Genomic DNA, 56,013 nt, shown 5'->3' on the forward strand with positions numbered 1-56,013 from the left:
AGCACGGCATGGGCTTCGCCCGCGTGGCCACGCCGAACGCCGACCCGCGGTTCGCGGAGCTGGTGGCCGAGCTGGTGCGCGAGCACCTGTCGGGCGCCCCGGCGCGGAAGCTGTCGGACTTCCCGGCGGCGGGCTGCACGGTGAACGGCGCGCCCTGCGCCGTGGGCTGCTGCCAGCCGGTGCGGCGGCCCTCGCGGTAAGCCCTTACTGCGGCCGGTCGGCCTGGTCGGTGAACAGGCGCACCGCTTCGTTCACCGCCGCGTAGCGGGCCAGGCGGACGGCGTTGCCGAGCGGGCGCAGCGCGTCCGCGCGCAGCGTGGCCGCCGACGCGGACAGGGCGCCGCCCGGCTCGTCGATCTCCGCCACGGCCAGGATCGCGCCCACCTCCTCCGCCCGCTGCAGCACGCGCAGCGCGCGGCCGGGCGTGCCCGCGGGCCACTGCGGCCGGGGCCGCGCCCGCAGCCACGCCGACAGCTCGGCCCGCACCCCCGGCCGGTCCTTCGCCACGTCCAGCGCCTGCAGCGCACCCGCGGAGTCGCGGATCGCGTCGGTCAGGCCGTGCTCGGCCTCGGCGAGCCCCACGTACTCCGGCCCGAGCGGACTGTCCACTTTGTACACCGACCAGCGCACGAGGCCCTCGGCGATGTGCAGCGGCACCAGGCCGAACCCCAGCGACGGCAGCAGCATCGCCTCCCCGGCCCGCAACGCGGCCTCGGCGAGCGCGCCGCCGCCACCGAGCCCCCGCACGTCGCCGGGCACGGGCAGCACCAGCCGGGCGTCGGAGGCACCCCGGGCGCGCAGCGCGGCCAGCAGCTGCACCGGGCTGGCGGGGAAGTCACCGGCGAGCGGCAGGTCCAGCCCCACCGCCGACTCCGCGTCCGCCGCCACCACCTCGTGCGCCTCGCCCCACACGAGCAGCGCGTCGAGCACGTCGTCGGGCGCCGCGGAGCCGGAAAGCCACGCGGAGGTCCACACGGTCAGGGTCGCACTCGGGCAGCACACGGAGATCCAGAGTACCGGTGCCGAGTGCTGGAGCTGCTCCACGTCGACGATCCGGCGATGCGGGGTTAGCTTCGTAGGGGTGAACCCCGTACCCGAACACCTGCCCCGCACCGCGGGACAGCTGCGCGCGGCCGGTCACCAGCCGCGCGGGATCAAGACCGAAATCGCCGCCAACCTGCTCGACGCCCTGCGCGAGGGCCGGAACCCGTGGCCGGGCATCGTCGGGTTCGACCGGACCGTCCTGCCGCAGCTGGAACGAGCCCTGCTGGCCGGGCACGACGTCGTGCTGCTCGGCGAGCGCGGCCAGGGCAAGACCCGGCTGCTGCGCACCCTGGCCGGGCTGCTCGACGAGTGGACCCCCGTCATCGAGGGCAGCGAGCTGGCCGAGCACCCGCTCGCCCCGATCACCCCCGCCTCGATCCGCCGCGCCGCCGAGCTCGGCGACGACCTGCCCGTCACGTGGCTGCACCGCAGCCTGCGCTACACCGAGAAGCTGGCCACCCCGGACACCAGCGTCGGCGACCTGATCGGCGACGTGGACCCGGTGAAGGTGGCCGAGGGCCGCAGCCTCGGCGACCCCGAGACCATCCACTTCGGACTCGTGCCGCGCGCGCACCGCGGCATCGCGGCCCTCAACGAGCTGCCCGACCTGGCCGAGCGCATCCAGGTCGCGCTGCTGAACGTGATGGAGGAGCGCGACATCCAGGTCCGCGGCTACACGCTGCGGCTGCCGCTGGACGTGCTGCTCGTGGCCACCGCGAACCCCGAGGACTACACCAACCGCGGCCGGATCATCACCCCGCTCAAGGACCGGTTCGGCGCGGAGATCCGCACGCACTACCCGCTGGAGCTCTCGGCGGAGGTGGACGTGGTGCGCCAGGAGGCGAACCTCGTCGCCGAGGTCGGCGAGCCGCTGCTGGAGGTCGTCGCCCGGTTCGTCCGGAACCTGCGGGAGTCCACCGTCATCGACCAGCGCTCCGGCGTGTCCGCGCGGTTCGCCGTCGCGGCCGCGGAGACCGTCGCGGCGGCGGCCCTGCGGCGTTCCGCGCTGACGGGCGAGCACCCCGCGGTGGCGCGCCCGGTCGACCTCGACGCGGTGCCGTCGGTGCTGCGCGGCAAGGTCGAGTTCGAGCCCGGCGAGGAGGGCCGCGAGGTCGAGCACCTCGTGCACCTGCTGCGTCGCGCGGTGGCCGAGACGGCGCGGGACCGCTTCGGCGGGCTGAACCTGCGTCCGCTGGTCGAGGCCGTCGCCGACGGGCACCTGGTGGCCACCGGCGAGAAGGTGCCGGGTTCGGAGGTGCTCGCCGCGCTGCCTGAGCTGCCTGTCCTGCACGAGGTCGCGGTGCGCGCCGGGGTGTCGGCGGACGACCCGCCGGGCCGGATCGCGGCCGCTGTCGAGCTGGCGCTGGAGTCGCTTTACCTGGCGCGGCAGCTGGCCAAGGACTCCGACGACACCACCGCGGTGTACGGGCCGTGACCACCCCGGAGGGCTACTCATACGGGCCGTGGCACGACGGGCCCGACCCGCTCGCCCCACCGATCGACCTGCGGGACGCGCTGGACGAGATCGGCCAGGACGTCATGGGCGGCACGTCGCCCCGCTCGGCGCTGGAGGAGCTGCTGCGCCGCGGCACGCGCAGCACCTCCGGCCTCGACGAGCTGACGCGGCGGGTGTGGCAGCGGCGCTCGGAGATCCAGCGCCGCAACAACCTCGACGGCACGCTGCAGGAGGTCCAGCGGCTGCTGAGCGAGGCGCTGGACGCCGAGCGGCGCACGCTGTTCCCGGACCCGTCGGACGACGCGCGGCTGGCCGAGGCGGAGCTCGACGCGCTGCCGCCGGGCACGGCCGCCGCGGTGCGCGAGCTGACGGACTACCAGTGGCGTTCGGAGCAGGGCCGGGAGAACTACGAGAAGATCCAGGACCTGCTCGGCCGGGAGATGCTCGAATCGCGGTTCGAGGGCATGAAACAGGCCCTGCAGAACACCAGCCCGGAGGACGTCGAACGCGTCAACCAGATGCTGAGCGACCTCAACGAGCTGCTCGACGCGCACGCGCGCGGCGCGGACGACGTCGACGAGCGGTTCGCCGAGTTCATGCGGGAGCACGGCGAGTTCTTCCCGGAGAACCCGCAGAACGTCGACGAGCTCATCGACGCGCTCGCGGCCCGCGCCGCGGCGGCGCAGCGCATGATGAACTCGATGAGCGAGGAGCAGCGCAACGAGCTGATGAGCCTGGCGCAACAGGCCTTCGGTGACCCGCGCATCGCCCAGCAACTGTCCAATCTGGACGCTCAGCTGCGGGCGCTGCGGCCGGGGGAGGACTGGACGTCCTCGGCGCGGTTCCGCGGCCGCAACCCGCTCGGCATGGGCGAGGGCGCGCAGGCGATGCAGGACCTCGCGGAGCTGGACGCGCTCGCCGAGCAGCTCGGGCAGTCGTATCCGGGCGCGCGGCTGGAGGACATCGACCTGGAGGCGCTGGAGCGCCAGCTGGGCCAGGACGCGGGCGTGGACGCGCGCCGGTTGTCCGAGCTGGAGCGGGAGCTGCGCAGGCAGGGCCTGTTCGAGCGGGCACCGGACGGGTCGCTCCGGTTGTCGCCCAAGGCGTTGCGGCGCCTCGGGGAGACGGCGCTGGCCGACGTCGTGAACTCGCTGCGGGGCAAGGCCGGGCAGCGGGAACAGGAGTCGGCGGGCGCGGCGGGGGAGCCGACGGGCGCCAGCAGGCCATGGCAGTTTGGCGACATGCAGCCGTGGGACACGTCGCGGACCGTGCGCAACGCCGTGCTGCGGACGGCGTCCGTGGGCGGGGGCCAGGTGCGCCTGGACGTGTCCGATGTGGAGGTCGTGGAGACCGAGCACCGGTCGCGGGCCGCGGTGGCGCTGCTGGTCGACACGTCCTGGTCGATGGTGCAGGAGGGCCGCTGGCTGCCGATGAAGCGCACGGCGCTCGCGCTGCACCAGCTGATCTCGACGCGGTTCCGCAACGACGCGCTGCAGCTGGTCACGTTCGGCCGCTACGCCGCGTCGGTGGAGCTGGAGGAGCTCGTCGGACTCGAAGGCGCGTGGGAGCAGGGCACGAACGCGCACCACGCGCTGCTGCTGGCGGGCAGGCACCTGCGGCGGCACCCGGACGCGCAGCCGGTGGTGCTCATGGTCACCGACGGCGAGCCGACGGCGCACCTGGAGCCGGACGGGGAGGCCGTGTTCGACTACCCGCCCCAGCCGCAGACGCTGTACAAGACGGTGTCCGAAGTGGACCGGCTGGCGAAGCTGGGCGCGGCGCTGACGGTGTTCCGCCTCGGTGACGACCCGCGGCTGGAGGCCTTCGTCGACCTGCTGGCGCGCCGTTCCGGTGGCCGCGTCGTGGCGCCCGACCTCGACGGCCTCGGCGCCGCCGTGGTGGGGGACTACCTGCGCACGCGGCGGCGGTGACGGCGTTGACCACCGTCGCGATCACCGGTGCCACCGACGGGCTCGGCCGCGCGCTCGCGCTGCGGCTGGCCCGCGACCCCGATGTCCGGCTCGTGCTGCACGGCCGCGACCCGGCGAAGCTGGCGCGGGTTGCGGCCGAGGCCGGCGGTGCCGTCACCGTCACCGCCGACCTGGCGGACCTGGCCCAGGTGGCGCGGCTGGCCGAGGAGATCGGGGAGCGCGCCGGCACCCTCGACGTGCTGGTGAACAACGCCGGCATCGGCTCGGGCGAGCCCGACGGACGCGAGCGCCGCACCAGCCGCGATGGCCACGAGCTGCGCTTCGCGGTGAACTACCTGGCGGCGTTCCTGCTGACGGAGAACCTGCTGCCGCTGCTGACCTCCTCGGCGCGCGAGGGGCGCGCCGCGCGGGTGGTGCACGTGGCGTCGCTGGGGCAGCACCCGCTCGACTTCGGCGACCTGATGCTCGAACGCGCTTACTCGGGCACGCGTGCCTACGGGCAGAGCAAGCTCGCCCAGATCATGCACTGCTTCGACCTGGCCGGGCGGTTCGCGCCCGCGCGGCTGACCGCGACCTGCCTGCACCCGGGCACGTACATGCCGACGAAGATCGTGCTGTCCGAGATCGGGTCCACTGTGGACTCCCTGGAGTCGGGGGTGGAGGCCGTCCGGAGCCTCGCCGTCGAACCCGCGCTGGAAGGCACGACGGGCGAGTTCTTCGACCGCCTCCGCCCCGCGCGCGTGACGGAGCAGGCGTACGACGAGCAGGCCCGGGCGGCGCTGCGGGCCCGCAGTCTCGCGCTGGTGGAGGGTTTCCTCAAGCCCGTGGCGTGACGGAGATCCGCGCTCCCCGCGCGGGGACCATCGTGATGTGCCGCGGCCGTGAGCCCTCCGGGCGCGGGCGGTCCGGCGCCAGGCTGAACCGCGACAGCACGGCCCGCAGCACGATCGTCGCCTCCAGCAGGGAGAAGCCCGCGCCCAGGCAGCGGCGCACGCCGCCGCCGAAGGGGAACCACGTGCCGCTCGCCGGGCCGCCGTCGGCCAGGAACCGCTCCGGGCGGAACTCCTCCGGCGCCGCGTGGTGCGCCGGGTCGCCGTGCACCAGCGCGATCGACGGCATCACCGTCGTCCCGGCCGGCAGCAGGTAGCCGCCCACCTCGACTTCCTCCGTCAGGCGGCGCGCGACCTCCGAGATCACCGGGCGCAGCCGCATCGCCTCCTTGGCCACCGCTTCGAGGTACTTCTCGTCACCCGAGTCGGCGGCTTCCAGTGCGCGGCGCAACCGGACGGGGTCACGCGCCAGCTCGTGGAACGACCACGCGAGCGCCGTCGCCGTGGTCTCGTGCCCCGCCAGCAGCAGCGTGACGAGCTGGTCGCGCAGCTCGGCGTCCGACAGCCGGTCGTCCTCCGCGGGCACGGTCAGCAGGCGCGAGAGCACGTCGTCGCGCTCGGCGAGGTCCGGCGCCGCCCGGCGGTCGGCGATCTCCGCGTACAGCAGCTCGTCCACCCGCTCCTGCAGCAGCCGCGACCGGCGCCAGGGCCCGAACGAGCGCAGTTTTTCGTTGTGGAAGCCGAACAGGTCGAGGACCCCGATGTCGACCAGGTCGGTGAGCAGCCGCCGCAGCTCGTCCAGCCGCGCGCCCTCGCCGACGCCGAACACGACCCGCAGGATGATCTCCAGCGTCAGCGCCTGCATCCGCTCGTGCGAGCGGAACACCTGCCCCGCGGGCCAGCGCGACACCTCCTGCTCGGCCAGCTCGGTGATCATCGTCCGGTACCCGCGCAGCGCGGCGCCGTGGAACGCGGGCATCAGCAGCTTGCGTGCCCGCAGGTGCACGTCCTCGTCGGTGAGCAGCACCGAGTGCTCACCCATGATCGGTTTGAGGATGACGTTGCCCTCCCCGGCGTGGAAGGTCGTGACCGGGCCGCTGAACACGGCCTTGATGTCGTCGAGGCCGGCGAGCTGCACCGCGTTGCGCCCCGGGTAGAGGCGCACGGTGAAGACGTCGCCGTAGCGGCGGCGCCAGTACGGCAGCAGCCGGTGGCGGAAGTTCGCGAACAGCAGCGTCTGCGCCAGTACCGGCAGCTTCGGGCCCGGCGGCAGGGTGGCGGAACGGGTGCGGGGCAACGTGCTGGTCACGGGAACGCCTCCTTGGCCGGTGTGCCGGGCGCCTCTTTTTATACGCGCGTATAAGCCGCGTTGTCCATCGGTAGTCTCGACACGTGGGTCACCGGGAACAGCTGCTCGCCGCCGCGCGGCGCCTGCTCGAAGAGAAGGGCTACGCGCACATCACCGCGCGCGACCTGGTCTCCGCTTCGGACACCAACCTGCACTCGATCGGTTACCACTTCGGCTCGAAGGCCGGTCTGCTGAACGCCGCGATCGGTGAGGTGTTCGAGGAGTGGACCGACAAGCTCGCGCGCATCGCGATGGCCGACCCGGCGGCGACGCCGGTCGAGCGCGGGCGGCGCGCGTGGGCGGCGATGCTGGACAGCCTGCCCTCGACGCGGAACCTGCTGCTGTCCTATGTGGAGGCACTGGCGCAGGCCGAGCGGACGGTGTCGCTGCGGGAGCAGTTCGCCGGGCAGTACCGCCGGTGCCGGGAGAAGGTCGCGGTGCTCGTCGCGGAGTCGCTGGGCGACGGCACCGATCCGGCGGACCGCCGCTGCCAGGCCGTCGCGAGCTTCGTCATCGCCATCTGCGACGGGCTTTCGGTGCAGTGGCTGCTGGATCCGGCGGGCGCGCCGACGTCGGAGGAGCTGACGGAAGGGCTGGTCGCGATGTGGTCGGCGTCGTTTCCGCGCTGATCACTCGATCGGTCGGATTCGATCTTGTCGCGCGGCTGACCGGGCGGAAGGTGTTCTAGCGTCGCGAGGGTGATTCGCATTATCGGAAGGGTGGCCGCGTTCGCCGCGCTCACCGTGGCGACCACCGTGGTGCCGGTCACGACCGCGCAGGCGACGCAGCAGACCCTCGCCGGGTTCGACATCAGCGAGTCCCAGGGCGTGCCGGACATGGCGGCGGCGAAGGCCGCCGGGGCGGTCTTCGCGTTCGTCAAGGACACCGCGGGGACCGGCTACGTCAACCCGAACTTCCTGGCCCAGTTCCGCGCGGCCAAGGACGCCGGGCTGATCCGCGGGCTCTACCACTACGCCCGGCCGGACGGCGGCTCCGGTGCCGACCAGGCCCGCTACCTCCACGACCACGACGGCAAGTGGTACGCCGACGGGATGTCGCTGCCGCCCGTGCTCGATGTGGAGGACACCCAGGGCGCGGCCCCCTGCTACGGCCTGACCCCGGACGCGATGGTGGCGTGGATCACCGATTTCAGCACCACGCTGCGCGCGCTCGTCGGGCACGTGCCGATCATCTACACGTCCACCCGCTGGTGGAAGGCGTGCACCGGCAACAGCACCGTGTTCTCCGGCAGCCACGTGCTCTGGCTGGCGCGCTACGCGCCCGACCCGGGCGAGCTGCCCGGCGGCTGGAGCCTGGGCTTCTGGCAGTCCGCGACCACCGGCCCGCTGCCCGGCGACCAGGACACGTACTTCGGCACGCTGACCCAGCTGAAGGGCCTGACGACCGGCTGATCACCGCCTTCCCACCGTCCGGAACGGCTCGCGGAACCGGCACTTAGGGTGGAGGGCATGCAGACTTGGTCTTCGGTTTCGGTCCCGCGGGTGCCCGGCACGCCGCGTCCCCTGCGGCTCTTCGACACCTCCACCGGGCAGGTGCGGCCCACGGCGCCGGGCCGGACGGCGACCATGTACGTCTGCGGCATCACCCCCTACGACGCCACGCATCTGGGCCACGCCGCGACGTACCTGGCGTTCGATCTGGTGAACCGCGTGTGGCGGGACAACGGGCACGACGTGCACTACGTGCAGAACGTCACCGACATCGACGAGCCCCTGCTGGAGCGCGCCGAGCGCGACCAGGACGACTGGATCGTGCTGGGGCTGCGGGAGACCGCCCTGTTCCGCGAGGACATGGAGGCGCTGCGGGTGGTGCCGCCGCGGCAGTTCGTCGGCGCGGTGGAGAGCATCCCGGAGATCGTCGAGGTCATCGGCAAGCTCGTGGCGGCGGGGGCGGCCTACCGCGCGGACGACCCGGAGTACCCGGACATCTACTTCGACCACGGCGCGACGGGCCGGTTCGGCTACGAGTCGAACTACGACGAGGCGACCATGACCCGGTTCTTCGCCGAGCGCGGCGGCGACCCGGACCGGGCGGGCAAGCGGCACCCGCTGGACGCGCTGCTGTGGCGCTGCGCGCGGCCGGGGGAGCCGTCGTGGGAGTCCGAGCTGGGCGCGGGACGCCCGGGGTGGCACATCGAGTGCAGCGCGATCGCCGTCAACCGCCTGGGCATGGCCTTCGACGTGCAGGGCGGCGGCTCGGACCTGATCTTCCCGCACCACGAGTACAGCGCCGCGCACGCCGAGGCCGTGGCGGGCACGCACCCGTTCGCGCGGCACTACGTGCACGCGGGCATGATCGGCCTTGACGGGGAGAAGATGTCCAAGTCGCGCGGGAACCTGGTGTTCGTCTCGCGCCTGCGGGCCGACGGCGTGGACGCGGGCGCGATCCGGCTGGCGTTGTTCTCCGGGCACTACCGCGAGGACCGCACGTGGACCCAGGACGTGCTCACCGAGGCCGAGGCGCGCCTGGCGCGCTGGCGGGAGGCCGTTTCGCTGCCCGCGGGGCCGCCGGCGGAGGACACCGTGGCGCGCCTGCGTGACCACCTGTCCGACGACCTGAACACCCCGCAGGCGCTCACGGCCATTGACGCGTGGGCGACGGAGGCGTTGCGCCGCAACGGTTCCGACGCCGAGGCGCCGGGCCTGGTGCGCACGGCGGTGGACGCGCTGCTGGGCGTGCGGCTGTAGTCCCTGCCCGTCCGGCCGGTGGCCGCGCCCATTGACGGCGGGCGCGTTGCCTGCAACTCTGAAAGAAGTCTTTCGAAAGAGTTCTTTCAGAGTTCGGGGGAGCCATGACCGACCTGCCACCGCGCCGCCGCGTGCGGGACGCCGAGCTGATGCGGGCGCTCGCGCACCCGCTGCGCGCGGCGCTGCTGAACTACCTGATGTCGGTGGGCCCGCGGACGGCGAGCGAGTGCGCGACCGCCGTGGACTCCTCGGCCTCGAACTGCAGCTGGCACCTGCGGCAGCTCGCGCAGTGGGGGCTGGTGGAGCGGACGGAGGCGGCGGACGGTCGCGAGCGGCCGTGGCGGGCGATCCCGGTCGGGCTGGACCTGGGCGGACTCACCGGCGCGGAGCAGCAGGCCGTCGCGGGCACCCAGCTGCGGGAGGACGAGGTGCTGGCCCAGCGTTTCCTGGACAGCGTCGACGACCTCGAACCGGAGTGGCAGCAGGCGGCGACGATGAACGCCTACGCCCTGCGGCTCACCCCGCGGGAGCTGGCGGACCTCAACGCCGAGATCGACGCGCTCGTCCGGCCCTACGTCGCGCCCATCCGCACGGATGCCCCCGAGGACGCGAAGGTGGTGCACGCGAGCTGGCGGGCGTTCCTGCGCGTCGAGGCCGACGGAAGGCCGAGCACATGAGCAGCCCCCTCAAAAACCCCGCCTTCGCGCGGTTGTGGGCCGCCGGGCTGTTCGCCGAGTCCGCGGAGTGGATGCTGCAGGTCGCGCTGCCGGTGTTCGTCTACCAGGCGACCGGGTCGGCGAGCTCGACGGCACTGACCATGGTCGCCGGGGTCGTGCCGATGGTGCTGCTGAGCCCGCTCGCCGGGTTCGCCGCCGACCGGTACGACCGGCGCGTGCTGCTGTGCGTGGTCTGCTTCGCGCAGGCGGCCGTCGCCCTGCCGTTGCTGTCCGGCCAGGGCGGCCTGGTCCTCGCGGTGATGGCCGCGCAGTCCGCGCTGGCCTCCCTGTTCGAGCCCGTGCGCAACGCGCTCGTGCCCGCGCTCGTCGGGCCGCACCAGCTGCTCGCCGCGAACGGCCTGATGGGCATGAACAGCAGCGTCGCCCGGCTCGCGGGCAGCTCGCTCGGCGGCGCGGTGCTCGGCTTCGCCGGGCTGGGCTGGGTGATCGCGGTCTACCTCGGGCTGCTGCTGCTCGCGGGAAGCCTCCTGCTGCCGCGGTTCGCCGTGCACACCGTCGCAGCCAGTCCCCGAGGGCGCCTCGGCGGTTTCGCCGACATCGCCCACAACCCGGTCCTGCGCGTGACGGCGGCCACGACCGCGCTGATGTCCGTGGCGCAGGGCATGTTCCTGGTCCTGTTCGTGGTGTTCGTGACCGGCCCGCTCGGGGGCGGCGAGGCCGAGGTGGGCCTGCTGCGCGGAGTCCAGGCCGTCGGCGGGTTCGCCGCCGGTGCCGCGCTCGCCACCGTCGCCCGGCGGACGGGACCGGCGCGGCTGCTCGGCTGGGGCACGTTGGTGCTCGGGCTGCTCTCGCTCGCGATCTGGAACGGGCCGCCGGTCACCACGGCGCTCGCGGTCTACGCTGGGCTGTTCGCCGTCGCCGGCGCGCCTGCGGTGATCACCGGTTCGGGCCTGATGTCGTTGCTGCAGCAGGAGGTCCCGCCCGGACGGCTGGGCCGCGTGTCGAGCACGTTCTTCGCCGGCATGGCCGCGTTCCAGGTCGTGGGGATGCTCGCCGCGGGCGCGCTCACCGGTTCTGTTGGCCTGGGCGGGCTGCTCGACGCGCAGGCGGCGCTGTACGTGATCGCGGGACTGGTCGTGCTGGCCGGTCCGCGCCCGCGGGTGGCTAACGTGGGGGAGTGCCCAGTCTCTACGCCACCAGCGACCTCCACGTGACCCACCGCGGCAACGAACCCCTCGTCGACGACGTGCGCGGCGACTCCCCGGACGACTGGCTGCTCGTCGCCGGCGACGTCGCCGAGAAGGTCGGCGCGGTGGTGGACACCCTCGCGACGCTGCGGGAACGCTTCGCGAAAGTGGTGTGGGTGCCCGGCAACCACGAGCTGTGGACCACCCCGCAGGACGACGTGCCGCTGCGTGGCGAGGAACGCTACCGCCACCTCGTCGACCGCTGCCGCGGACTGGACGTGCTCACGCCCGAGGACGAGTTCCCGGTGTGGGAGCACGGCGAACGCCTGCTGACCGTCGCGCCGCTGTTCGTGCTCTACGACTACAGCTGGCGCACCCCGCAGGCCGAGGACGTCTCGCTCGACGAGGCTCTGGACCAGGCCCGCGAGGCGGGCGTCGTGTGCACCGACGAGTACTTCCTGCACCCGGACCCGCATCCGAGCCGCCACGAGTGGTGCGCGCGGCGGCTCAAGGTGAGCGAGGAACGGCTCGCCGCGATCCCCGAGGACCACGGCACGGTCCTCATGTCGCACTGGCCGCTGCACCGCCACCCCACCGCGCCGCTGTACTGGCCCGAGTTCGCCCTGTGGTGCGGCACGACGCGCACCGAGGACTGGCACGTGCGCTACCGCGCGGAGGTGGCCGTGTTCGGGCACCTGCACATCCCGCGCACGACGTGGGCCGACGGGGTGCGGTTCGAGGAGGTCTCGCTCGGCTACCCGCGCGAGTGGCGCAAGCGGGCGCGCGGCCCGGTGCCGGTGCGGAAGATCCTGTGAGCCAGTAGCGGGGCGGACGCGGCCAGCAGCGCGCCCGGCACCAGGAAACCCAGCGCCGCGTCGTGCCGGTAGAGCCCGGTGAACGCCGCCGGGGACGCCGACATGCCGAGGAACCGCAGCGCGGTCACCACGGAGATCGCGCCGCCGCGGCCGTTCGCCTCGCCGCCGAGCACGAGCGCGTTCACGCCGACCAGGATCAGCTGGCTGCACAGCCCGCCCGCGGCCCACGCGACCACCACCAGCGGCAGCGAGCCCACCACGCCGATCGCGCCGACCGCCACCGCGCCCAGCAGCAGGCCCGCGCACACCGCCGTCCGCGAGCCGAACCGGTCCGCCGCGGACCCGACGAGCCGGGCGGTGGCGAACCCGGCGAACCCGAACGCCGTGAGCACCAGCCCGCGCGCGCCGGGCCCGAGCGCGAACGCATCGTCCACCCGGAACGCCACCAGGAACGGCAGCCCGGCCAGGCACGCCCACGCCACGAAGATCAGCAGTCCCGACCACACCACCACCGGCCGCCACGCGTCCCGCAGCCGCGGCCGCCGCTGCGGGCTCTCCTCGTCCGGCGGCAGCGGGCACGCGGTCAGCACGGCGGCGACCGCGGCGATCCCGGCGAACGCCCAGCGCCACGAGCCCTCCGCGGCCAGCCCGCCGACCAGCGGCGCCGACGTCTGCCCGAGCGCCTGCACCGCCCCGTACAGGCCCAGCGTCCGGCCCAGCCGCTCCTTCGGCGTGACCGACGCGAGCTTGGTCAGCAGCAGCGGGGTGGTGAACGCGTTCGCCACGCCCTGCAGCCCGCGCGAGACCTGGAACAGCCAGAACCAGGGCGCCAACGCGGCGACCGCGGCCACCACGACGTACCCGGCGTAGGCGAAGCGGATCGTGCGCATCGGGCCCCAGCGCTCGCCGAGCGTGCCCGACACGAGCATCACCGCGGCGAACGGCAACAGGTACGCGGTCAGCGACGTCGCCGCGGCGGCCTGCGACACGCCGAAGGTACCGGCGAGCTCGGGCAGCATCGACGACACCACCCCCGCCCCGAAAGGCCCCAGCAAACCGCCGACGTAGAGAGACTGTCTGAGAAGCGGCTTGCGTGGCGGTGCGGGTAGCGGAACCTGAGGAAGCTTCTCGCTCCGGGATCGCCTCCTCATGACCCCCCACCCGCCAGCCCGACCACCACCCCTCACGGACGCTCCGCGACTGCGTCTTTCACCACGTCGGCGCTGTCCTCGCGAGGAACCACCTCAGAACCCGCCGCGGTGCAAGTCGACGGCCCACAGAACATCGAGACGCCCGCCTCACCGGCCGCCAGGGCCCTCCTGGCCGGGGCGGCGCCTGCGCAGGTAGCGCTCGAACTCGGCCGCGATCTTGTCCCCGCTGGACTCGTCGAGCGACATCTCCACCTCGGCGTCGCCGCGCTCCTCCAGCGTGCGCACGTACTCCGAGATCTCCTCGTCCTCCTCGGCCATCTCGGTGACCGTGCGCTGCCACTCCTCGGCCTGCTCCGGCAGCGCGCCGAGCGGGACCTCGACGTCGAGCACGTCCTCCAGCTTGTGCAGCAGCGCGAGGCTCGCCTTGGGCGACGGCGGGTGCGACACGTAGTGCGGCACCGCGGCCCAGATCGAGATCGCCGGGATGCCGGCCTGCACGCAGAAGTCCTGCAGGATCCCGGTGATGCCGGTGGGGCCCTGGTAGCGGCTGCGCTCCAGGCCGAACCGCTCGGCGGCCTCGGCGTCGTACGCGGTGCCGGTGACCGGGACCGGCCGCGTGTGCGCGGTGTCGGCCAGCAGCGCGCCGAGCGTCACGACCGTGGCGACGTCGAGCTGCATGATGTGCTCCAGCAGCTCCTCGCAGAACTTGCGCCAGCGCATGTTCGGCTCCGGCCCCTGCACGAGCACGACGTCGCGGTCGTAGCCCGGCGGGCGGCAGATGGACAGCCGGGTGGTGGGCCACTCGACCCGGCGGGTCACCCCGTCCACCATGCGGACGGTCGGGCGGCTCACCTGGAAGTCGTAGTAGTCGTCGGGGTTGAGTTCCGCCAGGGGCTTCGCGTCCCAGCTCAGCTGCAGGTGTTCGAGCGCCGTGCTGGCCGCGTCACCTGCGTCGTTCCACCCTTCGAACGCGACGACCATCACCGGCCGGGACGTGTCGTCGAGGTCACCGGGCGGCGGGACGGGCTGCGGGATGGCGTCAGCTGGGTCACTCACCCGACCAGCCTACGACCCGCGCGCGAGCCCGGAGACCGTAGCCTGGACGACATGCCGGATCGTCTGTCGTCGCCACTGCTGGATGCCCTGTCCGCTCGCGTCGTCGTGGCCGACGGCGCGATGGGAACCGCACTTCAGGCCCACGATCTGACCCTGGACGACTTCGCCGGGCTGGAGGGCTGCAACGAGATCCTGAACGTGACCCGGCCGGACGTGGTGCGCGGGATCCACCGCGGCTACCTGGAGGCGGGCGCGGAAGCGGTCGAGACGAACACGTTCGGGGCCAACTGGGCCAACCTGGCCGAGTACGACATCGCCGACCGGATCTTCGAGCTGGCCGAGGCCGGGGCGCGGCTGGCGCGGGAGACCGCCGACGAGTTCGGGCAGCGGTTCGTGCTGGGGTCCGTCGGCCCGGGCACGAAGCTGCCGACGCTGGGCCACGCGCCGTACGCGCGGCTGCGGGACGCCTACTTCGACGAGGTCCGCGGCCTGCTCGAAGGCGGCGTGGACGCGGTGCTGGTGGAGACCACGCAGGACATCCTGCAGACGAAGGCGTCGGTGGTGGCGGCGCACCGGGCGATGGAGGCGGTGGGCCGGCGCGTGCCGGTGATCGCGTCGATCACGGTCGAGACCACGGGCACGATGCTGCTGGGCACCGAGGTCGGCGCGGCGCTGGCGGCGCTGGAGCCGCTGGGTGTGGACGTGATCGGGCTGAACTGCGCGACCGGCCCGGCGGAGATGAGCGAGCACCTGCGGACGTTGTCGCGTTCGGCGCGGGTGCCGTTGTCGGTGATGCCGAACGCGGGACTGCCCGAGCTGGGCCCGAACGGTGCGGTGTACCCGCTGACGCCCGACGGGCTGGCGGAGGCGCTGTCGGGGTTCATCACCGAATTCGGCGTCGGGCTGGTGGGCGGCTGCTGCGGGACGACGACCGAGCACATCCGGGCGCTGGCCGCGGCGGTGCGGCAGGTGGCGCGGGCCGAGCGGCGGGTGCGGCCGGAGCCCGGGGTGTCGTCGCTGTACCAGGCGGTGCCGTTCGCGCAGGACGCGTCGGTGCTGATGATCGGCGAGCGCACCAACGCGAACGGGTCGAAGAAGTTCCGCGAGGCGATGCTGGAGGGCCGCTACGAGGATTGCGTCGAGATCGCCCGCGAGCAGACCCGCGACGGGGCGCACCTGCTGGACCTGTGCGTGGACTACGTGGGCCGGGACGGTGCGGCGGACATGGCGGAGCTGGCCGGGCGGCTGGCGACGGCGTCGACGCTGCCGATCATGCTGGACTCCACCGAGCCCGCGGTGATCCAGGCGGGGCTGGAGCGCCTCGGCGGGCGGTGCGCGATCAACTCGGTGAACTACGAGGACGGCGACGGCCCGGACTCGCGGTTCCAGAAGGTCATGCGGCTGGTGCGCGAGCACGGCGCGGCCGTGGTGGCGCTGTGCATCGACGAGGAGGGCCAGGCCCGCACGGCGGAGTGGAAGGTGCGGGTCGCCACCCGGCTGATCGAGGACCTGACCACCAACTGGGGGATGCGGGCCTGCGACATCATCGTCGACTGCCTGACGTTCCCGGTCTCCACCGGGCAGGAGGAGGTCCGCCGCGACGCGCTGGAGACGATCGAGGCGATCCGCGAGCTCAAGCGCCGCTACCCGGAGGTGCAGACCACGCTCGGCGTGTCGAACGTGTCGTTCGGGCTCAACCCCGCGGCCCGGCAGGTGCTCAACTCGGTGTTCCTGCACGAGTGCGTGCAGGCGGGGCTGACCACGGCGATCGTGCACGCGTCGAAGATCCTGCCGATGGCGCGGATCCCGGACGAGCAGCGGGAGGTGGCGCTGGACCTCGTCTACGACCGGCGCCGCGAGGGCTACGACCCGCTGCAGAAGCTGATGGAGCTGTTCGAGGGCGTGTCGGCGGCGTCGTCACGGGAGTCGCGCGCGCAGGAGCTGGCCGCGCTGCCGTTGTTCGAGCGGCTGGAGCGGCGCATCGTGGACGGCGAGCGCACCGGGCTGGAGGCCGACCTCGACGCGGCGATGGCGGAGAAGCCGCCGCTGGAGATCATCAACGACACGCTGTTGTCGGGGATGAAGACCGTCGGGGAGCTGTTCGGGTCCGGGCAGATGCAGCTGCCGTTCGTGCTGCAGTCCGCGGAGGTCATGAAGGCCGCGGTGGGGTACCTGGAGCCGCACATGGAAAAGGATGACTCCGGCGGCAAGGGGCGGATCGTGCTCGCCACCGTGAAGGGCGACGTGCACGACATCGGCAAGAACCTCGTGGACATCATCCTGTCCAACAACGGCTACGAGGTGGTCAACCTCGGCATCAAGCAGCCGATCACCACGATCCTCGACGCGGCCGCGGAGCAGCGCGCGGACGCGATCGGGATGTCCGGGCTGCTGGTCAAGTCCACGGTGATCATGAAGGAGAACCTCGAGGAGATGAACTCCCGGGGCGTCGCCGAGCGCTGGCCCGTGCTGCTGGGCGGCGCGGCGCTGACCCGCACGTACGTGGAGAACGACCTGAGCGAGGTCTACCACGGCGACGTGCACTACGCCCGTGACGCGTTCGAGGGGCTGCGGCTGATGGACACCATCATGGCCGTGCGCCGCGGCGAGGCGCCCGCGGCCGACCCCGAGGCCGAGGCGAAGAAGGCCGAACGCAAGGCGCGCCGGGAGCGGTCGCTGCGCATCGCCGAGGCCCGCAAGGCGGCCGCCGAACCGGTCGAGGTGCCGGCGCGGTCGGACGTGGCGACGGACGTGCCGCTGCCCTCGCCGCCGTTCTGGGGCACCCGGGTGGTCAAGGGCATCCCGGTCGCGGAGTACGCGCAGTACCTCGACGAGCGGGCCACGTTCCTCGGGCAGTGGGGGCTGCGCGGGGCGAAGGGCGGGCAGGGCCCGTCGTACGAGGAGCTGGTGGAGACCGAGGGGCGGCCGCGGCTGCGGTACTGGCTCGACCGGCTCGCCACCGACGGGGTCCTCGCCCACGCCGCCCTGGTCTACGGCTACTTCCCGGCGGTCGCCGAGGGCGACGACCTCGTGGTGCTCAGCGAGCCGCGGCTCGACGCCCCCGAGCGCGCCCGGTTCACCTTCCCGCGGCAGAAGCGCGACCGGTACCTGTGCCTGGCGGACTTCTACCGGCCGCGGGACCTGGCGCTCAAGCAGGGCGAGGTGGACGTGCTGCCGCTGTCGCTGGTCACCATGGGCCAGCCCATCGCGGACTACGCGAACGACCTGTTCGCCGCCGACGCCTACCGCGACTACCTCGAAGTGCACGGCCTCGGCGTGCAGCTCACCGAGGCGCTGGCGGAGTACTGGCACCGCCGCATCCGCCAGGAGCTGCACTTCTCCAGCGGCGCGGCCGTCGCGGACGAGGACCCCGACGCGATCGAGGAGTACTTCAAGCTCGGCTACCGCGGTGCCCGGTTCTCCCTCGGCTACGGCGCCTGCCCCGACCTCGAAGACCGCACCAAGATCATTGACCTGCTCGAACCGGAACGCATCGGGGTGAAGCTGTCGGAGGAGTTCCAGCTCCACCCGGAGCAGTCGACCGACGCGATCGTGTGCCACCACCCCGAAGCGAAGTACTTCAACACCTAAGGAGACACATGTCTGCACCGTCCACAACGGACGGTCTGGCCGGCGTCCTGTGGGACATGGACGGCACGCTGGTCGACTCGGAGAAGCTCTGGGACGTCGCGCTCTACGAGGCGGCCGAGTGGCTCGGCGGCACGCTCAGCGAGGAGCAGCGCCTCACGCTCGTCGGGTCCAACATGGACGCCACGTCGGCCTACCTGCTCGAAGTGACCGGGCACGAGCCCACCGCCGGGCGGATCGCCGACACCGGCGCCTGGATCCGCGAGCGTACGGCGCGGCTGTTCGACGACGAGCTGCCGTGGCGCCCGGGTGCGCGGGAGGCGCTGGCGGCCGTCCGCGAGGGCGGGCTGCCGTCGGCGCTGGTGACGTCGACCGAGCGCGCGCTGACCGAGCTGGCCCTGAACACGATCGGCCGGGAGTTCTTCGACGCCACCGTGTGCGGCGACGAGGTGGACGGGCTGAACAAGCCGCACCCCGAGCCGTACCTGCGCGCGGCCCGCCTGCTGTCCGTCGACCCGGCCCGCTGCGTCGCGGTGGAGGACTCCCAGCCGGGCACGGCGTCCGCCGCGGCGGCCGGGTGCGTGGTGCTGGTGGTGCCGAACGACGTCGCCGTGCCCCCGGGGGAGCGCCGCGTGTTCCGGGACTCGCTGGTGGGCGTGGACGCGGAAACGCTGGCCGCCGTCTTCCGGGACCGCTGAAGACCTCAGCGGTCGCTGTACTTGACCGCGGTCAGGGTGACCACCGTGTCGGGCGGCACCTGCGAGCCGGCGGCCGGGCTCTGCCCCGTCTGCACCCAGTCGCGGTCGAGGATCAGCATCCGCCCGCGCCCGGTGCCGTCGACCTCCCGCAGGTTGTACAGCCCGGCGGCCTGCATGGTGTCCTGGGCGTCCTGGTGGTTCATGCCGCCGACGTCCGGGACGGTGATCAGCCGCGGCGCCGCGCCGCTGGTGGCCGGGGTGGTGACACCCGGATCCCGCCCGTCGGCGGGGCCGCACCCCGCCACGGCCACCGCGGACACCAGCACGCCGAGGGAAAGTCCGATCGTCCTGTGCATGGCGTCCTCTCTCCACGGCGGTCACCCGGAGGTCGCCCCCCGGCTGCGCGGCGTTACGGGGATCCGGCCCCGTTCACCGGGGGGTGTGATCCCGCTCCACCCCGGCGGGGCGGGTCGGCTGCCGCCGCGGCCGGATGGAAGGATCTACAGACCGTGAAGACCTTCGATGAGCTGTTCGCGGAGCTGACCGAGCGGGCGCGGACCCGGCCCGCCGGGTCGGGCACGGTCACCGCACTGGACGCGGGCGTGCACGCGCAGGGCAAGAAGGTGCTCGAAGAGGCCGGTGAGGTCTGGATCGCGGCGGAGCACGAGTCGGACGAGCGGCTGGCGGAGGAGATCTCCCAGCTGCTCTACCGGGTGCAGGTGCTGATGCTCGGCCGCGGGCTGAGCACCGAGGACGTCTACCGCTACTTGTGAGGAAGGGGCAGGGCATGCTGCGGGTTGCGGTGCCGAACAAGGGCGCGCTGGCGGAGCCGGCGTCGGAGATGCTCGGCGAGGCGGGCTACCGCCGCCGACATGACCGCGACCTCACCGTGCTCGACTCCGCCAACGAGGTCGAGTTCTTCTTCCTGCGCCCCAAGGACATCCCGATCTACGTCGGCAACGGCGAGCTGGACCTCGGCATCACCGGCCGGGACCTGGCGATCGACTCCGGCGCGCAGGTCGAGGAGGTGCTGGCGCTCGGCTTCGGCGCCTCGACGTTCCGCTACGCCGCCCCGGCGGGGCAGGACTGGAAGCCCGCCGACCTGGCGGGCAAGCGCGTCGCCACCTCGTTCCCCAACCTGGTGCGCGGCGACCTGGCCACGCACGGGGTCGAGGCCGACGTGATCCGCCTCGACGGGGCCGTCGAGATCTCCGTGCAGCTCGGCGTCGCCGACGCCATCGCGGACGTCGTGGAGACCGGGCGCTCGCTGCGCCAGCACAACCTGGTGGCCTTCGGTGACCCGATCTGCGTCTCCGAGGCGGTGCTCGTGCAGCGCGCCGGAGCCGCGAAGGACAAGCCGAAGTCCCAGCTCGCCGCGCGGCTGCAGGGCGTGGTGTTCGCGCAGCAGTACATGATGCTCGACTACGACTGCCCCCGCGCGCTGCTGGAGCAGGCCATCGCGATCACCCCCGGCCTGGAGTCGCCCACGGTGGCGCCGCTGGCCGACGAGGACTGGGTCGCGGTGCGGGCCATGGTGCCGCGCAAGGAGGTCAACCGGATCATGGACGAGCTGGCGGAGACCGGCGCCAAGGCGGTGCTGGCCTCCGACATCCGCTCGTGCCGCCTGTGACGCGGAGACGGGGGTCCGGAGGAGCCCCGTCACCGGGCCGGCACACGGTCGCAGCCACTTCCTGCGCGACCGCGCGCCGGGCGGTCTGCGGCGGTCAGTTGCCGCCGTGCGCCTCGATCGACAGCTTCTCCCACTCGCGCCACTCCGCGAGGCGGGACTCGTAGTCAGCGGTGGCGATGGCCAGCGGGCCGTCGCCGAAGAACACGCGCAGCGGCGGGTTCTCCGCGTCCACGAGCGCGAGGACCGCCTTGCCGGTGGCCTTCGGGTCACCCGGCTTCGCCACCCGCGACTTGCGCTGCTCGGCGGCGCGCTCGCGCACGGGCTCGTAGTCGGCCAGCGGTGTCGCGTGCTTCGCCGACGGGCCGCCCCAGTCGGTGGAGAAGCCGCCGGGCTCGATGAGCGTGACCTTGATGCCGAAGTAGTCGACCTCCTGGGCCAGCGACTGGCTGAACGCCTCCAGTGCCCACTTCGACGCGTTGTAGATGCCGATGTTCGGGAACGCCGAGATCCCGCCGATCGACGACACCTGCAGGATGTGCCCCGACCGCTGCGCGCGCAGGATCGGCAGCGCCGCCTGCGTGACCCACAGCGCGCCGAACACGTTCGTCTCGAACTGGGCGCGGACCTCGGCCTCGCTCAGCTCCTCGATCAGGCCGAACTGCCCGTACCCGGCGTTGTTGACCACGACGTCCAGCCGTCCGAAGTGGTCGGCCGCCTGCTTCACGGCGGCGAAGTCGGCTTCGCGGTCGTTCACGTCGAGCCGCAGGGGCAGCAGCGCGTCGCCGAAGCGCTCGCGCAGGTCGTCCAGGGTGGCGGTGTCGCGCGCGGTCGCGGCGACGCGGTCCCCGCGCTCCAGCGCGGCGACCGTCCACTCGCGACCGAACCCCTTGGATGCTCCGGTGATGAACCAGACCTTCATGAACTTCCTTTCCCAGCGGGAGTTTCCCTGTTCGGGCCGGCGGGCTCCGCGGCGAGCCCGGCCAGCAGGGTGAGCCCGTCCGCGCTCGGGCTACCCGGTTCGGCGCTGTAGACGAACAACTGCTGCCCGGGGGCGTTCGTCACACCCAGCGCCTGCGAACGCAGCACCAGCTCACCGACGCGCGGATGCCGGAACCGCTTGTGCTCGCTCTTGCGCGGCCGCACCTCGTGCCGCGCCCAGAGGGACGCGAAGGCCGGGCTGCGCACGGTCAGCTCACCGACCACTTCGGACACCCGCGGGTGGTCGGGGAACGCCCCGGAACCCGCGCGCAGGCTCGCGACCGTGCCGCGGGCCACCGAATCCCAGTCTACGTAGAACTCGACCGCCGCGGGGTCGAGGAACACCATGCGGGCCAGGTTGTCGAACCGGGCGAAACCGGAGTACAGCGCGGCCGACAGCGAGTTGGCGGCCAGGACGTCGAGCGCGGGCCCGAGCACGGTCGCGGGCGCGGAGACGGAGTGCTCCATCAGCGTCCACAGCCCGGGATCCACCGTACGGGGCGACACCCGCGCCACCGCCTGCGGCGCGGGCATCGCGAGCCGGAACAGGTGCGCCGCCGCGTCCTCGTCGAGCCGCAGCGCGCGGGCGACGGCGTCGAGCACCTGGTCCGACGGATGCCGTTCCCGGCCCTGTTCGAGCCGGACGTAGTAGTCGGTGCTCACCCCGGCGAGCAGCGCGACCTCTTCGCGGCGCAGTCCCGGCACCCGGCGCTCGCCGTCCTCGGGCAGCCCCGCCTGCCGGGGTGTCACCAGGTTTCGGCGGGCGCGGAGGAACTCACCGAGCTCGTTGTCCATACGTCCGAACGTAACCGCCCGCCGCCGGGACTGCCTGGGTGCGGTCCACCCACCCGGCGCGGCTCAGCCGCGGGGCTTCTTGGGCAGCAGGTCGTAGAGCTTCTTGCGCGAGCCGGTGTCGTTCTCGTTGCGGGTCTGCGCCACCGAGGTGATGAAGTCCTCGAACACGAACTCGTCCGCGATCGGCACCGGCGCCGGGGCGGGCTGGCGCGCCAGGTGCTGGTCGAGCACCTCCGCGATCTGCCGGAACGCCACCGCCTGCGTGGTCTCCGGCGCGAACGTGGTGACCGGCATGCCGTGCGCGGCGGCCTCGTTCATCACCACCCCGAGCGGGACGTGCGCCAGCAGCGGGTAGCCGAAGTTCTCCAGCTCGGCGAGCGCGGCCGCGGCGTAGGTGGACATCGGCCGCCGGTAGAGCCCCGGCACCACGCCGAAGTAGGGGATCGGCTCGCGCTGCACCGACTGCTGCACGTAGTTGAGCTGGTCGTTGAGCAGCCGCAGCGCCCGGATGCTCGTGCGGTCGGGCTGCACCGGCACCAGGATGCCGTGCGTGGCCGCGAGCGCGTTGTTGGTGAGCACGTCGAGCGCGGGCGGGCAGTCGATCAGCACGTGGTCGTAGTTCGCGAACTGGATCACCCGGGCGAGCTGCCAGCCCGGCACCCGGAAGCTGTCGAGCCTGCGGATCAGGTCGAACATCCCCGGCGAGGTGGGGATCACGTCGAACGCGCCGCCAGGGCCGAGGTTGCTGCGCGGGTGCGGGACGATCAGCTCCTCGACCGGCCCCTTCCACATCTTCGTCAGCGCCTTCGCGAGGCTCGGGCCACTGACCGGTGCCTCCGGCAGGCCCAGCATCTCCGTGGTGGCGTGGCCCTGCGGGTCGAGGTCGATGAGCAGCACCCGGCGCCCGCGTTCGGCGAGGGCCGCGGCGGCACCGACGCTCAGCGCGGTCTTGCCGACGCCGCCTTTCTGGTTGACCACCGAGGTGATCTGCACTCGAGCGCTCCTACGGGATCGTCGTTGCGGTCAGGTTAGTGGATCTCCGCCCGCCGCCGGGGGAGGTTCCGGCCTCCCGTGTCGTTCAGCGCGGCCGGACCATCAGCGCCTGCGCCCCGGAGGCCACCGGGCCTTCGAGATCGCGCAGCGTACTCGTGGCCGTGCCGATCCCGTCCGGGCCCACCGCGGTCGCCGCGTCGAGGCCGATCCACTCACCCTGCGGCGGCCGCCGCAGGTGCACGGTCAGTTCGCTGTTGATGAACCACCACTCCCGCGCGTCGAGGAAGTTCGACGCGCCGTTGCCGCAGTCGGCGACCGCGAACAGCCGCTGCAGCGGGCTCGGCTCCTCCCCGTCGACCAGCGCGACCCGCTGCCGCCCCCACACCGCGGCCGGCCCGGGCACGGCGAGCCCGCCCGAGACCGACCGCCACTCCACCGCGTCGAGGAAACCGGGCAGCCAGCCCTCCGGCCACTCCGACACCGGGCAGTCCTCCGGCTTCGGCCAGTCCCCGCCCGGCACGTTCGCGATCTCCCGCGTGTCCGACGTGGCGATGCGCCAGCCCGACGCCCGCGCGACCGTGCGGGTGTCCGACGCCAGCTCCGCCACCAGCAGCTCGACCGAGCGGCCCGGCCGTTCCACGCGGGCGCGCACCGACAGCTCGGTGAGCGGGGCCGGGCCGAGGATCTCCACGGTGACCCTGGCGAGCCTGCTCTCGCGTTCCGGCGGAAGGGCCTCCAGCGCCCGCACGAGCAGCGCCGACGGCGGCCCGAAGTGCTGCGCGCCGGACGTCCACGGCCCGGCGGTGTGCTGGGTGGGCTGGAAGCGGCCCTCGCCGCGGGGCAGGTAGAAAGCGCTCTCGGTCATGCTCAGTCCGCTCGGTCCAGCAGGGTCTCCACACCCGGGTCGGGCTCGGGCCAGCCCGGGTACTCCGGCGGCGTGCCACCGAACGACGGGCACAGCGCCTGGTGCGAGCACCAGTCGCACAGCCTGCCGGGGTTGGGCCGGAAGTCCCCGGTCTTCCCGGCACGCAGGATGGCCTGCCAGATCGCCTCCAGCGTGCGCTCGAAGCGGCGCAGCTCCGGCTCGTCCGGCGTGTACGCCAGCGACTGCCCGTCGGTGAGGTACATGAGCTTCAGCTGCCGGGGCACGACCCCGCGCAGGCGCCACAGCACCACCGCGTAGAACTTCATCTGGAACAGGGCCTTGGCCTCGCCGATCTCCCGCGGCGCGGCCCCGGTCTTGTAGTCGACCACCCGCAGCTCGCCGGTGGGCGCCACGTCCAGCCGGTCGACGTACCCGCGCAGCCGGACCCCGGAGTCCAGCTCGATCTCCACGTGCAGCTCGCACGCCTCGGGCGACAGGCGCCGCGGGTCCTCCAGCGCGAAGTAGCGGTCCAGCAGCTTCTCCGCCCCGCTCAGCCAGTCGGCCACCTGCCCGGCGTCCTCCGCGGCGAACAGCTGCGCCCACTCCGGGCGCTCCCCGGACAGCTCCGCCCACGCCGGGGCCAGCAGCTCCTTCGCCCGCTCGGGCACCCGGTCCGGCTGCGGCAGCGCGAACAGCCGCTCCAGCACCGAGTGCACGAGCGTGCCGCGCAGCTGCGCCTTGGTGGGCACCTCGGGCAGCTTGTCGACCGCCCGGAACCGGTAGAGCAGCGGGCACTGCTTGAAGTCGCTCGCCCGCGACGGCGACAGCGCCGGCCGCCGCACGGTGGTGGCCGGGGTCGCGGTCGCCGTCTGCTGATCTTCGGCTGCCTGCATGTCCTGCACCCTAAGGCAGGGCACCGACAGTTCCGGGAGCTGCCACGCCGCCTCCGCGGTCACCGGGGGTGAGACCCGCCGTCACGCAACTCCCACACCCCGGCCTTTAGGCTGGGTGGCATGTCCCTGACCAGCGAGCACCCGCACAGCCGGCCGAGGCGGTTCCTCACCGCCGCCGACGGCGGGCTGCTGCTGTTCCGCGTCCAGGACGTGCCCGTGCTGCTCGCCCCGTCGTGGTGGATCGGCTCGCTGGTGGTCGTGGTCCTCTACGCGCCCATGGTCGGGCGGCTGCTGCCCGAGGCGGGCACGGCCACCTCCTGGGTGCTGGCGGCCGCGTTCGCGCTGCTGCTCGGGCTGTCGGTGCTGGCGCACGAGCTCGGGCACTGCGTCGTCGCGCTGCGGATGGGCATCCCGGTGCGGCGGCTGCGGCTGTTCCTGCTCGGCGGCCTGTCCGAAGTGGCCCGCACGCCACGCCGCCCCGGGCAGGAGGGGCTGGTCGCCGCGGCCGGACCGGTCGTGTCGGTGCTGCTCGCGGTGCTGTGCGGGCTGCTGCTGCTCGCGGTGCCGGAGCAGACGTCGGCGTGGCTGCTGGTCGCCGAGTGCGCGGTGGCGAACCTCGCGGTCGGCGTGTTCAACCTGCTGCCCGGCCTGCCCCTGGACGGCGGCCGGATGCTGCGGGCCGGGGTGTGGGCGCTCACCGGCACCCGCGCCCGCGGCACGCGCGCGGCGGTCGTCGGCGGCGGGCTCGTCGCCGCGGCCTTGCTGCTGTGGGCGGTCTTCGGGATGGCGTCCGGCAGTGCCGACCGCTGGCTGCGCCTGGGCGTCTGCGTCGTCACGGCGTGGTTCGTGGCCGTCGGCGCGGGCGGGGAGCTGGCGGCCGAGCAGAACCGCAGCTGGCCCGACGGGCTCGTGGTCACCGACCTGGTGCGGCCCGTGCTGCAGCTGCCCGCGGAGAGCCCGGTGTCGGACGCGCTGGCCGCGTCCGCGGGCCGCGGGGTGGTCCTGGTGCGCGCGGACGGCGTCGCGGCGGGGCTGCTCGACGAGACCGGCGCGCAGCGGCTGGCGGCCGAGTCGCCGCAGGCGCCCGCGGAGCTGGCGGCCGAGCCGATCCGCGCGGAGACGGTGCTGCTGGCGTCCGAGCCGGGGGAGGAGATCGCCGAGCGCGTGCGGGAGACCGCGGCGTGGCAGTTCCTCGTCGTCGACGACGAGGGGCGGCCCGCGGGCGTGCTGCGGCGGGAGGACCTGCGCGCCGCGCTCGCCCACCGTCCCCGCTGAACCGCGCCCCGCCGGGTCTGAAAGGATCGGTCGCTGCTTTCGGCGACGATCTGGAGGTTTCGTGAGCGGGCCGTTCCGTCCTGGTGACCGGGTGCGGTTGACCGACCCCAAGGGACGGCACTACACGCTGGTGCTGGCCGAGGGGGAGGAGTACCACACCCACCGCGGCGCGCTGCGGCACGACGAGCTCATCGGCCGGCCGGAGGGCTCGGTGATCACGTCCGCCGGCGGCACGTCGTACCTGGCGATGCGCCCGCTGCTGGCGGACTACGTGCTGTCCATGCCGCGCGGCGCGCAGGTGATCTACCCCAAGGACGCGGCGCAGATCGTGATGTGGGGCGACGTCTTCCCGGGCGCCAGGGTGCTGGAGGCGGGCGCCGGTTCGGGGGCGCTGACGTGCTCGCTGCTGCGGGCGGTGGGGCCCGAGGGCAGCGTGACCTCCTACGAGGTGCGCGACGACCACGCCGAGCACGCGGTGAAGAACGTGGACCGGTTCTTCGGCGGCAGGCCGGCGAACTGGGACCTGCGGGTGGCGGACCTCAAGACGCACACCGGCGAGGTGGACCGGGTGGTGCTGGACATGCTGGCGCCGTGGGAGGTGCTGCCGACGGTGCACGCGAACCTCGTGCCCGGCGGCGTGCTGGTGGTCTACGTCGCGACGGTGACCCAGCTGTCCACGGTGACCGAGGCGCTGCGGGAGCAGCAGGGCTGGACGGAACCGGAGGCGTGGGAGACGATGCAGCGCCCGTGGCACGTGGTCGGGCTCGCGGTGCGGCCGGAGCACCGGATGGTGGCGCACACCGCGTTCCTGCTGACCACCCGCCGCCTCGCCGACGGTGTCACGCCGCCCCGGCCGCAGCGCCGCTCCAGGCTGGCCTGAGCCCGCCTGCGCTCAGCTGGTCTTGTCCCCCGCGTAGCACCAGACGCCGCCCTCTTTCTTGAGGCCGATCTCGAAGTCCTTGGTGCCACCGGGGCCCTTCGCGGTGGCCGGGACGAGCGCGGTGTCGCCGTCGGTCTCGGCGGCGCCGTTGATCGTCACCGTGAGCCCGGCCGGGATCTCCGGCGCGGTCTGGCCGGTGCTCAGGCACACCGTGTCCTGCAGGCCCTGCCGGTCGGCGTTGTCGTACGCCTGGGCCACCGCCTGCGCGGTCTCCTCGGGCGTCGCCTTGCCGCCGACCGCCGGGGTGCCGCTGCTCGCGCGCGAGCTGGGCGAGAGCTTGCTGGCGCTGGCGCTGGGCCGCGCGCTGCTCGGGGCCGGCGCGGCCTGGCTGGGCGGGGGCGCCGCGGTGCCCTTGTCGTCCTTGCCGGTGAGCAGGATGAGCGCGGTCACGCCGCCGCCGACCAGCACGACCACGGCCGCGATGATCCCGATGATCAGGCCGGTCCGCTTCTTCGGCGGCTCACCGGGGCCGTCGGGGAACTGGCTGTAGCCGGGGTACTGCCCGTACTGCTGCGCCGGGGCGCCCGGGTAGCCGGGCTGCGGGTTCGGCCCGCTGGGCGGGTACGCGCCGCCCGGCTGCTGCTGCGGCCCGCTGGGCGGGTACGCGCCGCCGGGCTGCTGCCCCCACTGGCCCTGCTGACCTTGCTGGCCGTACGGGTTCTGCTGCTGGCCCCACTGCCCCTGCTGGCCTTGCTGCCCCTGTTGCCCGTAGGGGTCGTGCTGCTGGCCCCACTGACCCTGCTGGCCCTGCTGACCGTAGGGATCCTGCGGGCCCCACTGGCCGGGCTGCTGCGGCGGATAGGTCATGCGGACTCGCCCCTTCGGGTCGTGCGGGGAGCCGGGCCGGTGGTGGCGTCAGGACTCATCGATGCACCACTTCTGGCCCTGCTGCTTCATCGGGATCTTGGAGCTCTGTGTCTGTCCGTTATAGGTCACCGTGACCTCGACGGTGGCGGTGGTACCGCTGACCTGGGGCGAACCGGTGACGCTGCCGTGCAGGTCGGTGGCCGAGGTCCACTGCTGCTGCAGGTTCGCCAGGTCGGCCTGGTCGGGCGCCGAGCACACCAGCGTCGCGTACTGGGACGCGCTGCGGTCGTTGAGCGAGTCGACCGCCGCCTGCGCCAGCGCCGCCGGACTGGCGCCCGGCGCCGTCTGCGCGCTCGAACTGGGCGTCGCGGCGCCCGGGGCGGCCGCGCTGCTCCCGCCGCCGTCGTTCCCGGTGAGCAGCACCAGTGCGGTCACGCCACCGGCGACCACCACGACCACGGCCGCGACGATGCCCGCGACCAGCCCGGTCCGCCGCTTCTTCGGCGGCTCGCCGACGGGACCTTCGAGACTGGGCGACCCGGCGGGCGCGGGTTTCCACGCGTCGAACTGCTGCGGAGGCGGCCCGGACTGCTGCGGCGCCTGCCCGTACTGCGGGCCCTGCGGGTACTGGCCGCCCGGCGGCCCGTACGGTCCCGGACGGCCGGCGGGGCCGGTCGGCGGGTGGGTCATGAGCTGTTCGCCCCCTGTCGCTTCCTCGGGCCGGTGCTGGTACGACGCGCCGGGACCCCGTCCGGTTCTCCCGCTGGCTGAATTCGCCCGGGCGCAAGGATCGTAGCGTCGCGCCCGCGTTCGTGATCGCCCCCGACGGGTGCCGCGCGTCACCGCGCGCCCCGGTGGAAGCCCTTCCCGGCCCCCCTCCGGAAAGCGCTCACCCGGGGCGACAGCACGCCTTCGGCCGTCGCGGCGGCGGCGACACGCCGGAAGATCAGCGAGTTTTCCCTTGGTTTGGCGGCCTTTCCGCGGGGAACTCGGCGGGTGAACGTCCGGTTAAGCCTGGGTGGGGTGGGTGGTGACATGGGTGAACAGCCGACAGCCCGGTCGGCCGCCGACCGTGGCCCTGGTTCTACGGAGAGTAGTTCCCCGAGCGATTTCACAGGCACCGGGACGGGCGCTTGTGCGGGGCGTGAGTTCGTGTATCCGGTCCGACGCGCCGATCCTGTGATGCGGATAGGGCTTTTCATGTCGGTGATCGCCGGTACCGTGGATGAAAAGCACTCCGAGGAGGTGCCGACATGCAACACGACCTTCCCGGAGGTCGGCATGGAGAAGCCGACCCTTCACAGACGACTGGAGCAGGAACGACGCCCGACGACTACGCGCGGCAGATGCGCTTCCTCGAGGAGGAAGTGGCCTTGCTGCGCCGGAAGCTGACCGATTCACCCCGCCAGAACCGCGTGCTGGAGCAGCGCCTCGCCGAGGCGTCCGAGCGCATCGCGCAGCTCACGGAGCGGAACAGCAAACTGGTCGAGACCCTGCGCGAGGCGCGCGGCCAGCTGCTGGCGCTCCGCGAGGAGGTCGACCGCCTCGCCCAGCCGCCCAGCGGCTACGGCGTGTTCGTCGAAGCCTTCGAGGACGGCACGGTCGACGTGTTCACCGCGGGCCGGAAGATGCGGGTCTCCGTGTCCCCGGCCGTCGAGGTCGACACGCTCCAGCGTGGTCAGGCGCTCCGGCTCAACGAGGCGCTGACCGTGGTCGAGGGTGGCGGCTTCGAGCGCACCGGCGAGGTGTGCGCGTTGCGCGAGGTGCTCGCTCCCGAGGTCGAGAACGGGGCGCACCGGGCGCTGGTCGTCGGGCACGCCGACGAGGAGCGCGTGGTCTGGCTGTCGGACCCGCTGGCCGCGCAGTCGCTCAAGCCGGGCGACTCGCTGCTGGTGGACTCGAAGGCGGGCTACGCCTACGAGCGGGTGCCCAAGGCCGAGGTCGAGGACCTGGTGCTCGAAGAGGTCCCGGACGTGCGGTACGAGGACATCGGTGGCCTCGGGCGGCAGATCGAGCAGATCCGCGACGCGGTCGAGCTGCCGTTCCTGCACGCCGACCTGTACCGGGAGTACGAGCTGCGCCCGCCCAAGGGCGTCCTGCTCTACGGCCCGCCCGGCTGCGGCAAGACGCTGATCGCCAAGGCGGTCGCCAACTCCCTGGCGAAGAAGGTGGCCGAGGCCCGTGGTGACGGCGGGGCGGCGGAGGCCAAGTCGTACTTCCTCAACATCAAGGGCCCGGAGCTGCTCAACAAGTTCGTCGGCGAGACCGAGCGGAGCATCCGCCTGATCTTCCAGCGGGCCCGGGAGAAGGCGTCCAACGGCACCCCCGTCATCGTCTTCTTCGACGAGATGGAGTCGATCTTCCGCACCCGTGGCAGCGGCGTGTCCTCCGACGTGGAGACCACGATCGTGCCGCAGCTGCTGGCCGAGATCGACGGTGTGGAGGGGCTGGAGAACGTCATCGTCATCGGCGCCTCCAACCGCGAGGACATGATCGACCCGGCGATCCTGCGGCCGGGCCGGCTGGACGTGAAGATCAAGATCGAGCGGCCCGACGCCGAGGGTGCGAAGGACATCTTCTCCAAGTACCTGACCGACGGCCTGCCGATCCACGCCGACGACCTCGCCGAGTTCGGCGGGGACACCCGGGCGACGATCGACGCGATGATCCAGCACACGGTCGAGCGGATGTACGAGGAGACCGACGAGAACCGGTTCCTCGAGGTCACCTACGCCAACGGCGACAAGGAGATCCTGTACTTCCGCGACTTCAACTCGGGCGCGATGATCCAGAACATCGTGGACCGGGCGAAGAAGTCGGCGATCAAGTCGGTGCTCGAGACCAAGCAGCCCGGGCTGCGGGTGCAGCACCTGCTCGACGCGATCGTGGACGAGTTCGCGGAGAACGAGGACCTGCCCAACACGACGAACCCGGACGACTGGGCCCGGATCTCCGGCAAGAAGGGCGAGCGGATCGTCTACATCCGCACGCTCGTCACCGGCAAGAACCAGGACTCGGGCCGCGTCATCGACACGGCGACCAACACCGGTCAGTACCTGTAGACAGGTCGCGGGACAATTGCACGGAGGCCGCCGATCCACCCGGGTCGGCGGCCTCCGCCGTGTCAGGGGCGTGCCGCGCGCCGGCCCGCCCAGCCGGCGAGCAGCAGCCCGCCGAGGACGACCAGCGCGCATCCGGCCATCACCGGGACGTGTGGTCCCTCGCAGGACACGGAGTCCGCGGTGCAGCTGCGGAACGGGCCGCCCCGGCCGCTCGAGTCGTACCGCCCGGACGCGAACAGGAACGCCAGCACCGCGACCGCGTGCACGGGGGCGAGCACCACCGTCACTCCCACCGCGGCCGCCGCCGCGCGCGACCAGCGGACGATCTTTCCCGGCACGTTCGGAAGACGCTTTCCGGCGAAGTGGGTTGCCCGCCGTGTCGGACCCCTCCGCCGGGTGTATAACGGCCTATACTTCACTGCGTGAGTGAGCCCGAACCGTTCCGTCCGCACGCGCCCGTCACGGCCGCCGACGTGCTTGCCTGGCTGGAGGAGACCGCCGAGGCCGTCGCGGCCGGGCAGGTGGACGCGGACGACCTGATCACCGTCCTCGGCGAGCTGCGGCGCGCTTCCGCGGCCTGCGCCGATGCCTCCGACTGGGCGCTGCTCGCCGCGCGGGAGCAGGGGGCCAGCCTGCGCCAGATCGCGCCCGTCTTCGGCAAGGGGTACGTGCGCGCCCCGGCGGCGCGGCTGGAAAAGCTCCACCGGCAGGCGTTGTCGTCCGCCCAGTGGTTGGAAATACTCCGGCAGCGCGCCGACGGTGTATAACCACCTGGACGGCGAGACATAGAACTTCCTTATGTCCCGTCGCCGGGACACCGCGAGGGAAGGGGCAGGCCCTGCGTATCGGACTCGGCTTGGCCGCTCTGGGCCGGCCCGCGTACATCAACCTGGGGAGAGCCGAGGAGCTACCCGCGCAACGGGACGTCGACGCCATGCGGCGCGCCACCTACGCGGTGCTCGACGCGGCGTACGCGGCCGGCGTCCGCTGGATCGACGTCGCGCGCTCCTACGGCCGCGCCGAGGAGTTCCTGGCCGGCTGGCTGGCCCGCCGCGAGCACCACGACCTGACGATCTCCAGCAAGTGGGGCTACACCTACGTCGGCGCGTGGCGGATGGACGCCGCGATGCACGAGGTCAAGGAGCACTCGGCGAGCAGCTTCTCCCGCCAGTGGTCGGAAAGCCGCGCGCTGCTGGGTTCGGCGATCAACCTCTACCAGGTGCACTCGCTCACCGTCGACAGCCCGCTGTTCACCGACGAGCCGCTGCAACGCGCGTTGTCCGCGCTCGGCGACGACGGCGTGCGCGTCGGGTTCTCCACGTCCGGCCCGCGCCAGGGCGAGGTGATCCGCCGGGCCTTCGACCTCCAGGTGGCGGGACGGCCGATCTTCACCGCCGTCCAGTCCACCTGGAACGTGCTGGAACCGTCCGCCGGGCGCGCGCTCGCCGAGGCGCACGCGGCGGGGAACCTGGTGCTGGTCAAGGAAACCCTGGCCAACGGCAGGCTCGTCGTGGCACCGCCCGCGGTGCTGGGCCGGATCGCGGCCCGGCACGGCGTCGGCCCGGACGCGGTCGCCGTCGCCGCGGTACTGGCCCGGCCGTGGGCCGACGTCGTCCTCGTCGGGCCCGCGAGCCCGGCGCAGCTGTCCTCGAACCTCGGCGCCACCGGGCTGAACCTGGCCGACGGGGAGCTGCGCGCGCTCGCGACGCTCGCCGAGACACCGGGGGAGTACTGGGGTCGGAGATCCTCTCTGCACTGGCGGTGAGGCGTTGGGCTAGTCTCGGCGCCCCAGCACGGATCACGGAGGGGAACGACACGGTGCGTCATGGACGGGTAGTGGTCCTGAGCGCGGTGCTGCTGACCGGCCTGGCCGGCTGCGCCGACCGTCCCAACGATCTCGAGACCTACTACGACAAGCCGGACACCCCCGCCACCACGAGCACGCCGGCGCCCGCGACCGCCCAGGGCGCGCCCGCGGACCCGGCCGCGGCGGCGAGCAGCAGCGCCCGGCAGGCGATCGCCGAACAGGTCTCCGCCGCCGTGCTGACGAAGGGCGACCTCGCGGGGGAGGGCGTGCACGCGGCCACGCAGCGGGCGGAGAACGGCGCCTGCTTCGCCGCCGTGCCCGCGGGCGACCCGCGCGGCGCGAGCTGGACCTACCCCAGCGGCTCGACGTTCACCCAGCAGGTCACCGGCTACCTCGACGAGTCCGCGGCCGACGTGCTCGCCCGCGTGCAGTGCGAGGGGCAGAAGCTCACCGTGCCGCTGCCCGCCGGCGCGGAGGCGGTGCGCGGCTGGTGCGCGAGCGGCACCTGCACGGTGCTGCTGGCGGCCGGGCACGTGCTGTCGGGACTGCAGGTGCAGGCCACGACCACCACGCGGGCCTCGGACGCCATCAAGGGCCTCGCCCCGTTGGCGGCCGGAAAGCTGCCCACCACTCAGGGATAGCGGCGGAACCACTCCAGGATCCCCGCCCGCCCGTCCGGGATCAGCGGGCTGCCGGGGTCCCGCGCCCACTCGCGCAGCTCGCCGAGCGGCAGCCAGCGGCCTTCGACGATCTCCTCGGGCTGGTGCACCACCGGGCCGTCCCAGCGTGCCTCGTAACAAAAGTTGTGGCACCGCAACGGCGGCTGCTCGAAGACGTGCGTGAACAGCGGGGTCAGCGCCACGCCCCGCACGCCCAGTTCCTCGGCCAGCTCCCGGAAAGCGCATTCTTCGGGCGTCTCACCGGCGGCCACCACGCCGCCCGCCCAGCAGTCCCACAGGCCGGGGAACACGTCCTTGTCCGCCGAGCGCCGGTGCACGTAAACGCTTTCCCCGTCGCCCGAACGGAGCAGTACCTCGCCGGTCGCGTGCCACAGCCCCCGGGCCCGCACGTCCGCCCTGGTCGTGCTCCCCGTCACCCGGCCGGTCTCGTCGTAGACGGCCACCAGCTCTTCGCGCACGGTTGCCGACCCTACGACGGGAGAGTGGTTTACCGCCTCGCAACCCGGAGGCCGCGCACCGGCGCCCGCGGCGGTGCGTAGGCTTGGCACATGCGGCGGATCATGGGAACCGAGGTCGAGTACGGCATTGCGGTGCCGGGCGACGCCACCGCGAACCCGGTGCTCACCTCCACACAGGTGGTGCTGGCGTACGCGGCGGCGGCCGACATCCCGCGGGCGCGCCGGGCGAGATGGGACTACGAGGTCGAGTCCCCGCTCCGGGACGCGCGCGGGTTCGACCTGGCCGGCCCCGGCGGGCCCGGCCACGACCCCGACGTCGAGGACCTCGGCGCGGCCAACGTCATCCTCACCAACGGCGCCCGGCTCTACGTCGACCACGCCCACCCCGAGTACTCCGCGCCCGAGGTCACCAACGCGCGCGACGCCGTGATCTGGGACAAGGCGGGCGAGCGGGTGATGGAGGAGGCCGCGCGCAAGGCCGCCACTGTGCCCGGCCAGCCGCCCCTGCAGCTGTACAAGAACAACGTCGACGGCAAGGGCGCCAGCTACGGCACCCACGAGAACTACCTGATGAACCGGTCGACGCCGTTCACCTCCGTCATCAGCGGGCTCACGCCGTTCTTCGCCTCGCGCCAGGTGGTCACCGGCTCCGGCCGCGTCGGCATCGGCCCGCAGGGCGAGGAGGCCGGGTTCCAGCTGTCGCAGCGCTCGGACTACATCGAGGTCGAGGTCGGCCTCGAGACCACGCTCAAGCGCGGCATCATCAACACCCGCGACGAGCCGCACGCCGACGCGGACAAGTACCGCAGGCTGCACGTCATCATCGGCGACGCGAACCTGGCCGAGTACTCCACGTTCCTCAAGGTCGGCACCACCGCGCTGGTCCTGGACATGATCGAGGCCGGGCAGCGGTTCGACGACCTCAAGCTCGACGAGCCGGTCCGCGCGGTGCACCAGATCAGCCACGACCCGACGCTCAAGACGAAGGTCGCGCTGGCCGGCGGCAAGTCCTACACCGGGCTGGAGATCCAGTTCGCCTACCACGAGCTCGCGGCGGCGCACCTGGAGCGCGAGGGCGGCGACGAGCAGTCCAAGGAGGTCCTGCGGGTCTGGGGCGAGATCCTCGACGCGCTGGCCCGCGACCCGCAGGAGTGCGCCGACCGGCTGGACTGGCCCGCGAAGCTGCGCCTGCTGGAGGGCTACCGGCAGCGCGACCAGCTGAACTGGGCCGCGCCGCGGCTGCACCTGGTCGACCTGCAGTACTCCGACGTGCGGCTGGACAAGGGCCTGTACAACCGCCTGGTCACGCGCGGCTCGATGAAGCGGCTGGTCAGCGAGGACGAGGTCCGGCACGCGATCACCAACCCGCCGGACGACACGCGCGCCTACTTCCGCGGGCGGACGCTGGAGAAGTACGCGAACTCCATCGCGGCCGCGTCCTGGGATTCGGTCATCTTCGACGTGGGCAGGGAGTCGCTGGTGCGGATCCCCACGCTGGAGCCCCTGCGGGGCACGAAAGCGCACGTCGGGAAGCTGTTGGAGGCGTCGGCGACGGCCGAGGAGCTCGTCGAGGCCCTCACCGCCAGCGACTGATCCGCGCCAAGCCGTGTCCTTGCGTGTGCCCCGATTGTCGTTCCCACTGGGTAGTCTGGACCCAACAGCTCACCGGGAGGCGAGATGGCTCAGGAAAAGATCGAAAAGCACGGCGGCGGCGACTCCGACGAGGAGCTCGAGGGCGCACCGGCCGGTCAGGAGCGCCGCGAGAAGCTCGGCGAGGACGTCGACACGATCCTGGACGAGATCGACGACGTGCTCGAGGAGAACGCCGAGGACTTCGTGCGGGCCTACGTGCAGAAGGGCGGGCAGTAGCCCGTCCGGCCCCAGTTCTCCCCGCACCGTCCGCCCACTGACCTGAAGTTGATGGGAATCACGAGCACGTATGGACAACACGCCGGGCTCTTCGGGTTCTTCGCTGCCCGCAGCCTATTTCTCGACCACCACGTCGTCCTTCGCGGAGTTCCTGCGGATGCAGGCGCCTGACCTGCTCCCGTGGCACCGGCAGACGCCGGGCGCGGCGGGCGCCGGGGTGGACGCGCCGCACGGCACCACGATCGTCGCGGTGAGCTTCTCCGGCGGGGTGCTGATCGCCGGCGACCGGCGGGCCACCTCGGGCAACCTGATCGCCTCGCGCGACATGGACAAGGTCGCGGTCACCGACGAGTACTCCGCGGTCGGCATCGCGGGCACGGCGGGGCTGGCGATCGAGCTGGTCCGGCTCTACGCCGTGGAGCTGGCGCACTACGAGAAGATCGAGGGCGTCCCGCTGTCGCTGGACGGCAAGACGAACAAGCTCGCCACCATGGTCAAGGGCAACCTCGACGCGGCGATGGCGGGGCTGGCCGTGCTCCCGCTGTTCGTGGGCTACGACATCGAGGCCGACGACCCGAAGCGGGCGGGGCGCATCGTGTCCTACGACGTCGCGGGCGGCCGGTACGAGGAGCGCTCGGGCTACCACGCCATCGGCTCCGGCTCGCTGTTCGCGAAGTCGTCGCTGAAGAAGCTGTACGACCCGGACGCCTCGGAGGAGGCCGCGGTGCGCACCGCGGTCGAGGCGCTCTACGACGCGGCGGACGACGACACGGCCACCGGCGGGCCGGACCTGGTGCGCCGGATCTTCCCGACGGTCGTCACCATCACCGCCGAGCGCGGTGCCGAGCAGGTGCCCGCCGACCAGACGTCGGCGGTGGCCGAGGCGGTCGTCCAGGGCCGCCGCGAGCAGGCCGCGTCCGGCCGCAGCTAGCCCGCCCCCGCGTTCCCTTCCCGTTCCACCGAGCACTTTGGAGCCGTCACCGTGACGATGCCGCTGTACGCCTCTCCCGAGCAGTTGATGCGCGAGCGCTCGGAGCTCGCTCGCAAGGGCATCGCGCGCGGGCGCAGTGTCGTCGTGCTGAAGTACGCGGGTGGCCTGCTGTTCGTGGCCGAGAACCCGTCGACGACGCTGCACAAGTTCTCCGAGATCTACGACCGCATCGGCTTCGCGGCCGTTGGCCGGTACAGCGAGTTCGAGAACCTGCGGGTCGCCGGCATCCGGCACGCCGACCTCAAGGGCTACCAGTACGACCGCCGCGACGTCAGCGCCCGCGCGCTGGCCAACGCGTACGCCGCCACGCTGGGCAGCATCTTCACCGAGCAGCTCAAGCCGTACGAGGTGGAGATCTGCGTGGCCGAGGTCGGCGCCACCTCGGCCGACGACCAGCTGTTCCGGCTGACCTACGACGGGTCGATCTTCGACGAGCCGCAGTTCGTGGTGATGGGCGGGCAGACCGAGCCCATCATCAACAAGCTCAAGGAGGAGTTCGAGGAGGACGCCGAGCTGGAGCAGGTGCTGCCGATGGCGGTGCGCACGCTGCGCTCGACCTCGCCGAACAACGGCGAGAGCGAACCGGTGAAGCTGGAGGTCGCGGTGCTCGACCGCAACCGCCCGCGGCGGGCCTTCCGGCGCATCACCGGCGCCGCGCTCGACGCGCTGCTGCCCGCGCCGGAGCCCGAAGCCGAGAGCGGAGACAAGGCCGAAGGCGGCGAGCAGCCGCAGAACGGCGACAGCGCGAGCTGACCCCGCCGCTGTGACGACGGCTCCGGCCCCGGAAAATTCCGGGGCCGGAGCCGTGTCGCGGGCCCGGCGCCGCAGGTGAGCGTGGTCGTTTCGATGATCACGGCGTGTCGCCGCCCGAACGGCGCACCGCTGCGGGGTCGAAAGCGCCTAGCATTGAGAGATGCAGCGGCGGATTTTTGGCATCGAGACCGAGTTCGGGGTCACGTGCACCTTCCACGGGCAGCGCCGGCTCTCGCCGGACGAGGTCGCCCGGTACCTGTTCCGGCGGGTCGTGTCGTGGGGGCGCTCCTCCAACGTGTTCCTGTCCAACGGCTCCCGGCTCTACCTGGACGTGGGCTCGCACCCGGAGTACGCGACGGCCGAATGCGACGACCTGGTGCAGCTGGTCACCCACGACAAGGCCGGGGAGCGCATCCTCGAGGACCTGCTCGTGGATGCCGAGCGGCGGCTCGCCGACGAGGGCATCGGCGGCGACATCTTCCTGTTCAAGAACAACACCGACTCCGCGGGCAACTCCTACGGCTGCCACGAGAACTACCTGGTCACCCGTGCGGGTGAGTTCTCGCGGATCGCGGATGTGCTGCTGCCCTTTCTGGTGACCCGGCAGCTCATCTGCGGCGCGGGCAAGGTCCTGCAGACCCCGCGTGGCGCCGTGTACTGCCTGTCCCAGCGGGCGGAGCACATCTGGGAGGGCGTCTCCAGCGCCACCACGCGCTCGCGGCCGATCATCAACACGCGCGACGAGCCGCACGCCGACGCCGAGCGGTACCGGCGGCTGCACGTCATCGTGGGCGACTCGAACATGGCCGAGCCGACCACGCTGCTCAAGGTCGGCACCGCGCACCTGGTGCTGGAGATGATCGAGCAGGGCGTGCAGTTCCGGGACTTCACGCTGGACAACCCGATCCGCGCGATCCGGGAGATCAGCCACGACCTGACCGGGCGCCGCCCGGTGCGGCTGGCCGGTGGCCGGGAGGCGTCGGCGCTGGACATCCAGCGCGAGTACTACGGCCGCGCGGTGCAGCACGTGAAGGCCAACGACTCCGGCCCGGTCGCCGAGCGCGTGATCGAGCTGTGGGGCCGGGCGCTGGACGCGGTCGAGCAGCAGGACTTCTCGAAGATCGACACCGAGATCGACTGGGCGATCAAGCACCGGCTGGTGGAGCGCTACCGCGACAAGCACAACCTGGACCTGTCCAGCCCGCGGGTGGCGCAGCTCGATCTGGCCTACCACGACATCCGCCGTGGCCGGGGCATCTTCGACCTGCTGCAGCGCAAGGGCCTGGTGCGGCGCATCACCGACGACGGCGAGATCGAGCTGGCGAAGGACACCCCGCCGCAGACCACCCGGGCCAAGCTGCGGGGCGACTTCATCGCCGCCGCGCAGGCGGCCGGGCGGGACTTCACGGTCGACTGGGTGCACCTGAAGCTCAACGACCAGGCGCAGCGCACCGTGCTGTGCAAGGACCCGTTCCGTGCCGTGGACGAGCGCGTCGACCGGCTGATCAGCTCGCTGTAGATCCGGGCGTCCCCTCCTCGGGAAGATCCGGAGGAGGGGCACGATCCGGAACAGGGGACTGGCCGCGGCGGCGTGAGCGGGAAAGAGCTTTCAGGCCGCGGGTGAGTGTGCCGGCGCGCCGGCCCACCGGTGCAGGGCGGCGTCGAGGCCCGCGGGATCGGCGGTGTCGGTGGCCCAGGCCACCACGCCGTCGGGGCGCACCAGCACCCCGGCCGGGGTGGCGGGCTCGTCGGTGACGCTGTGCACCCGTCCGGTCCAGGCCGTCGCGATCCGCGCGAACGTGCCGTCCGGAGTGCGGTCGAGCAGCAGGAACCCGCCGTCGTGGCTGTGGTCGGCCGGCCGGGAGCCGTCGGCCAGCCGCAGGTCCGGCACGAGGCGGCCGGTCAGCGGGTGCTCGCCGGGCAGGTCGGTGCGGTGCGTGACGCCGAGGGTCTGCTTGACCGCGTACGTGGTGCCGTCGCGGGTGGCCAGCAGATCGGCGACGACTGCCCGCAGTGCGGCCGACTTGGCGTCGCCGCGCAGGATCCCGATCTGGGCCCGGGTCCAGTCCAGCACCCAGGCGCCGACCGGACGGCGCTCGGTCTCGTAGGTGTCGAGCAGCTCTTCGGAGGCCCATCCCGCGACCACGGCGCCGAGCTTCCATCCGAGGTTCATCGCGTCGCCGACCCCGAGGTTGAGCCCCTGCCCGCCGAACGGCGGGTGCACGTGCGCGGCGTCACCGGCGAGGAGGACCCGTCCGGACCGGTAGGCCGCGGCCTGGCGGGTGTTGTCGCTCCAGCGGGTCGGCGTGGCGCGCAATGCGGTCAGCGTGACGTCGGTGCCCGAGACCCGGCGCAGGCTGGCCTGCACCTCTTCGAGGGTGACGGGCGCCGAGCGGTCGGCGAACGAGGTGTCGAAGTCCAGCGTGACCAGGCGGCCGGGCTGCGGCCCGTAGCGGTACGTGCCGCGGGACGACCACACCCAGCCCTCGGTGAGCTTCCGCGGATCGGCGATGTCGGCCACCGCCTGGTAGCCCGTGAGCTCCGGATCGGTGCCGGGGAAGGCGATGCCCGCCAGGCGGCGCACGGTGCTGTGGCCGCCGTCGCAGCCGGCCAGCCAACCGGTGCGCACGCCACCGGCTGTGGTGCCGACGACCACGCCGTCACCCGTGTCGTCGAGCGCGGTGACCTCCACCCCGCGGTGCACCGGGACGCCGAGCCGGGCGACGTGCTCGGCGAGCAGTGCCTCCAGCCGGGGCTGCGGCACGATCCGCGTCCCGCCGGCCGTGGCGTAGGCGGCGAGGTCGGGATCGGACCAGTCCACGAGGTCGGCGTCGAGGACCATGCCCGCGAAGTGCCCGGTCAACCGCGACCCGGCGGCCCGCCCGTCACCCGCCGGCGAGCTCATCCGTTCGAGCGCCTCCCGCTGCACCTGTTCGGCGGCGGGCAGCAGGCCACGCCGGTCGAGGGTCACGGCCGTCGGCACCGTGATCCCCTGCGCCTTCATCGCCTGGTCCGGCTCGGCCCGCCGTTCGAGCACCTGCACCGTCGCCCCGGCGAGCGCCAGCTCCGCGGCGAGCACGAGGCCCACCGGCCCGGCGCCGACCACGGTCACGTCTGAGTCCGTCTCCATCACGAACGCCGTTCTACTTACGAACGGTGTTCGTGTCAAGTTATAGTGGCCCCGTGAACCCCCGAGAGCGACGCGCGGCGCGTCACCAGCCGTCGGCCGCCGAGAGCACCGGACCGCGGCGCCGCAAGGCCCCGATCACCGTGGACCTGGTCGTCGACACCGCGCTCGGGCTCGTCGCGGCGGAGGGCTACGAGGCGCTGACCATGCGGCGGCTGGCCACGGCGCTCGACACCGGGCCCGCCTCGCTCTACGCCCACGTGGTGAACAAGGCCGACCTCGACGAGCTGCTCATCGGGCGGTTGTGTGCCGAGCTGGTCCTCCCCGAGCCCGATCCGGCGGCCTGGCGGGAGCAGGTCCGCGGCGTGTGCGGGCGGCTGCGTGACCAGTACCTGAAGTACCCCGGCATCTCGCGCGCCGCGTTCGCGATGGCCCCCACCAACGTCGACATCCTGCGGGTGGGCGAGGGGATGCTGGCGATCCTGCTCGCCGGCGGGGTCGCGCCGCAGGCCGCGGCCTGGGCCGTCGACGCCCTCCTGCTGTACGTGGCGGCTTACTGCCTCGAAGTGTCGGTGGCGCGGCAGCGGGCCACGCAGGACGACGCCGTGTGGGTCCTCGACCGGGAGGAGCTGCGACAGCGGCTGACCGCGCTGCCCGCCGCGACCTTCCCCCACACCACGCGCCATGCCGTGGAGCTCACCGCGGGCGAGGGCCACGACCGGTTCGGCTTCACCCTCGACCTGATGCTCGACGGCCTGGCCCGCCGGGGCTGAGCAGTCCTACAGCTCCTGACCGGTCGGACGCAGGACGATCTCGTTCACGTCCACCGACGGCGGCTGGTCGAGGGCGTAGCAGACGGCGCGGGCGACGTCGTCGGGGTCGAGCATCGGCTTGCGCCGCATCTCCTCGTAGATCAGGTCGGTCTCCACGATGCCCGGCTGCAGCAGCGTGACCCGCACGCCGGTGCCGACGGCCTCCTCGCGGATCGACCCCGCGAGGCCCGTCACCGCCCACTTCGTCGCCGAGTACAGGTTCGCGCGGCGGATGTGCCGCCCGGCGACCGAACCGGTCAGGACGAGGTGACCGCGGGTCTCCGCGAGCGCGGGCAGCACCGCGCGGGCGGTGATCGCCGTGCCGTACACGTTCGTCAGCACCATCTCCCGCCACTGCTCGGGATCGGTGCCGCCGTTGCCGAAGAACGACACCGGCAGCATCTGCCCGGCGTTCGCGAACGCCGCGTCCAGCCGCCCGAACCGCTCCCGGGCCGCGGCGACGGCGCCGGAGATTTCGCTCCACTGGGCCACATCCGCCGCCACCGCCAGCGTCCGCTCCGGTCCCAGCTCCGCGACCAGCGGCGCCAGGCTTTCCGCCGACCGGGAGACCAGCACCAGGCGCCAGCCCGCGGCCGCCGCCCGCCGGGCCGTCGCGGCCCCCAGTCCCCGGGACGCACCGGTGATCAACAGCGTTCGTTCGGTCATGAGTTCGAAATTTACGGCGTGTAATGGCCGGACCTCCGCCGGGGCCGCGCGGAGGCGGGCTACTGTGTTCTCCGTGTCCACCGCCCGCGCCGAGCGCCTGGTCAACCTCGTGCTGGCCCTGCTGTCCACCCGGCAGTACCTCACCGCCGAGCGGATCCGCGGAATCGTGCCCGGGTACGCCGACGCGGCCAGCGACGAGGCGTTCTCGCGCATGTTCGAGCGGGACAAGACCGAGCTGCGCGAGCTAGGAATCCCGCTGGAGGTCGGCCGCAACTCGGTGTTCGACCCCAGCGACGGCTACCGCATCGCGCGCCGCGACTACGAGCTGGGCGAGATCGAGCTGGCGCCCGACGAGGCCGCCGCGGTCGGGCTCGCCGTGCGCCTGTGGGACTCGCCCGAGCTCACCGGGCAGGCGCAGGGCGCGCTGGTCAAGCTCCGGGCGGCGGGCGTGGAGGTCGACCACACGGCGCCGCCGGTCGTCGAGTCCCGGGTGCGCACCGAGCCCGCGTTCTCGCCCCTGCTCGCGGCCGTGCAGCGGCGGCAGGCGGTGTGCTTCGACTACCGCCGCTCCGGCTCGCCGGAACGGCTCACCCGCACCCTCGAACCGTGGGGCGTGGTGTCGTGGCGCGCCCGCTGGTACGTGGTGGGGCACGACCGCGACCGCGGCGCGCCCCGCTGCTTCCGCCTGTCGCGGATCGTGGGGGAGGTGCGCACGGTCGGCGCGCCCGGCGAGGTGGACCGGCCGGCGGACGTGAACCTGCTGGAGTTCGTCGCGGGCAGCAGCGGCGGCACCGAACCGGCACCGGTCGCCACCGCGAAGCTGTGGATCGCCGATCGCCGCGCGGCGGGCGTGCGGCGGCGCGCGAAGCTGACCGGGCGCCTGACGGTCGACGGCATCGAGGGCGACCTCGCCGAGCTGGAGCTGTACTACCCGGAGAGCGCGGCGGACTGGATCGCCGGGCACGGCCCGGACGTGCTGGTGCTCGAACCGGACGTGCTGGCCAAGGCCGTGCACGAGCGGCTGCGCGCCATCACGGGGGAGGACGCGCCCGCATGACCACCGCCACCGACCGGATGCCGCGCCTGCTCGCGCTGGTGCCGTACCTGCTCGCCCGCCCGGGCATCCGCATCGACGACGCGGCACGGGACTTCGGCGTCACCCCGAAACAGCTGCGCCGCGACCTGGAGCTGCTGTGGATGTGCGGGCTGCCCGGCTACGGGCCGGGCGACCTGATCGACCTGTCCTTCGCCGGGGACACCGTCACGGTCACGTTCGACGCCGGGATGAACCGGCCACTGCGGCTGACCGGCGGGGAGGCCACCGCGCTGCTGGTCGCGCTGCGGGCGCTCGCCGAGACGCCGGGTCTGCTCGACACCGACGCGGTGCGCCGCGCGATCGCCAAGATCGAGTCCGCCGCGGGGCAGGCGCAGCCGTCCGGGGTCGTCGTCGGCCTCGGCGTCCGCGAGGGGGAGAAGACCGCGCACACCCGCGGTGTCGTGCAGCGGGCGCTGCAGGCGAAGCGGGCGCTGCGCATCCGGTACTACACCGCGTCGCGCGACGAGATCACCGAGCGGACCGTCGACCCGATGCGGCTGCTGATCGTGCAGGCCGTCGGCTACCTGGAGGCGTGGTGCCGCCGGGCCGAGGGCGTGCGGCTGTTCCGCCTCGACCGGATCGACGACGTGCGGGTGCTCGACGAGCCGGCCGCGCCGCCGCCCACGGCCCGGCCCACCGACCTGACCGACGGGGTGTTCGCCGCGCGCCCCGGCCAGCGTGCCGCGGAGCTGGTGCTCGACCCCGACGCGCGCTGGGTGGCGGAGTACTACCCGTGCGAGGAGCTCGCCGAGCTGCCGGGCGGGCGGCTGCGGGTGCGGATGCGGTACGGAGACGAGTCCTGGATGGTGCGTCTCGTGCTCAGCCTCGGCGGGGACGCGCGGGTGGAAAGCCCGCCTGACCTGGCCGAAGCGGCCCGTCGCCGGGCCGCCGACGCGCTGGCGCGGGCTCGTCACCTTCCGTCAACCTTGAGCCAGTAGGGTGACGCCGTGTCGTACCTGCCGAGCATCGTGCTCGCCGTCGTGGGCCTGGTTCTGCTGGCCGTTCTCCTCATTGCGGTATCCAGGGGCTTGCGCCGCTTCCGCTCGGCGATGAGCATGGTCAGGACGAGTACGAGTGAGCGCACCGGACTGCTCAGGGCGCGCTCCGCCGGGGTGCGGGTGGCGCTGGAGCAGCGTCGGCGCACTTCGGACAACCAGTAGCATTGGGCAAGAGACGAGAAGGAGGCCACTCATGCTGAACGGGTTGCAGCCGTGGCACTTGATCATTTTGGTGCTGATCGTGGTTCTGCTGTTCGGTGCCAAGCGGCTTCCCGACGCCGCGCGGTCCATCGGCAAGTCCATGAAGATCTTCAAGGCCGAGACCAAGGACATGCACAACGAGTCCGCGGCCGAGCCGGAGAAGCGTGAGCTGCCCGCCGCCACCGCCCAGTCCGCCGCCGACCAGCAGGTCGCGGAGCTGCAGCGCCAGCTCGACGAGCTGAAGAGGCAGCAAGAGCAGCAGAAGCACGCCAGCTGAGGCGGACAGGAACCGGACCAGTGGCGGACGCCGCTCCCTCCCACGGCCGCCGGGACCGGCGGCGCAAGCGCAGCCGCCGGCACAACCCCGACGGCACCATGACGCTGATCGAGCACGTCTACGAGTTCCGCAGGCGGCTCGGTTACGCCCTGCTGGCCATCGTGGCCGGCGGGATCTTCGGCTTCATCTGGTTCCAGACCAGGCTGGGGCCGATCGAGTCGCTCGGGCAGATCATGAACGGCCCGTACTGCGGCATCTCCCCGGACCGGCTGCTGCCGGGCACCATCGCGCCCGACGGCACCTGCCGGCTGCTGCAGACCACGCCGTTCGAAGGCATCATGATCCAGCTGAAGGTCGGCGTGGCGGGCGGTGCCGTGCTCACGTCGCCGCTCTGGCTCTACCAGATCTGGGCCTTCATCGCGCCGGGGCTGTACTCGAAGGAGCGCAAGTACGCGCTCACCTTCGTCGGGTTCGCGAGCGTCCTGTTCGCGAGCGGCGCCGTGCTCGCGTACCTGCTGGTGCCGCACGCGTTCGCGGTGCTGATGAACTTCGGCGGCGAGTTCTTCACCACGGCACTGACGGCCGACAAGTACATCTCGTTCGTGCTGTCGCTGCTGGTGATCTTCGGCGTGAGCTTCGAGCTGCCCCTGCTCATCGTGATGCTCAACTTCGTCGGGGTCGTGAAGTACGAGCAGCTGAAGAAGTGGCGGCGCGGGATCGTCTTCGCGCTGTTCGTGTTCGCCGCGTTCGCCACGCCCGGGTCCGACCCGTTCTCCATGCTGGGCCTGGCCGGGGCGCTCACGGTGCTCAACGAGATCGCCATCCAGATCGCCCGGGTGCACGACCGGCGCAAGGCGCGCCGCGAGCAGGCGTCCGAGTGGGCGAACCTGCCCGACGACCAGCCCGCGCCGTTCGACTACACCCCTACGACGATCGAGGACGAGCCCGCGGAGAAGGCGGGCCGCTCCGGCACGGACGACATCACGTAGGTGCGCGCCGGACTGGTGGTGCACCCGGACTCCGGGTTCGGGGCCGCGGCGCGGATCGCCGGAACCGTCGCCGCGCGCCTGCGTGAGCACGTGTCGCACCTCGACCTGCACGTCGGGCACGGTCCCCCGGGCGAGGACCTGGACGTGCTCGTCGTGCTCGGCGGGGACGGCGCGGTGCACAAGGCGGTGCAGCACTGCGCGGCCACTGGCGTCGCGCTCGGCCTGGTGCCCGCGGGCAACGGCAACGACCTCGCCCGTGCGCTGGACCTGCCGCTCGACCCGTTCGGCGCGCTCGAAGTGCTGCTGACCGCGTTGCGGGAGGGCCGCCGGCGGCGGTTCGACCTCGGCGTCACCGGCGCGGGCTGGTTCGCCACCGTGCTGTGCGCGGGGTTCGACGCCGCCGTCGCCCAGCGGGCGGCCGGGTTGCGGCACCCGCGCGGCCCGCGCCGGTACGACGTCGCGGTGCTCGCCGAGCTGGCCCGCTTCCGCAGCCATCCCGTGTCGGTCCGCACCGAGCACGAGCGGTTCGACCTGGCCGCGACGCTCGTCGCGGTGGGCAACACGGCCTACTACGGCGGCGGCGTGCCGATCTGCCCGTGTGCCCGGCCCGACGACGGCCTGTTCGACGTGACGGTCGTCGGCGCGGCGGGCCGGGCCGATCTCGTCCGCATGCTCCCGAAACTGCGCACAGGCGCGCACCTGAGCCATCCGGCGGTGCGCACCCTGCGGGCCCGCGAGGTGACCATCGACGGGGCGCTGCCGGTGTCCGCGGACGGGGAAGCGCTTCCCGGCGCGCCGGTCACCGCGCGGTGCGTGCCGGGGGCGCTGACGATCGTCGCGTGATCTCGTGGGCTCCCGCATGCGAGGTCAGGGGCGCGTGTGACACCCTGACGAGGTGGCCGCTAGCCCTTCTCCCTCCCCGGCCGAGGCCTACCGGGCTTCGCAGCGCCGGGGGAGACATCCCCAGCTGACCCGGTTCGCCGCGGAGGCCGCGTTCGAGTTCGACGACTTCCAGGTCCGCGGCTGCGAGGCGCTCGAAGACGGGCACGGCGTGCTCGTGTGCGCGCCCACCGGCGCGGGCAAGACCGTCGTCGGCGAGTTCGCCGTGCACCTGGCGCTCGCCGAGGGCCGCAAGTGCTTCTACACCACCCCGATCAAGGCGTTGTCGAACCAGAAGTACAACGACCTCGTCGACCGCTACGGCGCGGACGCCGTGGGCCTGCTGACCGGCGACACCGCGATCAACGGCAGCGCGCAGGTCGTCGTGATGACCACCGAGGTGCTGCGCAACATGCTCTACGCGGGCTCCTCGGCGCTGACCGACCTCGGCTACGTGGTGATGGACGAGATCCACTACCTGGCCGACCGGTTCCGCGGCGCGGTGTGGGAGGAGGTCATCCTGCACCTGCCCGAGTACGTGCGGGTGGTGGGCCTCTCCGCGACGGTGAGCAACGCCGAGGAGTTCGGCGAGTGGCTGGTCGAGGTGCGCGGCGACACCACCGTCGTGGTGGACGAGCACCGGCCGGTGCCGCTGTGGCAGCACATGATGGTCGGCAACCGGCTGATGGACCTGTTCGGTGACGACGGCGAGAAGCAGATGAACCCGGGTCTGCTGCGCCGCGTCGAGGAGGTCGGCCGGATGCACGCGCCCGCGGGCTTCCGCGGCCCGCGCAACCGGGGGCGTCAGCAGTTTCGCGGCCTGAGGTTCCGGCCACCGTCCCGTGTGGACATCCTGACGAGGCTCGACGCCAACGGGCTGCTGCCCGCGATCGTGTTCATCTTCTCCCGCGCGGGCTGCGACGCGGCGGTCGCCCAGTGCACGCGCGCGGGTCTGCGGCTCAACACCCCGGAGGAGAGCGCGGAGGTCCGGCGGATCATCGCCGAGCACACCGGTGACCTGCCCGAGGGCGACCTCGCGGTGCTGGGGTACTGGGAGTGGCGCGAGGCGCTGGAGAACGGCGTCGCGAGCCATCACGCGGGGCTGCTGCCCGCGTTCAAGGAGACCGTCGAGGAGCTGTTCGTCCGCGGCCTGGTGAAGGTCGTGTTCGCCACCGAGACGCTGGCGCTGGGCATCAACATGCCCGCCCGCACGGTCGTACTGGAGCGGCTGGTCAAGTACAACGGCGAGGCGCACGTCGACCTGACGCCGGGGGAGTACACGCAGCTGACCGGGCGCGCCGGGCGGCGCGGCATCGACGTCGAGGGGCACGCGGTCGTCGTCTGGCAGCCCGGCGTGGACCCGAAGCAGGTCGCCGGGCTGGCCTCGACGCGCACGTACCCGCTGCGCTCGTCGTTCCGGCCCGGCTACAACATGGCGATCAACCTGGTCGCGCAGCTGGGCCCGCAGGACGCGCGCGAGCTGCTGGAGCAGTCCTTCGCGCAGTTCCAGGCCGACCGCTCGGTGGTGGGCCTGTCCCGGCGGATCGAGAAGAACCGCGAGGCGCTGGAGGGGTACCGCGAGGCGATCACCGGCGACTTCGACGAGATGCTGGAGTACGTCGAGCTGCGCAAGAAGATCTCCGACCGGGAGAAGGCGCTCGCCAAGCAGAACAGCGCGGCGCGGCGCGCGAGCACCGCGGACTCGCTGGAGAAGCTGCGCAAGGGCGACGTGATCGCCGTGCCCGCCGGACGGCGGGCGGGGCTGGCGGTGGTGATCGACCCGGGCCTGGACCCGATCCGCGAGCCGCGGCCGGTGGTCGTCACCGAGGACCGCTGGTCCGGACCACTGTCGCTGGCGGACTTCCCGTCGCCGGTGGAGCCGCTCGGGCACATCAAGCTGCCCAAGCACGTCGAGCTGCGCTCGCCGAAGACGCGCCGCGACATCGCCGCCAGCCTGCGCAACGCCGGGATCTCCTTGCCGGGGCGGCAGAAGCGGCGCACGGGCGCGCAGGACGACGCCGAGCTGGCGATGCTGCGCCGGGAGCTGCGGGCGCACCCGTGCCACGGGCTCGCCGAGCGCGAGGCGAACCTGCGCTGGGTCGAGCGCTATCAGCGGCTGCGGGCCGAGACCGAGCAGCTGGAGCGCCGGGTCGCGGCCACCACGCACTCGCTCGCGCGCGCCTTCGACCGCATCCGCGACCTGCTCGACGAGCGCGGCTACCTCGGCAAGGGCGAGAACCGGGTCACCGAGCACGGCGAGCGGCTGGCGCGGCTCTACAGCGAGTCGGACCTGCTGGCCGCCGAGTGCATCCGGCACGAGGTGTGGCGGGGCCTGAACCCGGCGGAGCTGGCCGCGGTCGTCTCGACGCTGGTGTTCGAGGCGCGCCGGGACTCCGCGGGCGAGCCGCGGCTGCCGGGTGGCGCGGTGCCGCGGGCCTGGCAGGACACCGTGCGGTTGTGGACGGAGTTGGCCGAGGACGAGCGGCGCCACCGGCTGGACCGCACGCGCGAGCCGGACGCCGGGTTCGCCTGGCCGGTGTACCGGTGGGCGCGGGGCGAATCGCTGGAGCAGGTGCTCACCACGGCCGAGGCCAACGGGCAGGAGCTGTCCGCGGGCGACTTCGTGCGCTGGTCCCGGCAGGTCATCGACCTGCTCGACCAGATCAGGACCGTGCTGGGCCGCGAGGACCAGGTCGGCGCGGCCGCGGCGAAGGCGGTCAAGGCGCTGCGCCGCGGGGTGGTCGCGGCGGGCGCCGAGTAGCGGTTTCCGGTGTACGCGGGTTGTGGTTGGATCGCGCCCAGAGACCGGCGCGGATTGGAGTTTCGATGAGCACGCCCCACGGCGGCAACGACCCCCAGCAGTGGGGCCAGGCACCCCAGGCGCCGGGATCCGGGGGCTTTCCCGCCCAGGGCTACCCGCAGACCGGCGGGTTTCCCGCGCAGGGCTATCCGCAGCAGCAGCCGGGCGGGTACCCGCAGTCCCCGCCGCAGGGCTACCCCCAGCAGCAGCCGCAGTACCCCGAGCAGCCCCAGTACCCGCAGCAGTACGGGCAGCAGCCGGGTTATCCGCAGCAGCAGTACCCCCAGCAGGGCCAGTACCCGCAGCAGCCGTACTACGGGCAGCAGCCGCAGCCGGGCCAGTACGACTACGGCACTCCCAGCGGTTTCGGCGCGCCGGTCAAGAAGGGCGGCAGCGCGAAGCTGCTGTGGATCGTCACGGCGGTGGTGATCGTCATCGTCGCCGCGGTGGGGATCACGGGATTCTGGAAGCCCGGGTTCTTCATCACGAAGGTGCTGGACCAGACCGCCGTGCAGAGCGGGGTCCAGCAGATGCTCGCCTCCTACGGCGACACCGCCACGGCCGTGAGCTGCCCGGCGGACCAGGAGGTCAAGGCGGGCACCACGTTCACGTGCACCGCGACCATCGGCGGCCAGCAGCGCAAGGTCACCGTGACGGTGCAGGACGAGAACGGCAACTACCAGGTCGGGCACCCGCAGTAAAAGCGGTGGCCGCGCCCCCGCTCCTCGGAGAGGATCGGGGGCGTGAGCGACTACACCATGCGTCCCCTGCGCCCCGACGAGACCCGTGCGGCGGCCGACCTGTTCCGCGTGGCCCTGCACGTCCCGCCCGTGAAGGACGAGGACTGGCCGTACGCCGAGCGGATGTACCAGCCGGGGCGCACCCTCGGCGCGTTCGACACCGAGCTGATCGGCACGGCGCGGTCCTTCGACGCGGAGCTGACCGTGCCGGGCGGCCGGCGCGTCCCGTTCGCCGCGGTGACCGGCGTCGGCGTGCGGTCGGACCGGACCCGGCGCGGGGTGCTCAGCCAGCTGATGCGCACGCAGCTCGCCGACGCCGCGGAGCGCGGGTTCCCGCTGGCGGCCCTCTACGCCAGTGAGGGCCCGATCTACGGCCGGTTCGGTTACGGCATCGCGACGCGCGCCCTCAACCACCGGATCGACCCGCGGCGGGCGGTGCTGCGGCCGGAGGTCCCGTCGGGCGGCGAGGTCGAGCTGCTCAGCGGGGACGCGGCCCTCGAACGGCTGCCGGAGGTCTACGCCGCGCTCCCGCACTACCGGCCGGGCATGATGACCCGCCCGGTGCACTGGTGGGCGGGGTTCGAACGGCACTGGCGCCGGGCGGAGACCCCGCTGGCGGCGATCGTCCACAACGGACCGGACGGGCCCGACGGGTTCGCCACCTATAGCGTGCAGCGCCAGAGCTGGCGTGATCCGTCCACTATGGACGTGACGAACCTGTACGCGGCGAGCGACGAGGCGTTCGCGGGCCTGTGGCGGTACCTGCTCTCGGTGGACCTGGTCGACACCATCCAGGCCGAGGACCGGCCGCTCGACGAGCCCACGTCGCTGCTGTTCACCGACCCGCGCGTCTGCGAGGTCACCGCCGTCACCGACGACCTGTGGCTGCGGCTGGCCGACGTCCCGGCCGCGCTCGCGGCGCGGACGTACGAGGGGGAGCCGGTGGTCCTGGAGGTCACCGACCCCGTACTGGAGGGCAACAGCGGCCGCTACCGGGTCGGCCCGGACGGCGTCGAGCGCACGAGTGACCCGGCGGAGCTGCGGCTGGGCGTGGACGCGCTGGCGATGCTGTACTTCGGCGGCTGGCCGGCGTCGGCGCTCGTCGCGGCGGGACGCGTCCAGGTGGCGGAAGCGAGCGCGGTCACCCGGGCGGAGGGGCTGTTCGCCACCCGCCCGTCGGCCTGGTGTGGTACACACTTCTGACCACAACGGACCGGAAGACTTCTCGGGGGGAACCGCGGTGTCTCGGCGTGCCCTGGGCTGCGCCTGCCTGGTCGTGCTGCCGCTCGCCGGCTGCACGGGAGGAGGGGACGCGCCGTCCGTGCCGTCGTCCTCCGGCAGCAGTGCCTCGTCGTCCAGCGCCGTCACCCTGCCCTCGGCGTCGCGGGTCTTCGACGAGACGGCGCTGGAGAACGGGGTGCGGCAGGTGCTGAGCCAGTCGTACGGGCTGGCCGACGTCACCGAGGTGCGCTGCCCGGCGGGGCAGGCCGTGCAGGTGGGCATCTCGTTCGAGTGCGCGGTGACCGTGGCGGGGGCGCAGCGGTCGGTGACGTTGCGGGTGCAGACGCCGGACGGGACGTACCAGGTGTCCGCGCCGAAGTGAAATTCGCTGGGACCGATCGGCGGCGCCGGGCAGGATCGGGGCATGACCGGTTTCGAAGTCCGCCCGCTCGCCGAAGGTGAGCAACGCCCCGCGTTCGAGCTGCTCGGCCGCGCACTGCACGCGCCCCGTCCTACCGACGAGGACTGGGAACAGCGGGCGCGCGCCCACGCCGTGGACCGGAAGTTCGGCGCGTTCGCCGAGGGCCGGATGGTGGGCACGGCGGGGTCGTTCGGCACGGAACTGGCGGTCCCGGGCGGGAAGACGGTGCCCGCGGCCGCGGTCGACGGGGTCGCGGTGCGGGCGGACCACACACGGCGCGGGGTGCTGACCGCGCTGATGGGCGAGCAGCTGCGCGACTGCGTGGCGCGCGGTGACGTGGCGGCCTGCCTGCACGCGAGCGAGGCGACGATCTACGGCCGGTTCGGCTACGGCGTCGCCACCAGGGGCAAGACGCTGCGGGTCCACAAAGGACGCGCCCGGTTCCGGGACGACGCGCCTGCCGGTGGCCGGGTGCGGCTGCTGGAACCCGAGGAGGCGCACGAGCAGCTGCCCGGACTGTACGAGCGGATCGCGCCGTACCGGCCGGGGATGATCGGCCGTCCGCCGCGGTGGTGGCACTGGGCGCACCCCCGGATCGTGGCCCAGCACCACGTCGCGGTGCACACCGGTCCGGCGGGGGACGACGGGTTCGTGTTGTACCGGCCCGAGGACCTGCGCACGTTCGAGCAGCCGGGGGCCGGCTCCGCGCTCGTGGTGCGTGAGCTGCACGCCACGGGCGTCGAGGCGGTGACCGGGCTGTGGCGGTACCTGCTGAACGTCGACCTGGTGGCCGAGGTCCGCGCCCCGGCGCGCCCGCTGGACGAGCCGATCGGGCTGCTGTTCACCGATCCGCGCGTCTGCCAGGTGGAGAGGATCGACGACTCGTTGTGGCTCCGGCTGCTGGACGTGCCCGCCGCGCTCGCCGCCCGGTCGTACGGCGAGGGTGAGCCGGTGGTGCTGGAAGTCGCCGACCCGATGCTGCCCGCGAACTCCGGGTGCTACCGGATTTCGCCCGGCGGGGTGGAGCGGGTCGAAGCCGCGCCCAGCCTGCGGCTCGGGATCGAGGAGCTGGGGATGCTCTACCTGGGCGATCGCGCCCCGGGCCTCCTCGCCTCGCTGGGCCGGATCGAGGTCCTGCGCCCGGAAGCACTGCCGGCGGCGGACACCCTGTTCGCCACCGGCAGCGTTCCGTTCTGCGGCACGTCGTTCTAGGCGGCGGAAAGGGCTTCGCGGAGCTTGACCTTGGCACCGGTGCGGAGGACGGCGTTGCGGTAGATCCGGCCGGACAGCCAGATCAGCGCCGGGATCAGCGCCACGACCAGCAGCACCGACACGACCGCCTCCCACGCGGGCACGCCGCCGAGGCCCAGGCGCATCGGCATCAGCGTCGGGGCGAAGAACGGCAGCACGGACAGGATCTCCGCCAGCCGGTTGCCGGGATCCGAGGGCAGCACGGAGATGCCGACGACGTACCCGGCGATGATGAAGATCAGCGCCGGGGCGACCGCGCCGCCGACCTCCTCCTGCCGCGACACGAGCGCGCCCAGGCCCGCGAACACGATCGAGTACATCAGGAAACCCAGCAGGTACCACACGATCAGCCAGACGATCATGCCCGCGGCGGCCGACACCGCGATCGTCAGCACCCCCGTCGCGAGCCCGGAGACGAGCCCCACCACCGCGATCGCGAGGATCTGCGCCAGGCCCACCGCGCCGATGCCGAGCACCTTGCCCGCCATCAGCTGCCAGGGCCGGATCGTCGCGAGCAGCAGCTCGACCACCCGGCTGGTCTTCTCCTCCACCACGCCCTGCGCCACGGTCTGCCCGTTCAGCACGAGCGACACGTAGATCAGCACGCCCGCGAGGATCCCGAGCACGAGCTGCTGGCCGTTGTACTGCTTCGGCGGCTGCAGCGCCTCGACGTCGACCGACGCGCCGGCGACGGCGGCTTCCACCTGCGCCGGGTCGCCGCCGAGGCGGTCGATCTGCTGGTCGAGCGCGAGCCGGTCGGCCACCACGTTGAGCGCGGCGCGCAGGTCGGCGTCCGCCTGCTCCTTCACCACGACCCGCACGCGGGTGCCGTCGCCGACGAGCAGCGCGTCGAGCCCGCCGTCGCGAACCTGGTCCCGGCCGGCGGTGTCATCGGGCACCTCGCGGGTGGCCACGTCGTGGCCGAGGGCCTTGGCGCTCGCCTGCAGCGGGGCGGCGAGCGCGGCGTTGGGCGGGGTGTAGCCGATCGTCGCCTCCGAGCCACCACCGGCGGTCACGAACTTCATCAGCACGGTGAACGCGATGAGCAGCACGATGAGCACCGCTGTGCTCACCAGGAAAGCCTTGGAACGCAGGCGGGTGCCGATCTCCCGCGAGGCGACGAGGCCGATCGCGTCCCAGGTGCCGTTCGTCATTTCGCCGCCTCCTCGGTCACGACACTGCGGAACAGCTCGGTCAGCGACGGCCGCCGCCGGGCGAACTCGTGCACCGGGCCGGTGGTCAGCGCGGCCCGCAGCACGGCCTGGTCGTCGGCGCCGTCGCCGAGCTCCAGCTCGGTGCGGGTGCCGGTGTGTTCGAGCCGCCGGACGCCGGGCAGCGCGTCGGCCCAGCCGGGTGGCGCCTGTGGCGCGTCGACGACGAGCCGCACCGAGCCGCCCGCGCGCAGCTCGTCGACCGTGCCGCACGCGACCATCCGGCCCGCCCGCACGATCCCGACCCGGTCGCACAGCCGCTGCACCAGGTCGAGCTGGTGGCTGGAGAACACGACCGGCACGCCCTGGGCGGCCTTCTCGCGCAGCACCTCGCTCATCACGTCCACCGCGACCGGGTCGAGCCCGGAGAACGGCTCGTCGAGCACGAGGATCTCCGGGTCGTGCACGAGTGCGGCGGCGAGCTGGACCCGCTGCTGGTTGCCGAGGCTGAGCTTCTGCACCTCGTCGTCGCGGCGCCCGGCCACGCCGAGCCGTTCGGCCCAGGCGTCGGCCGAGCGCCGGGCCGTGGCGGCGGGCAGGCCGTGCAGGCGGGCGAGGTAGGTCAGTTGCTCGCCGACCTTCATCTTCGGGTACAGGCCGCGCTCCTCGGGCATGTAGCCGATGAGGCGGCGGGTTTCGAGCGTGACCGGCTGCCCGGCCCAGCGGACGCTCCCGGCGTCCGCGGCCAGCACGCCCAGCGCGATGCGCATCGTGGTGGTCTTGCCGGCGCCGTTGCTGCCGACGAAGCCGAACAGCTCCCCGGCGCGCACGTCGAACGTCATCTCGCGCAGCGCCACGGTTTCGCCGTACCTCTTGGAGATCGCGTCGATCTCCAGTCGCCGGTCGGTCATGGGGACTCCCCTCAGTCGGAAAAAAGTGATATCACTATGATAGTCCCGGACGGGGACGTCAAGACCGGCTGAGGGGAAGAAATGACCGAGACTGCTGTGGAGATGCCCGCGCCGCGGATTCGCGAGCGGCGGGCGGGTGCGCTGCCGGGGTTCCTGATGCTCGGCGTGGGGCTGGTGCTCGTGGCCGGGGGCGTGGCGCTGGCGGTCTCTGCCGGCGGGCTGCGCGTGCCGGGGATCCTGGTGGTGGTCGTCGGGGCCGTGCTGCTGCGCGGGCTGACCGCGGTGTCGCCCGGGCAGGCGCGGGTGGTGCAGCTGCTGGGCCGCTACACCGGCACCGTGCGCCAGGACGGGCTGCGCTGGGTGAACCCGTTCTCCGCGCGCCGCCCGGTATCCACACGGATCCGCAACCACGAGACGGACGTGGCGAAGGTGAACGACGCCGACGGCAACCCGATCGAGATGGCGGCCGTCGTGGTGTGGCAGGTGCGCGACACCGCGCAGGCGCTGTTCGAGGTGGACGACTTCGTCGAGTTCGTCGCCATCCAGACCGAGACGGCCGTGCGGCACATCGCGAACTCCTACCCCTACGACACACACGAGGGGCTTTCGCTGCGGGACAACGCCGACGAGATCACCGAGAAGCTGAGCGAGGAGATCGGGGCGCGGGTGGCGTCGGCGGGGGTGCGGGTGATCGAGTCGCGCATCACCCACCTGGCGTACGCGCCGGAGATCGCGCAGGCGATGCTGCGGCGCCAGCAGGCGGGCGCGATCGTGGCGGCGCGGGCGCGGATCGTGGAGGGCGCGGTCGGGATGGTCGAGTCCGCTTTGGAGCGGCTGGCGGAGCACGACGTGGTGGACCTGGACGAGGAACGCAAGGCGGCGATGGTGAGCAACCTGATGGTGGTGCTGGTGGGTGACCGGGACGCGCAGCCGGTGGTCAACGCCGGGACGCTGTATTCGTAACCGTGGCCGAGCGCAAGAAGATCCTGCTGCGGCTGGATCCGGCCGTGCACGACGCGCTGGCGAAGTGGGCGGCCGACGAGCTGCGCAGCACCAACGCGCAGATCGAGTTCCTGTTGCGCCGGGCGCTGGCGGAGGCCGGGCGGCTGCCACGGGACGCCGGCCGGATGCGGCCCCGCGGGCGGCCACGCAAGTCCGAAGTGGAGGGAGAGGGCGATGGGTGAGTCT

At 72.8% G+C, this 56,013-nt stretch carries 58 protein-coding genes (2 of these 58 cut by a window edge); 40 read left to right on the forward strand and 18 right to left on the reverse strand.

Annotated elements, in window-relative coordinates; genetic code table 11:
* Positions 1-200: the 3' end of a ferrochelatase gene (locus FHX82_RS19960; protein WP_145936224.1), read on the forward strand. Its footprint begins 835 nt before the window's first position; 200 of the gene's 1,035 nt are visible here — the last part of the coding sequence; its start codon lies off the left edge, out of view; it ends in the stop codon at positions 198-200.
* A 4-nt stretch (positions 201-204) separates the two neighbouring features.
* Here FHX82_RS19960 and FHX82_RS19965 read toward each other — a convergent pair whose 3' ends face one another.
* On the reverse strand, positions 205-1,002 hold the full coding sequence (locus tag FHX82_RS19965; RefSeq protein ID WP_183176713.1) for an Rv1486c family protein: 798 nt from the start codon (positions 1,000-1,002) through the stop codon (positions 205-207).
* Positions 1,003-1,081: 79 nt separating this feature from the next.
* On the opposite strand from FHX82_RS19965, the gene FHX82_RS19970 reads away from it, so the two are divergent.
* Genes FHX82_RS19970 through FHX82_RS19980 form a run of 3 tightly spaced genes read left to right on the forward strand, consistent with a single transcriptional unit; the run spans position 1,082 to position 5,264 of the window.
* Positions 1,082-2,479 (forward strand): ATP-binding protein, encoded by a 1,398-nt coding sequence (locus FHX82_RS19970; protein WP_145936223.1) that lies wholly within the window; start codon positions 1,082-1,084, stop codon positions 2,477-2,479.
* A complete protein-coding gene (locus FHX82_RS19975; protein WP_145936222.1) occupies positions 2,476-4,431 on the forward strand; it encodes a vWA domain-containing protein in 1,956 nt (651 codons plus the stop codon). Before FHX82_RS19970 ends, FHX82_RS19975 begins: the two co-directional genes overlap by 4 nt.
* Positions 4,428-5,264: an SDR family NAD(P)-dependent oxidoreductase gene (locus tag FHX82_RS19980; RefSeq protein WP_145936221.1), complete on the forward strand. Its 837-nt coding sequence runs from the start codon at positions 4,428-4,430 to the stop codon at positions 5,262-5,264. Before FHX82_RS19975 ends, FHX82_RS19980 begins: the two co-directional genes overlap by 4 nt.
* On the opposite strand, the gene FHX82_RS19985 is transcribed toward FHX82_RS19980, so the two are convergent.
* Positions 5,248-6,570: a cytochrome P450 gene (locus FHX82_RS19985; RefSeq protein WP_145936220.1), complete on the reverse strand. Its 1,323-nt coding sequence runs from the start codon at positions 6,568-6,570 to the stop codon at positions 5,248-5,250. The genes FHX82_RS19980 and FHX82_RS19985 overlap by 17 nt on opposite strands.
* An 83-nt stretch (positions 6,571-6,653) precedes the next feature.
* On the opposite strand from FHX82_RS19985, the gene FHX82_RS19990 reads away from it, so the two are divergent.
* The 6 genes from FHX82_RS19990 to FHX82_RS20015 all read left to right on the forward strand — a co-directional run bounded on the left by FHX82_RS19990 (position 6,654) and on the right by FHX82_RS20015 (position 11,996).
* Positions 6,654-7,238: a TetR/AcrR family transcriptional regulator gene (locus FHX82_RS19990; protein WP_145936219.1), complete on the forward strand. Its 585-nt coding sequence runs from the start codon at positions 6,654-6,656 to the stop codon at positions 7,236-7,238.
* A gap of 69 nt (positions 7,239-7,307) precedes the next feature.
* A complete protein-coding gene (locus tag FHX82_RS19995) occupies positions 7,308-8,021 on the forward strand; it encodes a GH25 family lysozyme (protein ID WP_229880641.1) in 714 nt (237 codons plus the stop codon).
* A 57-nt stretch (positions 8,022-8,078) separates the two neighbouring features.
* On the forward strand, positions 8,079-9,317 hold the full coding sequence (mshC, locus tag FHX82_RS20000; protein ID WP_145936218.1) for a cysteine--1-D-myo-inosityl 2-amino-2-deoxy-alpha-D-glucopyranoside ligase: 1,239 nt from the start codon (positions 8,079-8,081) through the stop codon (positions 9,315-9,317).
* 104 nt (positions 9,318-9,421) lie between these two features.
* Entirely contained in the window at positions 9,422-9,994 is a 573-nt protein-coding gene (locus FHX82_RS20005; RefSeq protein ID WP_145936217.1) for an ArsR/SmtB family transcription factor, read from the forward strand.
* The gene (locus FHX82_RS20010) at positions 9,991-11,208 is read left to right on the forward strand and encodes an MFS transporter (RefSeq protein ID WP_145936216.1); all 1,218 of its coding nucleotides are present in this window, start codon (positions 9,991-9,993) and stop codon (positions 11,206-11,208) included. Before FHX82_RS20005 ends, FHX82_RS20010 begins: the two co-directional genes overlap by 4 nt.
* The gene (locus FHX82_RS20015; protein ID WP_145936215.1) at positions 11,172-11,996 is read left to right on the forward strand and encodes a metallophosphoesterase family protein; all 825 of its coding nucleotides are present in this window, start codon (positions 11,172-11,174) and stop codon (positions 11,994-11,996) included. The genes FHX82_RS20010 and FHX82_RS20015 overlap by 37 nt, the downstream gene beginning before the upstream one ends.
* Here the strand turns inward: FHX82_RS20015 and FHX82_RS20020 are convergent.
* Together FHX82_RS20020 and FHX82_RS20025 are read right to left on the reverse strand one after the other, a co-directional pair.
* The gene (locus FHX82_RS20020; RefSeq protein WP_260172214.1) at positions 11,936-13,051 is read right to left on the reverse strand and encodes an MFS transporter; all 1,116 of its coding nucleotides are present in this window, start codon (positions 13,049-13,051) and stop codon (positions 11,936-11,938) included. The genes FHX82_RS20015 and FHX82_RS20020 overlap by 61 nt on opposite strands.
* Positions 13,052-13,294: 243 nt before the next feature.
* Entirely contained in the window at positions 13,295-14,203 is a 909-nt protein-coding gene (locus FHX82_RS20025; protein ID WP_145936213.1) for a PAC2 family protein, read from the reverse strand.
* Between the two features lie 51 nt (positions 14,204-14,254).
* On the opposite strand from FHX82_RS20025, the gene metH reads away from it, so the two are divergent.
* Both metH and FHX82_RS20035 read left to right on the forward strand, forming a co-directional pair.
* Positions 14,255-17,794 (forward strand): methionine synthase, encoded by a 3,540-nt coding sequence (gene metH / locus FHX82_RS20030; RefSeq protein ID WP_145936212.1) that lies wholly within the window; start codon positions 14,255-14,257, stop codon positions 17,792-17,794.
* An 8-nt stretch (positions 17,795-17,802) separates the two neighbouring features.
* On the forward strand, positions 17,803-18,489 hold the full coding sequence (locus FHX82_RS20035; protein ID WP_145936211.1) for an HAD family hydrolase: 687 nt from the start codon (positions 17,803-17,805) through the stop codon (positions 18,487-18,489).
* A gap of 5 nt (positions 18,490-18,494) precedes the next feature.
* On the opposite strand, the gene FHX82_RS20040 is transcribed toward FHX82_RS20035, so the two are convergent.
* Positions 18,495-18,845 (reverse strand): PASTA domain-containing protein, encoded by a 351-nt coding sequence (locus FHX82_RS20040; protein ID WP_145936210.1) that lies wholly within the window; start codon positions 18,843-18,845, stop codon positions 18,495-18,497.
* Between the two features lie 153 nt (positions 18,846-18,998).
* Here FHX82_RS20040 and FHX82_RS20045 point away from each other — a divergent pair, with 153 nt between their 5' ends.
* The gene (locus FHX82_RS20045; RefSeq protein ID WP_145936209.1) at positions 18,999-19,262 is read left to right on the forward strand and encodes a phosphoribosyl-ATP diphosphatase; all 264 of its coding nucleotides are present in this window, start codon (positions 18,999-19,001) and stop codon (positions 19,260-19,262) included.
* 14 nt (positions 19,263-19,276) lie between these two features.
* On the forward strand, positions 19,277-20,119 hold the full coding sequence (gene hisG, locus FHX82_RS20050) for an ATP phosphoribosyltransferase (RefSeq protein WP_145936208.1): 843 nt from the start codon (positions 19,277-19,279) through the stop codon (positions 20,117-20,119).
* 94 nt (positions 20,120-20,213) lie between these two features.
* Here hisG and FHX82_RS20055 read toward each other — a convergent pair whose 3' ends face one another.
* The 5 genes from FHX82_RS20055 to FHX82_RS20075 all read right to left on the reverse strand — a co-directional run bounded on the left by FHX82_RS20055 (position 20,214) and on the right by FHX82_RS20075 (position 24,643).
* Entirely contained in the window at positions 20,214-21,038 is an 825-nt protein-coding gene (locus FHX82_RS20055; RefSeq protein ID WP_145936207.1) for an SDR family oxidoreductase, read from the reverse strand.
* Complete coding sequence (locus FHX82_RS20060; RefSeq protein ID WP_145936206.1) at positions 21,035-21,892, reverse strand: helix-turn-helix transcriptional regulator; 858 nt, start codon at positions 21,890-21,892, stop codon at positions 21,035-21,037. Before FHX82_RS20060 ends, FHX82_RS20055 begins: the two co-directional genes overlap by 4 nt.
* Before the next feature lie 63 nt (positions 21,893-21,955).
* Positions 21,956-22,885, reverse strand: a complete 930-nt coding sequence (locus FHX82_RS20065; protein ID WP_145936205.1) for a ParA family protein — start codon at positions 22,883-22,885, stop codon at positions 21,956-21,958.
* Positions 22,886-22,970: 85 nt separating this feature from the next.
* Entirely contained in the window at positions 22,971-23,750 is a 780-nt protein-coding gene (locus FHX82_RS20070) for a thioesterase family protein (protein WP_145936204.1), read from the reverse strand.
* A 2-nt stretch (positions 23,751-23,752) separates the two neighbouring features.
* Positions 23,753-24,643 carry a RecB family exonuclease gene (locus FHX82_RS20075; RefSeq protein WP_145936203.1) on the reverse strand — a complete coding sequence of 297 codons (891 nt, stop codon included), beginning with the start codon at positions 24,641-24,643 and terminating at the stop codon, positions 23,753-23,755.
* Positions 24,644-24,763: 120 nt separating this feature from the next.
* Between FHX82_RS20075 and FHX82_RS20080 the strand changes: the two genes are divergently transcribed.
* On the forward strand, positions 24,764-25,918 hold the full coding sequence (locus FHX82_RS20080) for a site-2 protease family protein (protein ID WP_145936202.1): 1,155 nt from the start codon (positions 24,764-24,766) through the stop codon (positions 25,916-25,918).
* Between the two features lie 61 nt (positions 25,919-25,979).
* Complete coding sequence (locus FHX82_RS20085; protein ID WP_145936201.1) at positions 25,980-26,798, forward strand: tRNA (adenine-N1)-methyltransferase; 819 nt, start codon at positions 25,980-25,982, stop codon at positions 26,796-26,798.
* Between the two features lie 12 nt (positions 26,799-26,810).
* On the opposite strand, the gene FHX82_RS20090 is transcribed toward FHX82_RS20085, so the two are convergent.
* Complete coding sequence (locus FHX82_RS20090) at positions 26,811-27,665, reverse strand: hypothetical protein (RefSeq protein ID WP_145936200.1); 855 nt, start codon at positions 27,663-27,665, stop codon at positions 26,811-26,813.
* Between the two features lie 48 nt (positions 27,666-27,713).
* Positions 27,714-28,355, reverse strand: a complete 642-nt coding sequence (locus FHX82_RS20095; RefSeq protein WP_145936199.1) for a hypothetical protein — start codon at positions 28,353-28,355, stop codon at positions 27,714-27,716.
* Positions 28,356-28,918: 563 nt separating this feature from the next.
* Here FHX82_RS20095 and arc point away from each other — a divergent pair.
* Positions 28,919-30,727: a proteasome ATPase gene (arc, locus tag FHX82_RS20100; RefSeq protein WP_145936198.1), complete on the forward strand. Its 1,809-nt coding sequence runs from the start codon at positions 28,919-28,921 to the stop codon at positions 30,725-30,727.
* Positions 30,728-30,789: 62 nt separating this feature from the next.
* On the opposite strand, the gene FHX82_RS20105 is transcribed toward arc, so the two are convergent.
* Positions 30,790-31,065 (reverse strand): hypothetical protein, encoded by a 276-nt coding sequence (locus FHX82_RS20105; protein ID WP_145936197.1) that lies wholly within the window; start codon positions 31,063-31,065, stop codon positions 30,790-30,792.
* Between the two features lie 84 nt (positions 31,066-31,149).
* Between FHX82_RS20105 and FHX82_RS20110 the strand changes: the two genes are divergently transcribed.
* From FHX82_RS20110 to FHX82_RS20120, 3 genes are all read left to right on the forward strand, one after another.
* A complete protein-coding gene (locus FHX82_RS20110; protein WP_145936196.1) occupies positions 31,150-31,494 on the forward strand; it encodes a hypothetical protein in 345 nt (114 codons plus the stop codon).
* A 167-nt stretch (positions 31,495-31,661) separates the two neighbouring features.
* Entirely contained in the window at positions 31,662-32,492 is an 831-nt protein-coding gene (locus FHX82_RS20115) for an aldo/keto reductase (protein WP_229880710.1), read from the forward strand.
* 71 nt (positions 32,493-32,563) lie between these two features.
* Entirely contained in the window at positions 32,564-33,175 is a 612-nt protein-coding gene (locus FHX82_RS20120) for a hypothetical protein (RefSeq protein ID WP_229880647.1), read from the forward strand.
* Here FHX82_RS20120 and FHX82_RS20125 read toward each other — a convergent pair.
* A complete protein-coding gene (locus FHX82_RS20125) occupies positions 33,166-33,672 on the reverse strand; it encodes an NUDIX hydrolase (RefSeq protein WP_229880650.1) in 507 nt (168 codons plus the stop codon). The genes FHX82_RS20120 and FHX82_RS20125 overlap by 10 nt on opposite strands.
* A gap of 90 nt (positions 33,673-33,762) precedes the next feature.
* Here FHX82_RS20125 and dop point away from each other — a divergent pair, with 90 nt between their 5' ends.
* The 5 genes from dop (at position 33,763) to pafA (ending at position 38,804) form a co-directional block, all read left to right on the forward strand.
* Positions 33,763-35,265, forward strand: a complete 1,503-nt coding sequence (dop, locus tag FHX82_RS20130) for a depupylase/deamidase Dop (protein ID WP_145936194.1) — start codon at positions 33,763-33,765, stop codon at positions 35,263-35,265.
* An 84-nt stretch (positions 35,266-35,349) separates the two neighbouring features.
* A complete protein-coding gene (locus FHX82_RS20135) occupies positions 35,350-35,541 on the forward strand; it encodes a ubiquitin-like protein Pup (RefSeq protein ID WP_145936193.1) in 192 nt (63 codons plus the stop codon).
* Positions 35,542-35,611: 70 nt separating this feature from the next.
* Positions 35,612-36,472 (forward strand): proteasome subunit beta, encoded by an 861-nt coding sequence (gene prcB, locus FHX82_RS20140; RefSeq protein ID WP_145936192.1) that lies wholly within the window; start codon positions 35,612-35,614, stop codon positions 36,470-36,472.
* Between the two features lie 51 nt (positions 36,473-36,523).
* Positions 36,524-37,285, forward strand: coding sequence for a proteasome subunit alpha (gene prcA / locus FHX82_RS20145; protein WP_145936191.1), 762 nt, complete (start codon positions 36,524-36,526; stop codon positions 37,283-37,285).
* 160 nt (positions 37,286-37,445) lie between these two features.
* Entirely contained in the window at positions 37,446-38,804 is a 1,359-nt protein-coding gene (gene pafA, locus FHX82_RS20150; protein ID WP_145936190.1) for a Pup--protein ligase, read from the forward strand.
* 90 nt (positions 38,805-38,894) lie between these two features.
* Here the strand turns inward: pafA and FHX82_RS20155 are convergent, their stop codons facing one another.
* Positions 38,895-40,415: an FAD-dependent monooxygenase gene (locus FHX82_RS20155; RefSeq protein WP_145936189.1), complete on the reverse strand. Its 1,521-nt coding sequence runs from the start codon at positions 40,413-40,415 to the stop codon at positions 38,895-38,897.
* Positions 40,416-40,468: 53 nt separating this feature from the next.
* On the opposite strand from FHX82_RS20155, the gene FHX82_RS20160 reads away from it, so the two are divergent.
* Positions 40,469-41,185, forward strand: coding sequence for a TetR/AcrR family transcriptional regulator (locus tag FHX82_RS20160; protein ID WP_145936188.1), 717 nt, complete (start codon positions 40,469-40,471; stop codon positions 41,183-41,185).
* A gap of 6 nt (positions 41,186-41,191) precedes the next feature.
* On the opposite strand, the gene FHX82_RS20165 is transcribed toward FHX82_RS20160, so the two are convergent.
* The gene (locus FHX82_RS20165) at positions 41,192-41,890 is read right to left on the reverse strand and encodes an SDR family oxidoreductase (protein ID WP_145936187.1); all 699 of its coding nucleotides are present in this window, start codon (positions 41,888-41,890) and stop codon (positions 41,192-41,194) included.
* Positions 41,891-41,963: 73 nt separating this feature from the next.
* Here FHX82_RS20165 and FHX82_RS20170 point away from each other — a divergent pair, with 73 nt between their 5' ends.
* The 11 genes from FHX82_RS20170 to FHX82_RS20220 all read left to right on the forward strand — a co-directional run bounded on the left by FHX82_RS20170 (position 41,964) and on the right by FHX82_RS20220 (position 52,724).
* Positions 41,964-42,947: a helix-turn-helix transcriptional regulator gene (locus FHX82_RS20170; protein WP_145936186.1), complete on the forward strand. Its 984-nt coding sequence runs from the start codon at positions 41,964-41,966 to the stop codon at positions 42,945-42,947.
* Positions 42,944-43,924, forward strand: coding sequence for a helix-turn-helix transcriptional regulator (locus FHX82_RS20175; protein ID WP_145936185.1), 981 nt, complete (start codon positions 42,944-42,946; stop codon positions 43,922-43,924). The genes FHX82_RS20170 and FHX82_RS20175 overlap by 4 nt, the downstream gene beginning before the upstream one ends.
* 9 nt (positions 43,925-43,933) lie before the next feature.
* Positions 43,934-44,146, forward strand: a complete 213-nt coding sequence (locus FHX82_RS20180) for a bacteriophage holin (RefSeq protein ID WP_145936184.1) — start codon at positions 43,934-43,936, stop codon at positions 44,144-44,146.
* 31 nt (positions 44,147-44,177) lie between these two features.
* Positions 44,178-44,462 carry a Sec-independent protein translocase subunit TatA gene (gene tatA / locus FHX82_RS20185; RefSeq protein WP_145936183.1) on the forward strand — a complete coding sequence of 95 codons (285 nt, stop codon included), beginning with the start codon at positions 44,178-44,180 and terminating at the stop codon, positions 44,460-44,462.
* Positions 44,463-44,482: 20 nt separating this feature from the next.
* Positions 44,483-45,451, forward strand: a complete 969-nt coding sequence (gene tatC, locus FHX82_RS20190) for a twin-arginine translocase subunit TatC (protein ID WP_145936182.1) — start codon at positions 44,483-44,485, stop codon at positions 45,449-45,451.
* Positions 45,452-46,294, forward strand: a complete 843-nt coding sequence (locus FHX82_RS20195; protein WP_145936181.1) for a diacylglycerol/lipid kinase family protein — start codon at positions 45,452-45,454, stop codon at positions 46,292-46,294.
* Between the two features lie 52 nt (positions 46,295-46,346).
* Positions 46,347-49,091 (forward strand): DEAD/DEAH box helicase, encoded by a 2,745-nt coding sequence (locus FHX82_RS20200; protein ID WP_145936180.1) that lies wholly within the window; start codon positions 46,347-46,349, stop codon positions 49,089-49,091.
* A 65-nt stretch (positions 49,092-49,156) separates the two neighbouring features.
* A complete protein-coding gene (locus tag FHX82_RS20205) occupies positions 49,157-49,831 on the forward strand; it encodes a DUF4333 domain-containing protein (protein ID WP_145936179.1) in 675 nt (224 codons plus the stop codon).
* Positions 49,832-49,873: 42 nt separating this feature from the next.
* On the forward strand, positions 49,874-51,073 hold the full coding sequence (locus FHX82_RS20210) for a GNAT family N-acetyltransferase (RefSeq protein WP_145936178.1): 1,200 nt from the start codon (positions 49,874-49,876) through the stop codon (positions 51,071-51,073).
* A 37-nt stretch (positions 51,074-51,110) separates the two neighbouring features.
* Entirely contained in the window at positions 51,111-51,473 is a 363-nt protein-coding gene (locus FHX82_RS37760; RefSeq protein ID WP_183176714.1) for a DUF4333 domain-containing protein, read from the forward strand.
* A 42-nt stretch (positions 51,474-51,515) separates the two neighbouring features.
* Positions 51,516-52,724 (forward strand): GNAT family N-acetyltransferase, encoded by a 1,209-nt coding sequence (locus FHX82_RS20220; protein ID WP_145936176.1) that lies wholly within the window; start codon positions 51,516-51,518, stop codon positions 52,722-52,724.
* On the opposite strand, the gene FHX82_RS20225 is transcribed toward FHX82_RS20220, so the two are convergent.
* Both FHX82_RS20225 and FHX82_RS20230 read right to left on the reverse strand, forming a co-directional pair.
* Positions 52,721-53,917 carry an ABC transporter permease gene (locus FHX82_RS20225; protein WP_145936175.1) on the reverse strand — a complete coding sequence of 399 codons (1,197 nt, stop codon included), beginning with the start codon at positions 53,915-53,917 and terminating at the stop codon, positions 52,721-52,723. The two genes, FHX82_RS20220 and FHX82_RS20225, sit on opposite strands and share 4 nt — an antisense overlap.
* Positions 53,914-54,825, reverse strand: coding sequence for an ABC transporter ATP-binding protein (locus FHX82_RS20230; protein ID WP_145936174.1), 912 nt, complete (start codon positions 54,823-54,825; stop codon positions 53,914-53,916). The genes FHX82_RS20225 and FHX82_RS20230 overlap by 4 nt, the downstream gene beginning before the upstream one ends.
* A gap of 81 nt (positions 54,826-54,906) precedes the next feature.
* On the opposite strand from FHX82_RS20230, the gene FHX82_RS20235 reads away from it, so the two are divergent.
* The 3 genes in view from FHX82_RS20235 to FHX82_RS20245 are tightly spaced (at most 2 nt apart) and all read left to right on the forward strand, a layout consistent with a single transcriptional unit that may run on beyond the window.
* Positions 54,907-55,788, forward strand: coding sequence for an SPFH domain-containing protein (locus FHX82_RS20235; RefSeq protein ID WP_145936173.1), 882 nt, complete (start codon positions 54,907-54,909; stop codon positions 55,786-55,788).
* Between the two features lie 2 nt (positions 55,789-55,790).
* The gene (locus FHX82_RS20240) at positions 55,791-56,009 is read left to right on the forward strand and encodes a type II toxin-antitoxin system antitoxin (RefSeq protein WP_145936172.1); all 219 of its coding nucleotides are present in this window, start codon (positions 55,791-55,793) and stop codon (positions 56,007-56,009) included.
* Positions 56,002-56,013, forward strand: the 5' portion of a protein-coding gene (locus tag FHX82_RS20245; RefSeq protein WP_145936171.1) for a GOLPH3/VPS74 family protein. The gene runs 618 nt beyond the window's last position; only the first 12 of its 630 coding nucleotides appear in the window; its start codon is at positions 56,002-56,004; the stop codon falls past the right edge of the window. The genes FHX82_RS20240 and FHX82_RS20245 overlap by 8 nt, the downstream gene beginning before the upstream one ends.

This window comes from Amycolatopsis bartoniae (assembly GCF_014191255.1).
GTDB lineage: Bacteria > Actinomycetota > Actinomycetes > Mycobacteriales > Pseudonocardiaceae > Amycolatopsis_E > Amycolatopsis_E bartoniae.

Excerpts from the sequence above, each read along its gene's own strand:
- mshC (WP_145936218.1), top strand. The coding sequence starts at position 8,079 with ATGCAGACTTGGTCTTCGGTTTCGGTCCCGCGGGTGCCCGGCACGCCG.
- FHX82_RS20005 (WP_145936217.1), top strand. The coding sequence starts at position 9,422 with ATGACCGACCTGCCACCGCGCCGCCGCGTGCGGGACGCCGAGCTGATG.
- FHX82_RS20010 (WP_145936216.1), top strand. The coding sequence starts at position 9,991 with ATGAGCAGCCCCCTCAAAAACCCCGCCTTCGCGCGGTTGTGGGCCGCC.
- metH (WP_145936212.1), top strand. The coding sequence starts at position 14,255 with ATGCCGGATCGTCTGTCGTCGCCACTGCTGGATGCCCTGTCCGCTCGC.
- FHX82_RS20035 (WP_145936211.1), top strand. The coding sequence starts at position 17,803 with ATGTCTGCACCGTCCACAACGGACGGTCTGGCCGGCGTCCTGTGGGAC.
- FHX82_RS20040 (WP_145936210.1), bottom strand. The coding sequence starts at position 18,845 with ATGCACAGGACGATCGGACTTTCCCTCGGCGTGCTGGTGTCCGCGGTG.
- hisG (WP_145936208.1), top strand. The coding sequence starts at position 19,277 with ATGCTGCGGGTTGCGGTGCCGAACAAGGGCGCGCTGGCGGAGCCGGCG.
- FHX82_RS20055 (WP_145936207.1), bottom strand. The coding sequence starts at position 21,038 with ATGAAGGTCTGGTTCATCACCGGAGCATCCAAGGGGTTCGGTCGCGAG.
- FHX82_RS20060 (WP_145936206.1), bottom strand. The coding sequence starts at position 21,892 with ATGGACAACGAGCTCGGTGAGTTCCTCCGCGCCCGCCGAAACCTGGTG.
- FHX82_RS20070 (WP_145936204.1), bottom strand. The coding sequence starts at position 23,750 with ATGACCGAGAGCGCTTTCTACCTGCCCCGCGGCGAGGGCCGCTTCCAG.
- FHX82_RS20075 (WP_145936203.1), bottom strand. The coding sequence starts at position 24,643 with ATGCAGGCAGCCGAAGATCAGCAGACGGCGACCGCGACCCCGGCCACC.
- FHX82_RS20080 (WP_145936202.1), top strand. The coding sequence starts at position 24,764 with ATGTCCCTGACCAGCGAGCACCCGCACAGCCGGCCGAGGCGGTTCCTC.
- FHX82_RS20090 (WP_145936200.1), bottom strand. The coding sequence starts at position 27,665 with ATGACCTATCCGCCGCAGCAGCCCGGCCAGTGGGGCCCGCAGGATCCC.
- FHX82_RS20095 (WP_145936199.1), bottom strand. The coding sequence starts at position 28,355 with ATGACCCACCCGCCGACCGGCCCCGCCGGCCGTCCGGGACCGTACGGG.
- arc (WP_145936198.1), top strand. The coding sequence starts at position 28,919 with ATGCAACACGACCTTCCCGGAGGTCGGCATGGAGAAGCCGACCCTTCA.
- FHX82_RS20115 (WP_229880710.1), top strand. The coding sequence starts at position 31,662 with ATGCGGCGCGCCACCTACGCGGTGCTCGACGCGGCGTACGCGGCCGGC.
- dop (WP_145936194.1), top strand. The coding sequence starts at position 33,763 with ATGCGGCGGATCATGGGAACCGAGGTCGAGTACGGCATTGCGGTGCCG.
- FHX82_RS20135 (WP_145936193.1), top strand. The coding sequence starts at position 35,350 with ATGGCTCAGGAAAAGATCGAAAAGCACGGCGGCGGCGACTCCGACGAG.
- prcB (WP_145936192.1), top strand. The coding sequence starts at position 35,612 with ATGGACAACACGCCGGGCTCTTCGGGTTCTTCGCTGCCCGCAGCCTAT.
- pafA (WP_145936190.1), top strand. The coding sequence starts at position 37,446 with ATGCAGCGGCGGATTTTTGGCATCGAGACCGAGTTCGGGGTCACGTGC.
- FHX82_RS20155 (WP_145936189.1), bottom strand. The coding sequence starts at position 40,415 with ATGGAGACGGACTCAGACGTGACCGTGGTCGGCGCCGGGCCGGTGGGC.
- FHX82_RS20165 (WP_145936187.1), bottom strand. The coding sequence starts at position 41,890 with ATGACCGAACGAACGCTGTTGATCACCGGTGCGTCCCGGGGACTGGGG.
- FHX82_RS20175 (WP_145936185.1), top strand. The coding sequence starts at position 42,944 with ATGACCACCGCCACCGACCGGATGCCGCGCCTGCTCGCGCTGGTGCCG.
- tatA (WP_145936183.1), top strand. The coding sequence starts at position 44,178 with ATGCTGAACGGGTTGCAGCCGTGGCACTTGATCATTTTGGTGCTGATC.
- FHX82_RS20205 (WP_145936179.1), top strand. The coding sequence starts at position 49,157 with ATGAGCACGCCCCACGGCGGCAACGACCCCCAGCAGTGGGGCCAGGCA.
- FHX82_RS20220 (WP_145936176.1), top strand. The coding sequence starts at position 51,516 with ATGACCGGTTTCGAAGTCCGCCCGCTCGCCGAAGGTGAGCAACGCCCC.
- FHX82_RS20225 (WP_145936175.1), bottom strand. The coding sequence starts at position 53,917 with ATGACGAACGGCACCTGGGACGCGATCGGCCTCGTCGCCTCGCGGGAG.
- FHX82_RS20230 (WP_145936174.1), bottom strand. The coding sequence starts at position 54,825 with ATGACCGACCGGCGACTGGAGATCGACGCGATCTCCAAGAGGTACGGC.
- FHX82_RS20235 (WP_145936173.1), top strand. The coding sequence starts at position 54,907 with ATGACCGAGACTGCTGTGGAGATGCCCGCGCCGCGGATTCGCGAGCGG.